Here is a 57,671-nt window from a genome sequence, read left to right on the forward strand (position 1 = left end):
GCAGGCAGCAAGTTTGCAACCGCAGTGCCTGAGGTAACAATCACCGCAACAGGTTTATCGCTGGCTTTTGCTAGCCCTAGAGCAAGAAAACCCAACCCACGTTCATCATAGTGAGTATGGAGGTTTAACTTAGCGTTTAAATCTGCTTCAAGCACCAATGGTGTTGAGCGAGAACCGGGAGCAACACAGACTTCTGATACTCCAAAGCGTGTCAGCTCTTCTAAAATGATCTTACACCAGATTCGGTTAAGTACCGCTTGATCTTGGCTCATGAAGCCACTCCCAAAGGCAGGTTATCGGAGATTAAACTCAGCAGTGTCGACATCTTTTTGTCCAACTCTTGCCATTCATGCTCAGCAACCGAACCAGGAACAATCCCAGCTCCGGCAAAAAGTTGTACTTCTTTTTCCAACACTAACGCACTGCGAATAGCGACACAGAATTCCGCTTTTCGATGGCTGAAATACCCCATAGATCCTGCATACCATCCACGAGCAAAAGGTTCGTTATGAGTAATAAAGTCCAGAGCTTCTTTACGTGGTAGCCCTGCGACAGCGGCAGTCGGCTGTAATGCACTCAATAGTTGAATGCCATTAATTCCTTCTTTTAGATCAGCCCGAATAGAACGTTTTAAATGTTGAACCTTACGTAGACGAACCAATCTTGCCTCTTCTTCAACAAATACTTGCTCTGAGTGAGGTTGTAAGCGCTCTACGATGTCATCAACAACCAACTGGTTTTCATTGAGGTTTTTGGTATCTTGCGTCAGCCAATTAGCCAGTTCTAAGTCCTGTGTTGCATTTTGACCACGGCCGATGGTTCCAGCCAAAGCTTCAGTCTGTAACTCACGACCTTGACGATAATACAAACGTTCAGGCGTAGATCCCATAAAACTGTGTTTAGTATCAATGGACAGCAAAAAATGGAAGCTGTGATGGTTCTGCTCATAGCTTGCTTTTAAAAGCTGTGCCGCACTTAAACTGCTGTCTAACTGCAAACTAGTTTTTCGTGCCAGAACTACTTTTTTGAATTCTTGTTGCTCAATACCAGTCAGTACTTTTTCAACAAGATGATTCCAACCATTTTCATCAGGTGTGTGCGTCACATCCAGAATCTCGCTTTGCAACGCACGAATCGGCGATACATCAACTAGTAGTTTATTTAAAGTAGTTAATGTTCGGTATTTTTCGTGATTTACGTTTGCAGCTAGCGACCATTTGTCATCAAAACGAATCAACTCCACCTGAGGTAAAAAGAAAAAGGAGGCCATACAGTAGCGGTTTTTTTCAGTACGCCCATCAAAAGAGCGTCCGCCCCATACTCGTTGCCCATCCCCCAGAATGGCGTAAGCCGGCTCTGGTTCAGAAAAAGTGTATAACTGCCCTAGCGCGACGACTTCGTCACGCGTATCGCGCGATTGCCAATAAAATTTAGGAAAAATAGGTTGGGCTTCAAGCCAATCTATAAACGCGAATGGTGGCTTTTCTGCCAACTCTTGGACAAAACGAACATCGTTTTCTCTCGCGTTAGTTACTTGCTCAATTAACTGAGCAACGGCCTGATAAAATTTAGACAAAACAACCTCGTAATTAAAGAGATTTGGTATACCTTTGGCTACTCTATTGATTGAACTTATTTAAATCAAGGTAATGCTCTATCTTTTACAACGCGTCAACAAAGAGACTTTCACCGCACTGACCATAAAGCAGACTTTTTACAGATTTTTATTCTAAAAAAATTCTATTTGAGTTAGTTTAATAAAGAAATCCAACCATTTTCAGGAATAAAAAAATGCAAAATATCGGGATGTCGTCAAAACTCGATAATGTCTGCTACGACATTAGGGGTCCTGTACTCAAACATGCTAAGCGCATGGAGGAAGAGGGGCATAAAATACTGAAGCTAAATATCGGTAACCCGGCCCCATTTGGCTTCGACGCCCCAGACGAAATCCTGGTTGACGTGATCCGTAATATGCCGACTTCGCAAGGCTATTGTGATTCAAAAGGTATTTATTCCGCTCGTAAAGCAGTTGTTCAGCACTATCAGAAAAAAGGTATCCGCAGCCTAGATGTAGAAGACGTGTACTTAGGCAACGGCGTATCTGAACTGATCGTAATGGCTATGCAAGCCCTACTGAATAATGGCGACGAAATGTTGGTGCCTGCACCTGATTATCCACTATGGACAGCGGCAGTATCCCTTTCTGGCGGTAGTGCTGTGCATTACATGTGTGATGAAGAATCCGACTGGTACCCAGATCTGGATGATATTAAAAAGAAAATCACGCCGAAAACTCGCGGTATCGTTCTAATTAACCCGAACAACCCAACAGGTGCGGTTTATAGTCGTGATTTCCTTTTAGAGGTGATCGAGATTGCTCGTCAGCATAAATTGATGATTTTCGCTGATGAAATCTACGACAAAGTCCTTTACGACGGAGCAACACATACTCCAGTAGCAAGTCTGACGGAAGATGTGCTGGTTGTGACATTTAACGGTCTATCTAAAGCTTACCGTGTCTGTGGATTCCGTAGCGGCTGGATGTTCCTGACCGGTCCTAAGCATTATGCTAAAGGCTATATCGCTGGTCTTGAAATGCTCTCATCGATGCGTTTGTGTGCTAACGTACCAATGCAGCATGCTATTCAAACAGCGCTAGGCGGTTATCAAAGTATTAACGAACTGATCCTGCCTGGTGGTCGTTTATTGGAACAACGTGATCGCGCATGGGAGTTGATAAACCAGGTCCCAGGAGTTTCTTGTGTGAAGCCAAAAGGTGCAATGTACTTGTTCCCGAAAATCGATTCTAAGATGTACAACATCAAAGATGACCAAAAAATGGTACTGGATTTCTTAGTGCAAGAAAAAGTACTGCTGGTTCAAGGTACTGGCTTCAACTGGCCAAAACCAGATCACTTCCGTATCGTAACTTTACCACACGTTGAAGATTTGGAAACGGCGATCGGACGCTTTGAGCGCTTCCTAAGCACTTACAGTCAGTAACCTGTGACACTGCATACTCAAAACGCTGCCACTTAATGTTTAAAGATAAAAGCTTAAAGGTAAGTAACGAGTATTAAATAAAACAGAAACATGCGGGCTCTCTTTGTGTAAACTGAAGAGAGCCCGTTTTTTATGTTGAACAAGTTGGAATGTTATGCAAGAGAGTCATTTTTTCGCCCATCTCGCCCGTATGAAGCTGATTCAACGCTGGCCATTAATGCGTTCAATCTCTAAAGAAAATATCTCAGAGCACAGTCTGCAAGTTGCTTTTGTTGCTCATGCACTGGCGGTGATCAAAAACAAAAAATTTGGCGGTAATCTCAACCCAGAGCGTATTGCGATTCTTGCCATGTACCACGATAGCAGCGAAGTGCTAACTGGAGATTTGCCAACTCCCATCAAGTACTACAACCCTGATATCGCTAAAGAATATAAAAAGATAGAAGCTGCAGCAGAAAAACGCTTACTCTCGATGTTACCAGAAGAGTTCCATGAAGATTTTGCCCCGTTTTTGGTCTCTGACTGCTCTCATCCAGATGATGCCGCCATCGTTAAACAAGCAGATTGTATCTGTGCTTATTTGAAGTGTTTAGAGGAACTTAGTGCAGGTAACCATGAATACGCTCTAGCCAAAAAACGCTTAGACGTGACGCTAAAAGAACGCTATTCACAAGAGATGGAATATTTCCTTGAGACCTTTGCTCCTAGCTTTGAATTAACGCTAGATGAAATCAGCTAAAACATGAGAAGAAAAGCATGTTTTGTGTACGCATCAAGCATGCTTTTTATCGTTATTGAGCTAAGTGACGAGTTGAATGGTGACATTGTGGCAATCAATGGAAAAACCAAACCTTAAATATCGACTATAATCAAACCGTTAACGACGGAGATGTTTTATGTTTTGGTGCTTCAAGCGCATATTGACTTCAATTTCACTGATACTTTCGTGTTTCATCCCGTTGAGTTATGCCAAAACGGTCACTTTATCCGCCATGGATTGGCCACCTTTTTATGGTAAAAGCTTACCTGAAAATGGTTTTATTGCAGCTTTAACCAGAGAAGCGTTTTTGCGTTCGGGATATACGCTAGAACTCACTTTTATGCCTTGGAAAAGAGCACTCAGCAGCGCACAAAGTGGACTAATAGATGGCGTTCTGGGATTGTATTACTCACCAGAAAGAGAGAAAACCTTATCCTTTTCAGAGAGCATTTATATAAGTGAACAAGTCTTCATTAAAAAAAGGGATTCTACTACTCAAGCACACTTCAATGATTTTAAAAACTTTCAAATTGCAGCACAGTTAGGCACGCTTCAAGCGGATGACCTAGAAGGTGAAGGGCTAAATCTATACCCAACAAACAATAATTTAGTCAGTTTGACGATGTTAGCGAAAGAACGAGTCGATCTCGCGCTAATGGCGCGCGAGTACTTACTGTTTATCCAAAATTCGGAAATCGATCCCAGTTATTCCGCTGAGCGGATCGAAATCATGTCACCGCCATTTCGCACTTACGAAATATATAATGGCTTTAGCCGAAAATTTTCTCGATATGAAGAGATCACCCAAGCATTCAACCAAGGGCTTTTGGCAATGAAACAAGATGGCACTTACGATGCAATTCTAGTTCGTTTTGGCTTATCAAGCCCTGCCACATCAAATTAAGGCATTAAAGTAATTGAAGCTTGGGGCTAGACGAAACTATCTAAGTCACTATAAGTTATAGAGACACCTTGTAGGAGTTATGCATGCAATCATCTTTTGATCTCGCGGAAAACGACCAAAGCAACGCTGAATGGCAAAAGCGCAAAAACGACGAACATAAAATTCGCCGTAATGACCACCGTAGCCCTTTCCAACGAGACAGAGCTCGCATACTCCACTCTGCGGCCTTTCGACGCCTTCAAGCCAAAACGCAGGTTCACGGGACTAGCCTTAATGACTTCCACCGTACTCGTCTAACCCATTCGTTAGAAGCCGCGCAAATCGGCACAGGTATTGTCGCTCAACTCAAACTTAAACAACCTGAGTTTAGTGAGCTATTGGGTAGTGACACCTTAATTGATTCCCTTTGCTTAGCCCATGATATCGGGCATCCTCCATATGGGCATGGTGGAGAAGTCGCTTTAAATTACATGATGCGTGAACATGGAGGCTTTGAAGGCAACGCTCAAACCTTTCGCATTGTCACTTGTTTGGAACCTTACACCGAACATCACGGTATGAATCTTTCGCGACGCACCTTACTGGGGCTGCTGAAATACCCTGCATTGCTAAGTGAAACCCGAGCGGAGAAATTGCCGGAGTCAGTTCCTCATCAACGCCAATTAAAAGCAAAAGATTGGGCACCCGCTAAAGGTATCTATAACTGTGACAGCTTCGTTTTTGATTGGGTGTTAGAGCCTCTCGACTCACATGATAGAGCAATGATCAGCCAAATGCGTGACTGTGCGACAACCCCTTATCAACATCAGAAAACGCGCTTTAAATCTCTGGATTGCTCAATCATGGAGCTTGCTGACGATATTGCTTATGGTGTTCACGATTTAGAAGATGCGATTGTACTTGGCATGGTCACTCGCCAGCAGTGGGAAGAAGCAGCAATTCAATTGGCAAAATGCGGCGATCCTTGGTTTGGAGAAAACACGGCAAAGCTGAGTGATATGCTGTTCTCCGGCAAACACCACGTACGCAAAGATGCGATTGGAGGCATTGTGAATGCGCTACTCACTAGCATCAGCATTCAACCAGTAGATGCACCTTTCCATAATGAATTACTCGCACTAAATGCCTATCTAGAACCGCATATGGCAAGTGTTTTAGAAGTTCTCAAACATTTCGTGAGTCAGTACGTTATCCAGATCCCAGAAGTGCAGCGTTTTGAGTACAAAGGTCAGCAAATCATCATGGATATGTTTGAAGCGTTAGCTGCTGACCCTGAGCGATTACTTCCTTCGGCAACCAAAGAGAAATGGCTCAATGCAGAGCAAACGTCAGGTGATGGGTTGAGAGTCATTTGTGATTACATTTCTGCGATGACCGATGCCTATGCCCAGCGGCTGCATCAGCAACTGTTCTCGGCACATACTCATTACTAATTCGAGCTAAGAAGAGTAGTTTCGCTCAAAAACACCTGCGGGCATTTGCTGAATTTGATAATCGATCATAGCTTCAAATGCATCTAAAAGTGGCGAAAAATCGTTATCTGGCTGCATGATATTAAGCACATGAAAACCAGCTTCTACCGTTGATAATGCATTTTCACTCGGCGCTTTGCGAATGCGATAATTACCTGTTAAATCTTCGGGCAAATGTAGACTCGGCAGGTGGTGCAACTGAGTATTCACCTGCCACATTTTGTATGCTTTTTTCCATGTACCATCCAGCAAGATGATACGGATTTTTTGCCCTTCTGACAGGCTGATTTCTCTAGCAGATCGAGAAACATCGTTTGGATACAGAACAAAATGTTGAACATCAGGTTCTGTTAAGAGTTGATTCAGTTCCTCATGCTCACGAAAATCTTCACCCACAAACAAACGGCTGTTTGCCAACGAGAGACTTAAAATTCTCGCCGTTCCCATCGGACGGTGTTCTTCTGTTGGATGTTGAAGGATAATAAGCTCGATTAGCGAATTAAGCGCAACAATGTTGTCACAGATACACGCTTTATGCGCCTTCCCACACTGAGAACAATAACGAGACATTTGTGAATATTTACCTGTTTTTATCTTTAGTCACAGCGGTTTGTTTCGGGCTCCAATTTGAGTCCATCAGTCATGTAATGATATGGCAAGCCGATGCTATAGCAAATGGTCAGTGGTGGAGGATCGTAACAGGAAACCTGACTCATACCAACTTTACTCATTTGATGATGAATCTTTTAGGACTTTGGGTCATTAGTTATCTCTTTCATCCTAAGACTCGCCACTTTGCGGTGCTTACACTACTCATTTCCATTTGGATCGGTATTAGCCTGCTATTCACGGATATGAGCAACTACTTGGGTCTATCTGGAACACTGCATGGCTTATTCGCTTTTTATGCTTTAAAAGAAGCATTAGGTGGGCGCAAAAGCAGTTGGCTATTAGTGCTTGGCGTGATTTTGAAAGTCGTCAGTGAGCAGTTATTTGGAGCTCCCGATAGTACAGCTGAAATGATTCATGCTCGGGTGGCGATTGAAGCTCACTTATCAGGACTCTTAGCTGGCATAACTTTGAGTGTAATTGAGTATATAAATAAGCGACTTATACCATTCTGGAAAATGTCCTGATCAGTGAATGGGCGTCGATAAGCAAACCCTCTGAGCCATGGATGGTATTAGATAATGAATGCAAAAAGAAAGGCTTGGTATCAAACCAAGCCTTTCTCTATGTTAGAGCAAATCGATACTATTTAGAGAAAGTATAAATACCACTCCATGAATCCCCCTGCTCTGTACCATATTCTTCATCCCATGCATCAGAATGAGACCAGATCTTAAGCGAGAACTCTATACCATCGGTATCAACCATATATATATAGTCCGTAAAGGTAAATGTTTGCTCAGTTTCAGTATCCGTAACAGTGATAACAACCGTTAACCTACCGGTTTCATCATCAATACTCCATGTAAACGGATAGCTTTCTGGCTCATCTCCTGGATATTCATAATCATAAGTACCAGATAAATCTGCGTTAAATGTATAGGACTCAGTTTCCCCTGCATCGTCTCCAGTAACAATACTTTTGCTTGTCATCACACGCGGAAGATCCGATAACATGAAATCGTTACTGAATTTAGCACTGGAGCCTGATTCTTCAAGACATGTTGCTAATGCTGATGAGAAATCTGAATAGCTAGTAAATGGAAGTGGTATATTTGCGTCGTCATCCCACTCATTAGTTGCATAAGTACACTCACCAATATCTGCGTTGTCTTGAACATCCGTGTATTTAGCAATCCATATATCAGACTCTTCCACATCGTAGACAGCAAACGTCAATGGCTCGCCAGAAGTTGCATCTTTAATCAATGTGAGGTACTCATGTGGTTGTGTATCACCATCATAGTAATTCTCTATCATTGAATCTTCATTGACCTGCCAATTGCGGCTACGAATGATGCCATTTTTGTAGTAATACATCATATTGTCTTCAGCATAAACGTAAGCTCTAGTCTGCCCACTGCTGTTGATTCGAACTAAGTGTGCTCCTAATACATCACTTTCTGTAATGGTAGGAAGCGATGAACCTATACACGTTTCGTAAGCTGAAATTTGTGCTTGGTAATCGGCATACGAGCCGGAACTTTCTGTAATTGAACATGCATTTAAGTCTTGCAGAGTAAGAGTCGAAGACCAAATTTCTGTTACAGCACCAACCTCATCGTCGACATAATCTTCATACCACTTGACATTCCATTGGTCAGCCGTGTAATCGATCAGAGCCCAGTAGGAAACATCATCTGAACCATCATAAGTGATCTTCACTTGACCATTTTCGATTACCCAGTTTGCTAGATAGCCATACTCGCCATCTTTATAAACATCAAGCGAACCATCGGAATTGAACATGTAATCACGAGTACCACCAGCACTACGAACACGGTGGAAGTTCTGTCCTTCAACCATTTCAGCGGTAATCGCTGTTGCTCCATAGCAATCACTAATTGCTGTTGCATAATCGTCGGTCGTTACAGTCGCACCTTCTTCACTATCCCCTGCACTACATTTAAACAAAGGCAGTTCAGCTACATCAATAAGTGCTTCTTTAGCGGCTGTACTGATTATTACAACGCTATCATCTTTAAGCAGTTCACCCTCTGTTTCTTTATTACCGATGTAAACAGCGCCTTCGTAAACACTCACAATCATATCGTTGGTTGGTTCATCAAACGACTCTCCCCAAGTAGATGCTGTAGCGTCTGGAACAGAGAACTCGATCATGTCAACACCGTTGTCACTTGAACGAGTCCATTCACCTTCACCATCTAGCGATACGGTACCATCAGTCCAATCTACCGAGTAATATTCAGCGCTACCACTCACATCGCCTGAATTACCGACAAATTTAACAAAGATATCCGAACCAATCGACATACCTTCTAAATCCACTGATGAACTCACGGTAGAAGTGGCAAAAATCAACTCATCAAGTGATGCCGCACCTTGCTGACCTTCATGGTTTAACTGAGCAACATATGGTTCCCAATCCCACAAGTAATAATGGTCTTGGTTTGGTGTCAGAGTCATCTTCAAGATATAAGATTCCGCAGGGAAGGTTGCTGTGACATCAGAATAATCTTCCCATTCGAATTCAGTATCAGCAATCACTTGTCCGGTTAACTCAGTCAACGAACCATTTAAGGTATATGTGATATCACTGTAATCCGTTGGATATGCGATCAACGAACTTCCAGACATATCAATTTGCCAGTAACCCGTTTGCGAGCTCCAACCGTTTGATGTCAGCACCAAATCAGTATCATTATTGTCGACACTGCCTTCTGTCTTATTCGCTTTAAGCATTGTAGTACCAGTCATCGTGACCGTATCACCACTCACGGAAAGCGTATCAACAAAAATTCTCGAAGTATCATTGTCATCTTCATCCACCCAAGGTGAATAAAGTGTTGTTTGAGAAGATAAATATTCAACAATCGCTACAGTGTCTGTTGAGCCAATATCAGGATCTGTCGGATCAGCATCGTCAACATCGAGGACACCATCACCATCATCATCGGTATCCGCATTGTTACCTATTTTATCCCCATCAGTGTCTAGCCATTCACTAGCATCACTAGGGAATGCATCTGAATTATCTCCATAACCATCAGCATCGGTATCTAACCATTCGCTAGCATTCTCAGGGAATGCATCTGAATTATCTCCATAGCCATCGGCATCGGTATCTAGCCATTCAGTGGCATTATTCGGGAAAGCGTCTGAGTTATCACCATAAGTATCCCCATCTGAATCTAACCACTCAGCAGGATCATTAGGGAAAGCATCCGAATTATCGCCATAGCCGTCTTTATCGGTATCTAACCATTCAGCAGCATTATTAGGGAAGGCATCTGAATTATCGCCATGGCCATCACCATCAGTATCCATGGTTTCAGTTGGGTCTTCAGGGAAAGCATCCTCTTCATCTTTAGTGCCATCACCATCAGTATCTGTATAGACTAGCCCGTCACCATCAACATAAACAGCGTCTAGTTCATCTTCGGTGCTATTTTCTTTAGCCGCAGTGACTTGAGTTTTAATAGTTGCAGCGACGACCGCTAAAGTGGAGCTAAGATCATTCTCACTATTATTAAGCTCCTCTATTGTCGCAGGCATTAAACCTGAGGAAACTAAGCTTTTAGCAACAAACGCTGCCAATTTGCTTTCACTGCCTTCAGCCTTGTAATCTGATAATATGTCATCGACCTCAATGTCAAACTCCTCCGCGACCGCGGCAAGAGCTTCACTTTCTGTCATTCCTTGACTAATACTCTTCTGTAAATAAGTTGTAAGAGGTGTTACTTGAGGGACACCCGGAGGTGCGTACATAGGCATGCTTCTTGTGACTGCCAGACCCGTATCTTCGTCAATGGTCTCTCCAGCAGTCACTTGAACAATCAGCATATAACTTTCGGGAGATTCAATTCCTGTCGTATCTAAAGTTGCAGCTCCACCAACTCCTGTTGTTGCTGAAGGCTCATCTTCATCCCATTCATAGTTTCCATTGACATCAAGCCATACAAAAGCATTTTGTAAATAACCATCAATCGCTTTTACACTGTAACTTGTGGCAGAAGGAGATGTAGAACTGCTATCACCACCTCCTCCACAACCATATAACGCTAAAGTACTCGTTAACCCTAGCGCGACCACTGATGCTTTGATCTGCATAGAACAATCCTTTTCTCTAATGAGATTTATATTTATTGGGTGAATATCACACAAAATAATTAAACTCATGAAAAAATATGTCAAATGACTTCTATATGACAAAAAACATCAAAAGAAAAAATAATATAAATAAAATCAATAAATTAAAATAACAAAAATATTAACTACATTAATAAGTAATGACTAATTCAAAGAAACAACGTTGGCAAATCATAAACATACAAAAATATTACGCAAATCTAACATAGAATTGACAATATATTTAAAAACGTGATCAGCATCACTCCAAGGTGCTTATTTACCGTATGTCATTAATACCAAGTATTGGCGGAGGGGATCAAAAAATATAAAACCTGCCGAAGCAGGTTTTATAAAAAGTTCGATTTTCAACTTATAGGATTGGACGCTGGCCTCGGCTAATCAGTTTTAATAGCACACTGTCAGCGGCTTCACCGGCAACACCTGCCAGTTTATCAGTCAGCTTTTTCTTCTGAACGTAACGAATAGCTAGAACTGTCTTCTCTTTGCACGCTTCTACAATCAAGTCGTCTGAGGTTTTAATTTCGTCAACCAAACCTAACTCTTTTGCTTGCGTACCAAACCAGTGCTCACCGGTTGCTACTTTTTCTAGATCCAACTCAGGACGACGTTCACGGATAAAGTCTTTAAACAATACATGCGTTTCTTCTAGCTCTTGCTTGAATTTTTCACGCGCCTTATCCGTATTTTCACCGAACATCGTCAATGTACGTTTATATTCACCAGCGGTTAATTGTTCATATTCAATATCGTGTTTTTTCAGTAATTTATTGAAGTTAGGTAGCTGTGCTATCACACCAATTGAACCCACAATAGCAAAAGGTGCTGAAACAATCTTGTCAGCAATACATGCCATCATGTAGCCGCCGCTCGCTGCCACTTTATCTACCGAAATGGTCAGCGGTAAACCAGCAGCTTTAATACGGTCAAGTTGCGAAGACGCTAAACCGTAGCCATGAACCATGCCGCCACCGGTTTCAAGGCGCAGTAATACTTCGTCACCTTTCTGAGCAACCGCCAGTATTGCTGTGACCTCTTGACGCAATGAAGCCACTTCTTTGGCGTCAATGCTGCCGTGGAAATCCAACACAAATAGGTGAGATTCACGTTCTTCTTTTAACTCGCCCGCTTTTGCAGCTTTCTTAACTGCTTTTTCGCGCTCTTTATGTTTTTCTTTCTCGCTTTTCGCTTCCGCTTTATGACGAGCTTTCAAAAAAGATTCATCGTGCAAGTGTGCTTCTAAATGTTCAGCATTTTCTTTGTTCTGCTTAGTTAAGTCGGTCACTTCTAACTCGCCTTTAGCCGCACCTCTTCCGCCAACGGATTTAACAATGACTAACAACACAACGATCGCAATCACAACTGTCGCGATCTTGGCTAAAAATAAGCCATAGTCCAACAAAAATTCCAATGTACTCATCCTCTTCAATGCGAATTGGTGTATTGTAACCACCTTGTCATCATGACTTAAAGTAAATCATAACAATAAGGATACGTAACGTGGATTATTCAGTGTCTGCAAACGCCCTAAAAGATAAAGTAATTTTAGTTACAGGTGCTGGTGACGGCATTGGTAAACAAGCAGCCATCACTTATGCCGCACAAGGCGCGACAGTGATTTTGCTTGGGCGCACTGTAAAGAAGTTAGAACAAACCTACGATGAAATTGAAGCCGCTGGCTATGCTCAGCCGGCTATTGTTCCTTTAGATATGAAGGGCGCGACCAAGCAAAACTATCTGGATATGGTAGATACCATTGAAGGTCAGTTTGGTCGTTTAGACGGTGTACTGCACAACGCAAGTATTTTGGGTGTACTTAGCCCGTTTGATCAAATCGGTGAAGACTCTTATGACGATGTAATGCAAGTCAACGTCAAAGCACAGTTCCTGATGACTCAAGCTCTGTTGCCTCTACTGCATAAATCTGACGATGCTCGCATTATCTTTACCAGCTCAACAGTGGGTCATTCCGGTCGTGCTTTCTGGGGTACCTATGCAATGTCTAAGTTTGCAACGGAAGGCATGATGCAAGTACTCGCAGATGAACTTAGTGACACTAATATTCGTGTCAATGCTATCAACCCTGGTGGTACCCGTACAGGAATGCGTGCAAAAGCTTTCCCAGCAGAAGATGCAGAGTTGCTGAAAACACCAAAGGACATAATGCCGCTATACCTGTATTTGATGGCGCCTGAAGGCAAATCAGTCAATGGTCAATGCATTGATGCTCAACCTAAAAAGTAATTACTAAGTTTCCCAACGATTCAAAGCCTTGCTTCTTTAGCGAGGCTTTGTTGTTTCTAAATCTTACTTTTTTCTTGAATGTTCTAATTAACAAAATATACTGTACAAATATACAGGTAAATTGTTATGTATGAACTAATCGAACACCTCAAAAACAAACATTGGCTGTGGCAAGGCTCTGAAACAAAGTATGAGCTGAACACTCACTCTACTGGATTTAATGCGCTGGATGAAAAACTTGCCGGAGGATTTCCTCCGCATGGTGTAGTTGAAATTCAATCGCAGTCTGGTATTGGTGAATTACGCCTTATCTACCCTTATCTGAAACAGCACGATAAGCGCTTAACTGTGTTCATTAATCCGCCGGGCATAGTACAGGCGGAAAGCTTAAAGTTTGAAGGTATCGAACTTGATAACGTGCTGGTGGTGACACCTAGAAACCACAAAGAATCATTGTGGGCAGCAGAGCAATGCTTAAAAAGCGGTGCATGCAGACAAGTTTTATTGTGGCTAGATAACCTAGAAGTTCATCAGGTGCGTCGTTTGAATGTAGCCAGCGAAACAGGTAATTGCCTGCAATTTCTCTTCCGTTCACCTCAAGAAAGTGCATTTTCACTACCAGTATCACTGAGTATCTCGTTACAGTCCTACCCACAAGGGCTGAAGATTAGTGTACCCAAACGTAAAGGCGGATGGCCTTTAGGTGCCTTCAACCTAGCTATGTCTGAACGTTGGCCAAACTTGGTGATGCCACATTCATCTCCACAATCATCTTCAACAGTGATCACTTTCCCTAAACGAATGCAGGGCTGACGATGACACTTTGGATCTATCTCCATTTCCCAGCTTTACAGCTGGATACCCTATACGCAGAGCAAGAACGCCCTCTGGTTATCATTGACGACCGAGATAACCATGTTGTTCAAGCTAGCTCATCCGCATTAAAACAAGGCGTAAAAATGGGGATGGGATTAGGCAGTGCAGCGTCTATGTGCAGAGAGCTACAAGTGCATCCTTATGATGAAAATGTTGAAACACAAGCCATAGAAGAAGTGGCTCAGTGGTTATATCTGGTGACTTCAGACATCGTATTACTTCCACCGAAAGGTATTCTGCTAAGAGCCTCAAACATGCTTTCGCTATATTCAGGCTTGGAGAATTATTGGCATACGCTCAAAAATCACCTTGCTTTACGTAAAACACGTTACTGGTATGGCTCAGGTTTCTCACCACTTTCAGCGATTCTAGTTGGTAAAAGTGGCTCAAATATTATCATTGATAATAAAGACCAAATTCTCGCAGCCATTAACGATTACCCTCTCACAGCAACCGAACTGAATATTAAACAGATAGAAAAACTCGCCAGAGTTGGGGTTAGAGACATCAAAGCGCTGCTTGCGGTACCCATTCAAGATCTCGCAAGACGGTTTGATATCGATTTGGTTAACTATGTAGGCAAGCTGTTAGGACAGTTTAAGCACCCTGTCAGCTTTTACCAACCGCCAGAAGCTTTCAGTAGTCACTTCGAACTGCTGTATGAAATTGAGAATGTGCAATGGCTTGAAAAGCCCCTGTTACGACTGTTGAAGCGCTTAGAGCAGTTTTTAACCTTACGAAATCAGGTTGCCTTTGAGCTTGAACTGATACTGACTCAACGAGATAACATCCCAAATAGCCTGTATTTCACGTCAGCACAGGGGGAATATTCTTGTGTTAAGTGGGCGAAACTCTGCCAACTCACTCTGGAATCAGTACAACTCTCTCAGCCAGTACTAGAAATGACCTTAAAGGTGATTCGTGCTGGTGAAATGAATCCAGACATGACTGACATTTTCGACGGTGAAAAAGGTCGAACAACCGCTCTTGAGCTCATCACACTACTGCAGGCGAAACTGGGACAAACAAAAGTCAATAAACCGAGCCTCAGTGATGACCCTCGTCCAGAAAAACGCTGCCAATACATATCAGCAACTGAACCGACGACAGCTACATTACGAAGCACAGAGCTGCGCCCTAGCCTTCTGCTTCCAGAACCAGAGCCTTTATGTGAAGTGGTATCGCTGATCCACGGCCCAGAAAGAATCGTCACAGGATGGTGGGATAACCAACCAATCACTCGTGACTACTTTATTGCTCACAGCGAACAAGGCCGATGGTTATGGGTATTTCGCAACCAAGATAAACAGTGGTTTTTGCATGGGCAGTTTAGTTAAAACTCCGGCTTTTCATAACGCCTGTTTCTTGCAAAAACCGATTTTTATAAGAGTAGTGATATGGCTTACGCTGAACTATTTTGCCAAAGCAATTTCTCATTTCTGACGGGTGCTTCTCATGCTGAAGAACTTATCCAACACGCGGATTTTCTGCGCTACCAAGCTCTGGCAATTACAGATGAGTGTTCCATTGCAGGCGTGGTGAGAGCCCATACTGCGATTAAAGATCGCAAACTGGGTATCAAACAAATTGTTGGTAGCATGTTTTGGCTCAATGATGAATGCCAAGTGGTGCTGCTGTGCCCAAACCGGCAAGCATATGCAGAACTTTGTCGTATCATCACCAATGCTCGCCGTCGCAGTGAAAAAGGCAGCTATCAACTTTCCGAATGGGACTTGATGTCAGCCAAGCATTGCTTTGTTCTTTGGCTGCCGGCTGATGAAGACAAAAATACCTATTGGGGAAACTGGTTAAAGCAATATCATCAAGGGCGTTTATGGCTAGCGGTTCAGCGTCATCTCGGTGCTAACGACCATCAATATGTTTCGCACTGCCAAGAGCTGTCTCGACAATTAAATCTGCCCATCACCGCTTGTGGCGGCGTTTTAATGCACACTGAAACACGCCTACCACTTCAACATATATTAACCGCTATCAAACATAACCAGAGTGTCGAAAACATTCAGGCTCATCTCATTTGCAACACTGAACGAGCACTGCGCAGTAAAACAAAGCTCGCCAAAATATTCCCAAATGAATGGTTAGAAGAGAGTGTGCGAATAGCGCAGCAATGCCATTTCAAACTGAGTGACCTGAAATACGAATACCCAAGCGAATTGATACCGAATGGTTCGAAACCGATGAAACATCTGCGTCTATTGGTTGAGAAAGGAAAACAACTTCGATTTTCCGAAGGTGTTACTGTCGATATTCAAGCAACCATAGACAAAGAACTCTCACTGATTGAAGAACTGAATTATCCGTTCTATTTCCTTACCATTCACGACATCGTCATGTTCGCCAAAAGCAGAGGCATTCTATATCAAGGGCGGGGCTCTGCTGCGAACTCTATCGTCTGTTATTGCTTGGAGATTACAGCGGTGGACCCCCGTCAAGTTGCAGTATTATTTGAACGTTTTATCAGTAAAGAGCGCCAAGAGCCGCCGGATATCGATGTGGATTTCGAGCATGAAAGGCGCGAAGAAGTGATTCAATACCTGTATCAAAAATACGGTAGAGAGCGCGCAGCATTAGCCGCCACGGTTATTACTTATCGTTTAAAAAGCGCCATTCGGGACGTAGGTAAAGCATTAGGCATTAGCGAAACCCAACTCGATTTTTTTATCAAGAATATTAACCGCAGAGATAAAAACCTTGGTTGGCAAGCTCAAATCGTTGAGCTTGGGCTGCAGCCGCAATCGCACAAAGGACAATGGTTTATTGATCTGGTTAACGAGATCCAATCGTTTCCCCGTCATCTATCTCAACATGTGGGCGGTTTTGTTATTTCCGCAGGTCCATTATACGAGCTTGTCGCAGTTGAAAATGCGGCTATGCCCGAGCGAACCATTATTCAGTGGGATAAAGATGATTTAGAAAGTCTGGGGCTGATGAAAGTCGACGTACTGGCATTAGGTATGCTGACCGCTATTCGCAAATGCTTCGCTATAATTGAGCATCATGATCAGAAAAAGCTCAGTATCGCCGACATCACACGTTTAAAAGACGACGAAAATGTCTATGGGATGATACAGAGGGCAGATACTGTGGGCGTGTTTCAAATAGAGTCTCGTGCACAAATGAGTATGTTACCTCGTTTAAGGCCTCGTACTTATTATGACCTAGTCATTCAAATTGCCATTGTTCGTCCCGGCCCTATTCAGGGAGATATGGTGCACCCATTTCTTAAACGAAGGAATCATATTGAGGAGCCTTCTTACCCTTCTAAAGAAGTGAAAGACGTTTTAGAACGGACGATGGGTGTTCCTATCTTTCAAGAGCAAGTGATTAAGATTGCGATGGTTGCGGCAGGTTTTAGTGGCGGAGAAGCGGATCAGCTTCGTCGCGCTATGGCGTCTTGGAAAAAGAGCGGAGAGTTGGATAAATTCAGACCCAAACTGATTGATGGCATGCTGGCTCGTGGCTATGAGAAATCGTTTGCAGAGCGAATCTACGAACAGATCTGTGGTTTTGGAGAATATGGTTTTCCGGAGAGTCACTCCGCATCTTTTGCGGTTCTGGCTTATTGCTCTGCATGGTTGAAATACTATTATCCAGAAGCATTCTATACCTCGTTACTCAATAGTTTACCGATGGGCTTTTATAGCCCATCGCAACTCATTCAGGATGCTCAAAGACATGGCATCACGGTTTTACCTGTGTGTGTAAATCAATCTGATATTGAGCATCAAGTCGTACACCACCAACAAGGTTATGCTATTCAACTCGGACTGCGGCTGGTGAAAGGATTAAGCGATTTGGGATGTAAGCAACTACTGCGCGCTCGCCCTTCTTATGGATTTCAGCATCTAAACCAACTGAAAAATGCTGCTCTTAATCAGAAAGACATGGAGTCTCTCGCTTCTGCAAATGCTCTGTATCGTTTGACGAACAACCGTTACGATACTCGTTGGGCAATTATGGACTCCCTTTCTGACCTGCCACTATTTGAAAGCTATCAAGAAAAGGAGCGCCAGATTCAAACACCACCATCAGCGATGGAAAATCTGATTGAAGATTACGCATCTTTAGGACTCTCGCTCAACCAGCATCCAATAACGTTATTAGACAAAGCTGGTATATTGGGGAAATTCACTCGCCAAAAAGACCTGATTAATCTTCCTCATAAGTCGCTCGTTACCGTCGTTGGTGTCGTTACCGGACGCCAAGCTCCGGGTACAGCGGCTGGAGTTACGTTTTTCACTTTAGAAGATGATACCGGGAATATTAATACTGTAGTTTGGCAAGCGACAGCCCGAGCGCAGAAAGGCGCTTATATCAGTGCAAAAGTGCTTATGGTGAAAGGTATTGTCGAGAAAGAAGAGAATGTGGTGCATGTCATCGCAGGAAAGCTGATTGATATCACCGAACATTTAACGCAACTCCAAAGCCGCTCTCGTGATTTTCATTAAACGGGCTTCTACAATTCGCCATCAGACAGAGACAAAAAAGCGCTGACTGTTCAGCGCTTTTCTATTCTTATAATACTTCTCTTAACCTTTCCTGAGCCACTTGTACTAGCAAGTCTGGCTGGAACTTAGAGATGAATCGGTTACAACCCACCTTCTGCACCATAGCTTCGTTAAAGCTACCACTCAAAGAAGTATTTAACGTAATAAACAAATCTTTCATGCGAGGATCGTTACGAACTTCATGAGTTAGACGGTAACCGTCCATTTCTGGCATTTCTGCATCAGTGATCATCATTAGAAGTTCATCGTTAATGTTTTTACCTGCATCACACCAAGATTTCAATAAATTCAATGCTTCAAGGCCATCTCGACATTCAATGATATTCAAACCAAGTTGTGAAAGCGTATCTTTAATCTGGTTTCTTGCTGTTGAAGAGTCATCGACAATCAACACATTACGCCCCGCCATTTCACCCAAAATATCGTGATCAAGTAGCTCTTCAGAAATAGACACATCGTAATCAATAATCTCTGCAAGAACCTTCTCAACGTCAATAATCTCAACGATATTAGTTTGGTTTTGATCTTTAATTTGAGTAATAGCTGTCAGGTAGTTTGAACGACCTGCCGATTTTGGTGGCGGCTCAATTTCAGTCCATGCGGTATTTACAATATTACGTACTTGACCAACTAGGAATCCCTGAGTGGTACGGTTGTACTCCGTAATAATCAGGTTCTGCTCAGGTTTTTCTAATCGGGAAGGTGGAAAGCCGATCGCTTGACGCAAGTCGATGATAGGCACAGGTACTCCGCGAAGTGTCGCAACGCCCGTGATATTGCGATGGGAGCCCGGCATTTTAGTTAAAGTCGGTACTTTTATGACTTCTCTAACTTTAAATACGTTAATAGCAAACAGCTGACGACTGTTTAAGCTAAAAAGCAATAACTCAAGTCGGTTCTCGCCAACTAAGTTAGTACGTTGATCGACCGAATTTAAAACACCTGACATAAAAAATTCCGCAAACTACTAAAACCCAATAACAGTATAGCTACAAAGGATAAATGTAAATGATAGTACTGAAGGTAATTATAAATTATCCTTCTACCACCTTCATCAACAACAAACCATCATACAAAGCTTGCTTCACAAGCGCTGCACCAGGCATGGTTGCCTGCTTATAAAAACGAGATTCGACAAGTTTCAAATCTTGATGGTAAACAGGTAAGCTTTGCTCTTCAATACAATGCTGAATGGCAGGATACAGAACGTTTTTCGCTTGGTTGATAACACCACCAATAAGAATCTTTTCTGGATTGAATAAGTTGATCACGATGGCAATCGCGGAACCTAAATACGTACCAAGCTGCTCAATGACTTCCACAGCTAAAGGATCCCCCTCAGCCGCAGCGGAACAAATATCCTCAAGAGTGATTTCTGACATTTCACTTAAACTTGAAACTTCACCATTTGCGATACGCTCAGCGACTTGCTCACGAATCGCTTGAGAACTGGCAACAGTTTCAAGACAGCCAATATTGCCACAATTGCAACGCTTACCATGGCGATCAATCTGAATATGTCCAAGTTCACCAATGTTTCCGTTACGACCTTGCAGCACACGACCGTCAAGAATAATACCAGCGCCCAGGCCATGGTGAATGGATATTAAAATTGAATTATCAACATCTTGTGAATGACCAAACAATTTTTCTGCCAATGCCCATGCACGGGTATCGTTCGCAATAAATACAGGCAACCCTGTCGCTTTGTAAATTTCAGGCCCTAATGCGAGATTTTTCACATTGTAGTGAGGCATCTGCAAAACGATGCCTTTTTCAGAGTTCACTAAACCTGGCAAAGTAATCGCAATGCTCGTCACACGATCAAGCTGATCCGAATACGTCTGGAAGAACTCTTCGATTTCAAATAGGAGTCTTTGAAGAACATCGTCTTGATCGATTTCATGAATTTCAATCTTAGTGTCGATAAGAACTTCGCCACCAAGTTCATGAAGAGCTATGGTTAAATACCCTCGCCCAAGACGCATCGAGAGGAATTGCCAACCTTCATTGTTCGTTTGCAAACCAACAGCAGGACGACCACGGCTAATAGCTTCTTGAACCGTTGTTTCATGAATTAGGTGCGCATCAATAAGCTCGCGAGTAATTTTAGTAATACTTGCAGGTGCGAGTTCGCTCTCTTTCGATAAATCGATACGAGAAATAGGACCTTTTTGGTCAATCAATTTATATACACGACCAGCATTGACCTGTTTGATATGGTCAATATGGCCTGGTTGAGCCATGTACATGGTACGCTCCAGAAAACAACAACCTGCCAATTTTTTTACTTTGCGAACTAATTGTGAAGGGCTTTGGTAAATACCCGTGACCAACGTCACGTATATACTCGGAACTTTGTGTATTCAGTCAAATTGTTAGAATTGCATTGCCTAGATATGAATAGATAAAAGAAATTTTCAAAATAAAAAATAAAGTAACTGGATTGTGCATCACAGCCAAATTCCTACAAAACTATCAGACTTATGCAACAATTTTATAACGATTATCTCGAGTACTATTGAGTGCTGTTTATACTTAAAAGACCTCGATAGTTAATCTGCCCTTCACTGTAGGAGATCACCATGAGTTCAGGCCAAAGACGTACAAAAATTGTCACTACACTCGGTCCATCCACAGACAAAGAAAACGTACTAGAACAAATCATAAAGTCAGGGGCAAACGTTGTAAGAATGAACTTCTCACATGGCTCTGCAGAAGACCATAAATTGAGAGCGCAAAAAGTGCGTGAAATTGCGGCAAAACTCGATAAACACGTCGCGATATTGGGAGACTTACAAGGCCCCAAAATTCGGGTGTCTACGTTTAAAAATGGTCCAATTCAACTAAACGAAGGTGACCGATTCATCCTTGATGCCGAGCTCGCACCTGGCTTAGGAGATCAAGACTCTGTCGGTATCGACTATAAAGCCCTGCCAAAAGATGTAAAAAGAGATGACATTCTTCTGCTTGATGACGGTCGAGTACAACTGCAAGTCTTGTCGGTGGAAAATGACAAAATATACACCTCCGTGCTCATCGGCGGAGCGCTATCCAACAACAAAGGTATCAATAAAAAGGGGGGAGGATTATCCGCCGATGCGCTAACAGAAAAAGATAAGCGCGATATCCTTCTCGCCGCTGAGATAAAAGTAGACTACCTTGCAGTCTCCTTCCCCCGCAACGGTGAAGATATGAATTATGCCCGCCGCTTGGCCCGAGATGCTGGATTAGAAGCACGTTTGGTCGCTAAAGTGGAACGAGCAGAAACCGTCTCATGCGATGAAAACATTGACGATATCATCATGGCATCTGACGTCATCATGGTTGCTCGCGGAGATCTTGGCGTAGAGATCGGTGATCCTGAACTCGTTGGGGTACAAAAGAAACTGATCTATCGAGCAAAGGCTCTCAACAGAGTCGTCATCACCGCAACACAAATGATGGAATCGATGATTACAAATCCAATGCCTACTCGAGCAGAAGTAATGGACGTTGCAAACGCTGTGTTGGATGGGACAGATGCGGTGATGCTTTCAGGAGAAACAGCCGCAGGTAAATACCCAGTTGAAACAGTGAAGGCCATGGCGGAAGTCTGCATTGGCGCGGAAAAAACCATTGAATCTAACCAGCAAAACTATCGTATAGACCGTTCATTCGCTACCTCGGAAGAAACTATTGCTATGTCTACGATTTATGCGGCGAACCATTTAGAAGGAGTAAAAGCGATGGTCACGCTAACAGAATCAGGACGTACGGCGTTGATGACTTCACGTTTGAACTCTGTGCTGCCTATCTTTGCTATGTCACGCAATGAACGAGCATTAAACCGTTGTGCTCTATACAGAGGTGTTACACCTTACTATTTCGACAGTAAGCAAGAAGAAGGTTTTAATGCGGCTCAAGCTGCTTTGGAATCTCTTAGAGAGAAAAAGCTGCTAGAGTTTGGCGACTTAGTCATCATAACTCAAGGCGACATAATGGAAGTTGAAGGTTCAACCAACTGTATGCGTATCTTGCCAGTACTCTAATTCAAGCTGATTGAAGAATAACTCACTTTGAACACCATCATCAGAGTGAGTTATTCAACGGCAGGTAACAGATTAAAAATCGAGTGAACTAAAATCGGCACGAATGATGCGCTGCGCTTTGATCTCTTCGGCCTGTAAGAAGAGATTGATAAAGCGATTCCCTGCTTCTACACCCAACTCATAGTCATGTAATAATTCTTCCTTATTACTCATCAACGAAGTGGATTTCAGTGGGCTACTCGGTGCAATTTGTACAATAAAGACATCATCTGGCGGAGTATTCAAAAACTCTCTGGTTAAAGAGTACGTTTGATAATGCACCATCAGCATATCCGCCAACCCTGAATCAAATTTGTCGCCAAGCAAATGACTCAAACGATAAATATCATCCGCGCCGAAAAGCCAACGACCACCATTAAGTGTTTGTAAATGTTTATTCTCGCTTTTTAGCTCCTTTGAACGAGCAATCTGTTGTTGTAAAAAACGGTTCCAGTCTTGTTTCCATTGATCTAAACGATTCTGCCACTGAGTTTGAATACTATTGAATGAATCTCTAAACCATTTAATTTCTTCTTGTTTGGCTTTCTCTGCAGGGGTTAACAAGTCGATTTCTGCATCAACCTCTTCTGTTCTGATCACCGTAATAAAACGTGCTTCGCGACGCCAAGCTTCTTGTACGGGAATGGATGCGGATACCCCCCCATCAACATATAGCTTATTGTTCAACTTAACTTCTTTTGGATACAAACGAGGAATTGCGCATGTAGCACGCATGACATCTTTCCAATTGTTCCCGAGCATCGGAAAGTACTCATCACTGAGTGTCAATGAGGATGTCACGGCTGCATAGGCTTTACGTGCACCTAATACTCGGCGCCCCATGTCAACGTCCATTTGGAAAGGGTAATCGCAGATTTTATCCAACGCCCAATCAAGATCCATATATTGCTTGCTACGGATATAGCTGAATAGGTGAAAAAATTCGGGAGTCGTCGTTAACTCTGTGATGAAAGCTTTACCAAGCCCATGCTGACGGCAAAGATAAGCATTAATGTTCAAAGCACCTGCAGAAGTGCCATAAAACTCATCGAAAGGGTCAAAATTAGCGAGATTGAACGCATCTAATACACCAGCAGTAAATATCCCTCTTTGACCACCACCTTGAGCAACCAGAGCATTTTTACCGCCGATGAATTTGGATAGTCGAATCGGATCGACTTTGTTGTCTAGATTAGAAACAGTTCCACTATTGGGCATAAGTAGAACCCTTATCAGTTAGTGTGTTACAGCAATCAACCCAAAACCGACAAGCACAGTAAAAATAACGATAGTAGAAATCACTGCAAACTTTAGATCATTTTCCATAGGAACCTCCTTTTACTTAACAAATTAATAACATCAGCAAAGGAAGCCATCAAGAATTGTCGATTTTTCACGTACAATTATGCAATTGCCCTCACAATAACTCAATCGCCTTATCGCTTATTCAACAAGGCTTGAGGACAAAAGCTAAAGCTTCTACTCCAACTTCATATCTAAAATATACGCCTTTATCTGCATATTTTAGATATTGAGTTAAAGGTGGAGATATTCACTGATGATTGTATATTTTTCAGTCATACACACTATTACTTTCAACAGTGATATCCGTTAAAAATATCAACAACGCATACTATATGACCCACACATAGACCACATCACAACATTTTAAACCAATTAACCACACAACAATCGACCGATAAAACTATCAGAACACAAAAAACTAACATTTATGATCTATTGCTATTAACAGCACAAAACTGTAGTCTCTGTACCATGCGTAGCTGATTATTTCAGATTTCGCAAACACACATCAGATAATAAAGAATAAAACTCTGAGTTTTCTTGCGGAAAACAAAATTTAATACTAACTTTTCACCGAATCATGGACGATATATAGAAGATAAGGCAGTTCTATAGAACGCTAAAAATCTCGACAATATCCATGTTCGCCTGTGAGAGCCGCAGAGAAGCTTCATACCTCAGAGCGTTGTAAAGGAGTTAAACATGAAGCGAGAACAATGGGGATCCCGCGTTGGGTTTATCCTAGCTGCAGTGGGTTCTGCAATCGGTCTTGGAAACATTTGGCGTTTCCCTTATATGGCTTATGAAAACGGCGGTGGCGCTTTTTTCATTCCTTATATCTTCGCACTACTTACTGCTGGTATCCCATTCATGATCCTTGAGTTCAGTATGGGACAAAAGAACCGAGGTTCAGCACCATCTACATTAGCTAAAATCAATTCTAAATTTGAATGGTTAGGTTGGTTCCAAGTAGGTATTGCAGCAGTTATCGCTGTTTATTACGTTGCTGTTATTGGCTGGGCTATCTCTTACTTTGGTATGTCATTTACTCAAAGCTGGGGCACAGATACTAACGCATTCTTCTTTAGCCAGTACTTAGCACTTGGTGACAACTCACCAACAAACCTTGGCTCAATTCAATGGAATATCGCATTCGCAATGTTCATCGCTTGGGCAATCACTTATGCAGCTATCGTTGGTGGTGTAAAAGCGGGTATCGAGCGAGCATCTAAAATCATGATGCCTATTCTATTCATCATGGTATTGTTCTTAATTGCTCGCATGATTTTCCTTCCAGGTGCGCTTGATGGTGTGAACTACATGTTCCAACCTGACTTCAGCAAAATTTGGGACGTGAAAGTTTGGGCGGCTGCTTATGGTCAGATCTTCTTCACTCTAAGTATCGGTTTTGCAATCATGCTTGCCTATTCAAGCTACCTGCCAGAAAAATCAGACATCACAAACAACGCGTTTATGACTGTGTTGATCAACTGTGGTTTCTCAATCCTTGCAGGTATCATGATTTTCTCTGTGTTGGGCTACATGGCTCAAGAGCAAGGCAAACCACTAACAGAAGTTGTTTCTGCAGGTGTAGGTCTAGCATTCGTAACGATTCCAGCGGCTATTAACCTTCTACCGATTCCTTACATCTTAGGTCCAATATTCTTCCTAGCATTGGTTGTAGCAGGTTTAAGCTCGCACATTTCAATCATGGAAGCAGTGACGTCAGCGGTTATCGACAAGCTGAAATGGAGCCGTAAGAAAGCAGCGAACGTTGTTATCGGTTCTGGTCTAGTTATCTCAATGGCGTTTGCAACTAACGGCGGCCTATTACTACTTGACCTAGTAGACCACTTCGCAAACAACGTTGGTATCATGGCAAGCTGTTTCGTTGAAATCGCACTAATGACATGGTTGCTAAAAGTATCTGACGTACGTAAATACGTGAACAGCATTTCTGATTTCAGCGTAGGCGTATGGTTCGATATCTGTTTACGTTTTATCACCCCAGTGATGCTAGCTATCATTATTGCGACAAAACTTATTGCACTGTTCACTGAAGGCTACGGCGGTTACGACCTAACTCTAGGTTGGGCAATCATTATCGTTCTACTTGTATTTGGTGTACTTGTTAACCTAACAAGCCGTAAGGAGGCAAAATAATGACTGCTAGCGCAATTATTATGATGATCATTGGTCTTGGTATTACTTGGGGTGGCGCTGCTATCTGTATCAAGAAAGCGATGAACAAATAATTCATCCATAAAACCAAAAGCCGGCTTAATGCTGGCTTTTTCATTGGTTTCAATATCAAATCGAACAATCTAACAATAATTCTTTTCAATCAAAGGGCGAATAACTAACTCGTCTACGCTAGAAATGCTATTTTGACTTGCCATGAATAAAATGGCGTCCACCACTTGCTCAGGGTGTAAATATTCAGGTCTGTCGGCAGCCCTGAAAGGAGTATCGACCCCACCAGGATAAATAGCGCAAACTTTCACTCCGTGCTCCCTCGCCTCTTTACGGAATACTTTCGTTAGTGCATCCATACCTGCTTTTGATGCCGTATAAGCACCAATCCCTTCGTTAGAAAACCCACATACTGTGGATAGCACGTTGATGATAATTCCCTGCCTACGAATCTTCATTGAAGTGTTATAGGTTTGCTTCATAAACACGAATGGAGACATCATATTCAACTGCACTAACCCCATAAGGTCATCGGCGGATAAGTCGGCAATAGCGCTTCTGGATGTGTTAGCCCCAGCGCAATTAACCAATACGTCTACTTGACCCAATTTGGCCATAGAAGCAGCAACAAACTGTTCAATTTGGGTGTAATTTGTCGCATCAAACGCTTGATAATAGGTTTGACTATCTAACGGTGAAATCTCTGAAATCAATTCATTCAATTTGTTTTGAGAACGTCCGCAGAAAGCAACATTAGCACCGCGTTGGAGCAGTCGAATAGTCAGCAAACGCCCTATTCCGGAAGTCGCACCAGTAACAATAAAGTTCTTATTTTTTACATCCAGCATCAAATATCTAAGCTCAGGTTTAAACAGAAACACATTCAGCCATGCCAAGCATGGCTGAAACAATTAGCCAACATAATACGTTTAACTGCATCTGGGTAAAAAGGCGGGTTATCACATAACTGACTAAATAAAGAGGAGATTAAAAATGATATGTCAAGCCTAATGCTGCTCCAATTTGCAACTCAGCCCCATCATCAAAATTCACTTCTGGATGAATCTGACCATATACATCAAACTTGTCATTAATCTGCCAATCAAGGCCCAGTGGCAATCGAACGCCCAGATCATCTGCGTCCCAGTCGGTCCAAGCACCACCGCCAACATACCAATCGAACGGTACATTAGAACCAAAGCTACCATTAGCAAAAATATAGTCAAAAGCGATACCACCATTGCCTAAAATAAAACGATACTGATCATCGATCTCAAATACGACACTCAGCTGTTGGTCTATCGCCATACCAACTTCAAACCCTTTATTTTGTGCAGCATAACTACTGACGGAAGTTGCACACAAAATAACCACGACCCCTATCTTATTCATAATTAATACCCTTCTATAAAAATGGTCCAAACCATAAAAGGTATAGAGAGCATCAATTGAATTTGTCAAATTTGTATAGACAATCTGACATAAAAATAAAAAAAGGAGACCGAAGTCTCCTTTTCTATAGGGGAAGAAATGTCGAAGGATTAACCGTTGTTACGGATCCACTCATCCATATCTGTTTTAAGGTTGTCAGACTTAGTACCGAAGATAGCTTGAACGCCACCAGATACTACAACTACGCCTGCTGCACCAAGTTTTTTCAGCTTGTCTTGGTCAACGATTTCAGTATCCGCTACTGATACACGTAGACGAGTGATACATGCGTCTAGGTTAGTGATGTTAGCTTTACCACCGAATGCAGCAACTAGCTCACCAGCCATTTCAGTACCAGCAGCTACTGTTGTACCTTCAGTTTCATCTTCACGACCAGGAGTTTTAAGGTCCATAGCACGGATAACGAAAGTGAATACTACGTAGTAAAGAACTGCGTAAGCGATACCTAGACCAACTAGTAGCAACATGTTCTCAGCACGTGGAGATTGAACCACGAAGTCGATGAAACCGTTAGAGAACGTGTGACCGTGAACAACACCTAGAGAGTTCGTAAGCATGTATGCAACGCCAGCTAGTACCGCGTGAATTGCGTATAGTACTGGAGCGATGAATAGGAATGAGAACTCGATTGGTTCAGTAATACCAGTTAGGAATGAAGTCAGAGCTGCAGAAGCCATGATACCCATTACTTTTGCACGGTTTTCTGGTTTAGCGCTGTGTGCAATAGCAATAGCTGCTGCTGGAAGACCGAACATCTTGAATAGGTAACCACCTGCTAGCTGACCGAAACCGTTACCAGCTGCGCGAGTAGCGTCATCAGCTGTAAGGAAACAAGTCATGATACCGTGAGCTACTTGACCAGCCGAAGTTGTACAGGTACCTGCTTCGTAGAAGAATGGTACGTTCCAAATGTGGTGTAGACCGAATGGGATTAGAGAACGCTCAACAACACCGTAGATACCGAATGCAGTAACAGGGTTTTGGTTCGCTGCCCAATCAGAGAAAGAAGCAATTACGCTACCAATTGGTGGCCAAATAATAGAAAGGATTACACCAAGGCCAATTGATAGGAAACCAGTAATGATTGGCACTGCGCGTTTACCCGCGAAGAAGCCTAGGTACTCTGGAAGTTGAATTTTGTAGAAACGGTTGAATGCCCAAGCAGCAACACCACCCGCGAGGATACCACCGAGAACACCAGTTTCGATGTGATCAACACCCATTACAGTTGCCATTACGTTTAGCGTAGCAACCATGATACCGTAACCAACGATAGCAGACAGACCTGAAACACCGTCATTGTTAGTGAAACCTAAAGATACACCGACAGCGAAAAGAAGTGCCATTTGGCCGAAAACAGAACCGCCAGCTTGTTCCATCAGGTGTGATACTACTTCTGGTAGCCAGCTAAAGTTCGCCGCACCCACACCAAGCAAAATACCTGCAACTGGAAGTACTGATACTGGTAGCATCAGAGACTTACCAACTTTCTGCAGGTTAGCAAAAGCGTTTTTAAACATGTTTATGCTCCTGATTAAGTTATTAGAATGTTTGGGTTCTAACGGCACACCCCCGTAGCCTAAATGTTAGCACCCAATGAAAATGTAACCACAAAATGCATTATATTTTCCGCTTCTAAATATATCTTGATGCTCCTCATGGATTCCACTCAGTTACGAAATTAAGTTTCAAAGTATTAGACAGATCACAATCAGATCGGCTCTCTGAAAAGCATTACAATCAATATATCTTATTGTTTTTTATATATTTAAAAGTTTAAAACAATAATTTTACTGCGTAAATAAAATTAGGCACAATGTTATTTTATGTAACAAATTTACATTAGCTCGTTTCGCCCTCCCAAAATCAACAGATTTAGTAAACAACAAAATAATTTTTACAATCCGCCAATTTCAACAATAAAAAAAGGAGCATCTGCTCCTTTTTAAACCCAATATTATTTTCTATCGCAAAAAAAGATCTTGGTAATTCTTGGTCGTTTTTTCTGCAACTTCGGACAATGAACACCCCTTTAGTTGAGCAATGTAAGCAGCAACCTCAACGACATAAGCAGGTTGATTCTCTTTTCCTCGATGTGGAACAGGAGCCAAATACGGCGAATCCGTTTCAATCAACAGACGGTCAATAGGGAGTGCTTTTACGACCTCTTTAAGATCTGTCGCTTGTCTGAAAGTCACAATTCCTGAAATAGAAATGTAGAAACCTAAATCCATTGCAGCTTCAGCAAATGCCAAATCTTCTGTAAAGCAATGAATCACACCACCACAACGATCAGCTCCGCCCTGCTTTAACATCGTCAAGGTATCCACTCGCGCATTTCGAGTATGGATAATCAAAGGTTTATTAAGTGCAACCGCGGTTTCAATTTGTTGTGAAAAGCGCAGTTTCTGCAACTCTGCCGTCTCGGGCTGGTAATGGTAATCCAAGCCAGTTTCACCAATCGCCACAACCTTAGGATGTTTGGCATACTCGTGAAACTTATCTAACGCAAATTCACTTTCAACATCTAATGGGTGAACGCCACATGACGCATGTACATTGTCAAATGGAGTGATCATCTCAATCATATCTGGAAATGAATCGAGCGTAACGCCAACCGAAAGCAGTTGTTTTACATTCGCTTGTGCAGCTTTGTTCACTACATCCGATATATCAGTATGTAAGTCTTGATAGTCCAGTTTGTCCAAATGACAGTGGGAATCTACAAACATGTTTCCTCGTTAAACTTAAATATCCAATCCGTAATTAAAAGCTCAGTGTTCAACCCAGTAAAATGTCTCAGTTTCTCAATTAAAGCAGCTAATTCTGAACTCTGCTTTTCTAAAACAACATAGCTCAATAACGAAGATAAAGTACGACAGCCGGGAGTAAAGTTAGGTTGAACCACGCCAAAGTGAACCTTCTGAGCATCGGTAAGCAGGTACCAGAGCCAAGTCAGGCGAGTGATTGGCGACTCATTCAACTTGCTTGTACACTTGAGTGCCGATTCGATATCACCTTGAACTGCGGCTATCAGGCTTTCTTCAATCGACTTATATGCATCTATGTCTCCGGATTGCATAAAAACTTTGGTCTGCACGGGCGCATTGCCATTGACATGAGATGCGAATGCAGGAACATCAACACCAAGTTCTTTTTGCAGCCACAGAGTCACAACACCTGACTGCGGGTCTGGAATAGCGACTTGTTGGCATCGACTAACAATCGTTGGTAGTAATGCACTTGCCTTTGAAGCAATGAGTACAAACACACACTTCTCTGGCGGCTCTTCAAGTGTTTTTAATAAAGCATTGGCGGCTGATTCATTCATCGCCTCAGCCGGTTCGATAACGAAAAGACGATAACCTGATAGCTGTGACGACTCCTGTGCGATACGGTTACACTGACGAATTTGTTCAACGGTAATCGTCTTACCTTCTTTCTCTGGTTTTACTACGTGATAATCAGGATGATTTCCAGATTGCATCAAATCACAACCGTGACAAAACCCACAAGGCTCACTGGTAGTGGTGTTGCACATTAATGAACGCGCAAATTGTTCCGCTAATTGAAAAGTGTCTAAACCAGGAGAAGAAGACAGCAAAGTTGCAGAAGCGAAGCTGTTGTTATCTAACTGATACTTCCAGCTGTTCCAACTACCCTGCAGCCAAGAATGAAGGTCTTTAACATTATTTCCTAACATAAAGTTTCCTAGATGCTTTTCAGCCATTGTATTCGGTTAGCCGGCGCATTTTTTTAACCAAAGCAGTAAGGCGGATTTAATATCCAGCGCAACTTTATCAATAGTCTGATCAGCATTTACCACAATTACAGAATCATCTGCATTCGCGATCTCTAGGTATCTCGCTCTTGTTCGCTCGAAAAAACTGATGTCCATTTTTTCAATGCGATCGAGTTCACCACGTCCACGAGCTCGTTCTAACCCCACTTTAGGGTCAATATCGAGATAGAGAGTCAAATCAGGCTTAAAGTCACCTAATGTAGTCTGTTTTAAGCTTTGCATTGTTTGACGTGAAATTTGGCGACCACCACCCTGATAAGCCTGTGAAGACATATCATGACGATCACCAACAACCCAATTACCTTGCTCTAGCGCTGGTTTAATTACATTTTCCACTAATTGAACACGAGCAGCATACATAAGAAGTAGTTCCGTCATATCTTGCAGAACTTCGCCTTCATGTTCCTGCTTCACCAACTCGCGCATCTTTTCCGCCAGCACAGTACCGCCCGGCTCACGTGTTCGAGTAATTTGGTCAATGCCAAAGTCATGCAGAGTTTCCACAATTGCTTGAATTGCGGTACTTTTACCAGCCCCTTCGAGGCCTTCTACTACGATAAATTGTGATTTCATTACTTATTACGAATCTGTTTTAAATAAGCGCGAACTGCGCGGTTATGTTCTACCAGCGTTTTAGAAAATACATGACCACCGTTACCACTGGCAACAAAGTAAAGATAACTGCTTTGATCAGGATTCAGAGCTGCATTGATTGAAGCAGGGCCAGCCATCGCAATTGGCGTTGGAGGTAAACCTAAAATGACATAAGTGTTGTATGGCGTTGGAGCTTTGAGATCTTTCTTACGGATGTTGCCATCGTAATTTTCACCCATACCATAAATCACCGTCGGATCAGTTTGTAGGCGCATGCGTTTATTCAAGCGATTGACGAACACAGATGAGATCTGAGTTCTTTCATCTTCAACTGCTGTTTCTTTTTCGATGATCGACGCCAAAATCAGCGCCTCGTAAGATGATTTTAGCGGTAAACCACTTTGTCGTTTATCCCACGCTTCGTTGAGAATATTGTTCAGTTTCACGTGAGCACGTTTAAGAATATCTAAGTCACTCACGCCATTAGTAAAATGGTAGGTTTCAGCGAGAAATAGCCCTTCCAGCTTTTCTCTTTCGATGCCCAATTTTTGCGAGATTTCTTTTTCGGATAAACCATCTAATGTGTGTTTCAGATTCGGATTGCTAGCGAGAATATCTCGCCATTCAACAAAACGGCTACCTTCGACAAAAGTAATCGCAAACTGATGCTCTTTACCTGAAATGAACAGCATTAGAGCTTGGTTTAAATCCATATCAGAAGTGATTTGGTAAGTTCCAGCTTTTAAACCGGCTAGTTCTGGATGTAATCGATGAATAAATGATGAAAACGAAGTCGGCTCAATCCACTTCTTATCCACCAACATAGACATGGCTCGATTGAGACTGGTGCCACTTTGAATAGTGACGATCTGTGGTTCTTCAATTTTTAACGGTTGCGTAAGATAGCTGTTTACTTGGCTCTGGACATAAAAATATGCACCAGCGACACAGAGAATGAGAACAACAATTAAAAAAGATAACTTCTTAATCACGAATTAAATTTCTCCTGAATTCGTAGCGTCTGTTGTCCAATAGAGTACTTATGTTCAGATATTTGAACCACAGGTGCGACCTCTAACAGTGAATTAGAGATAAAAATTTCTTCGGCATTATCAAGATGATCGAGTTCGAAATCACCTTTTACCACTTTCAACTTAAGTTGGTGGGCATATTCTAATATATTTCTACGTGCAACTCCTGCCACACCCGCATTTTTTAATGAAGGCGTGTACAAAGTAGCACCTTTTAGCCAAAAAATGTTGGCTGCCGTCGTTTCTACGATATGTCCGTTAATATCCAAACATAAACCGTCAAAATAGCCAGCTTGGTCCATTTCACTTTTCAGCAGGACCTGCTCCAATCGATTATTGTGTTTATGTCCTGCAAGCATTGGATTAAGCCCCATGCGCTTAGAGCATATACCGAGCTGCAAACCTTCGGCTTGCCATTGTGCATAATGAGAAGGAAAAGCAAAGTTGCTAATTGTAACATTCGGCTGTGTGACGTGAGCAGGGCTATACCCGCGTCCCCCCATCCCTCTGCTGATGTGGATTTTAACACCCGCTTTTGCGTCTGGAAGAATGGCTAATTGCAACCACTGTTCGACTTGCTGCCAATTGGGTTGAAATATACCCAACATTTTAAGACATGCATTCATCCGCTCGATGTGATGCGGCCAATGCTGAATCTCACCATGTTTTGTCAGCATGGTGGTAAAGCATCCATCACCGTATTGAAAGGAGCGATCACTGACTGCAATAAGCTCACTCAACTCACCATTTACCCATACCATATTTCCGCTCCCTGAAAATAAAGAAACGGCTTAATGCTAAGCATCAAGCCGTTTCAAAACAAGTACAGTTCAATGAATCTTATACGCGTTTAAAGATTAATGAGCCGTTAGTGCCACCAAAACCAAATGAGTTACACATTGCGTATTCCATATCTTCCACTTTACGAGCGGTGTTTGGAACAAGATCAACGTCTAAACCTTCTTCTTGGTTTTCAAGGTTAATCGTTGGCGGAACTATTTGGTCGACTAGAGACATGACAGTGATAATAGCTTCAACAGAACCAGCAGCACCTAGTAGGTGACCAGTCATTGACTTAGTTGAAGAGATCAGAACCTGTTTAGAGCCTGCTTCACCAAGAGCACGCTTGATGCCTCTCACTTCTGCTACATCGCCTGCTGGCGTAGATGTACCGTGAGCATTCACATAACCGATTTGTTCACCAGTTAGACCTGCGTCACGCATCGCAGCTTCCATCGCTAATGCACCACCAGAGCCATCTTCACTAGGTGAAGTCATATGGTAAGCATCACCAGACATACCAAAGCCAACGATTTCAGCGTAAATTTTAGCGCCACGAGCTTTAGCGTGTTCGTACTCTTCAAGCACCATGATACCTGCGCCATCGCCTAGTACAAAACCGTCACGGTCTTTGTCCCAAGGGCGAGAAGCTTTTTGAGGATTATCATTACGAGTTGATAGTGCTTTAGCTGCACCGAAACCAGCCATACCTAGAGGCGTAGAGGCTTTCTCTGCACCGCCTGCAACCATAGCTTCTGCATCACCGTAAGCAATCATGCGTGCTGCATGGCCAATGTTGTGCAAGCCAGTTGTACATGCTGTTGAAATCGCGATATTTGGACCACGTAGACCACGCATAATAGACAAGTTACCAGCAATCATGTTTACGATGGTTGAAGGTACAAAGAATGGGCTAACTTTACGTGGGCCTTTTTCAAGTAATGAACAGTGACCACTTTCAATAAGTTCTAGACCACCGATACCTGAACCAATAGCAACACCAATACGTGGAGCATTTTCTTCAGTGACCGATAAACCAGAATCGTCTAATGCTTGAATGCCCGCCGCAATACCGTACTGGATAAATAAATCCATCTTGCGAGCTTCTTTTTTAGACATGTAATCTTCGCAGTTAAAGTCTTTAACTAGACCTGCGAAACGAGTTGAATAATTTGTTGTATCAAAGTGTTCGATATTTACTATACCACTTTGACCAGCTAGCAGGGCTTTCCAAGAAGATTCTACTGTGTTGCCCACTGGTGACAACATACCCATGCCAGTGACAACGACACGACGCTTGGACACGATCATATTCTCCGGGAATTGAAAAATTCTATGAGAGGTAAAGATTGAGTGAGAAAAACTCAGGCGGCCAGAAGGCCGCCTGGGAAGAGACATTACTGAGCGCTGTTTACGTAGTCGATCGCAGCTTGAACAGTAGTGATTTTCTCTGCTTCTTCATCAGGAATCTCAGTGTCAAATTCTTCTTCTAGAGCCATAACTAGTTCTACAGTGTCTAGAGAATCCGCACCTAGATCTTCAACGAAAGAAGCTTCGTTTTTAACTTCTGCTTCGTCTACACCTAGCTGTTCAACAATGATTTTCTTTACGCGTTCTTCGATGTTGCTCATTTTTTCTTTTCCTTTACAGATTTCGCCTAATGCGATGATTCCGTAGTTTATTCTAACTAGGGAAAGTTGCAAGGGGGTCCTTGCTGGTCAAACCACAAAATTGGCGATTTTAACCGAAATTCACACCATTATTGACATATATCATGCATGAATCTTGAGCATTTTTATGTCAATTAATGTACAAAGTTGGCCACATTTAAGACTCAGTTTCCAACTTAGCACAAAAATGGGATTAAACCATATACATGCCGCCATTTACATGCAAAGTTTCGCCCGTAATGTAAGCACCTTCTGGTGACGCCAAAAATGCAACTGCTGATGCAATTTCACGTGGATCACCTAAACGACCAGCTGGCACTTGTGCAAGTGTAGCAGCACGTTGCTCATCGTTCAGCGCTTTTGTCATATCAGTTTCAATAAAACCTGGAGCAACTGTGTTCACAGTCACGCCACGAGAAGCAACTTCACGAGCCATTGACTTAGTAAAGCCAATTACGCCTGCTTTTGCCGCTGCATAGTTTGCTTGTCCTGCGTTACCCATAGTACCGACAACAGAACCTACATTGATGATACGACCATTACGTTTTTTCATCATGCCACGTAATACAGCCTTAGACATACGGAAAATTGATGTCAGGTTAGTATCTAAAATATCTGACCACTCATCATCTTTCATACGCATCAACAAGTTGTCACGCGTGATACCAGCGTTGTTTACTAGAATATCGATTGCACCATATTCATCATTGATAGATTTCAATACTGATTCAATTGATTCTACGTCTGTAACGTTTAGAGCAAAGCCCTTACCTTTATCACCAAGGTAAGCACTGATTGCTTCTGCGCCACTTTCACTTGTTGCCGTACCAATTACTGTAGCACCACGTTCAACAAATAGTTCAGCGATAGCTTTACCAATACCGCGGCTTGCACCTGTTACTAGTGCAACTTTGCCTTCTAGACTCATGAATTGACTCATGTTTGGTTCCTATATTTACTTAGCTGCTTCGAGTGAAGCGATATCATTCACTGCGGCTGCATCTAAGGTTTTTACAATACGTTTAGTTAGACCCGTTAGAACTTTACCTGGTCCCATTTCTAGCAATTTCTCAACACCCTGTTCGCTCATTTTCTCTACACCTTCAGTCCAGCGTACTGGGCTGTAAAGCTGACGAACAAGCGCATCTTTAATCTTTGCAGGGTCAGTTTCTGCAATAACATCAACGTTGTTAATCACAGGAACTTGTGGTGTATTAAATTCAATTTCAGCCAAAGCTTCTGCGAGACGTTCAGCGGCAGGCTTCATCAATGCACAATGTGAAGGAACAGAAACTGGTAAAGGAAGTGCACGCTTAGCACCCGCATCTTTACACAATGCTCCGGCACGCTCTACTGCATCTTTTTGGCCAGCAATAACAACTTGACCTGGTGAGTTGAAGTTTACTGGAGAGACAACTTCGCCTTGTGCCGCTTCTTCACACGCCTTAGCAATCGCTTCATCATCAAGACCAATGATAGCGTACATTGCGCCAGTACCCGCTGGAACAGCATCTTGCATAGCCTTACCACGAAGCTCTACTAAACTAATCGCTTGTTTAAAGTCGATAACACCAGCACACACTAAAGCTGAATATTCACCTAAACTGTGACCCGCTAGGACAGCTGGTTGTTCTAAACCGAGTTCCTGCCATACACGCCAAATAGCCACAGATGCTGCTAGTAATGCAGGCTGAGTACGAAAAGTTTGGTTTAGATCTTCAACAGGACCGTTTTGAACCAACGCCCATAAATCATAGCCCAACGCTTCCGATGCTTCTGCAAAAGTTTGGTTAACGACATCATACTGCTGCGCTAGTTCAGCAAGCATACCGATAGCTTGAGAACCCTGACCTGGAAATACGATAGCAAACTTGCTCATTGCTGTTTCCTCAAAATGATTAAGGCGTTATTTCAACGCCTTAAAGACTATAGTTGCGATTAATTATTACAAAAATCGAATTATTGAAATTTAAAGCCGTTAAAATTTAACTAAAGCTGAGCCCCAGGTGAAACCGCCACCAAAAGCTTCTAAAAGTAAGTTTTGACCACGTTTAATACGTCCATCACGAACTGCTTCATCAAGCGCAGTTGGGACAGTTGCCGCAGATGTATTGCCGTGTTTATCCAACGTCAATACTACTTGGTCTAGCGACATAGACAGCTTTTTCGCTGTTGCAGAAATAATGCGATAGTTTGCTTGGTGCGGAACTAACCAATCCAATTCAGACTTATGCATATTGTTGGCTTCTAAAGTATCTTTAACCAACTTAGACAACTGAGTTACTGCAACTTTAAAGACTTCATTACCAGCCATATAAAGCCATTTGTCAGCATCACCACCACGTTCAGGAACAGGCAGACTTAACAGCTCACCAAATTCACCGTCTGAGTATATGTGAGTGGAAAGAATACCCGGCTCTTTACTTGCGCCTAGGACAACGGCACCAGCTGCATCACCAAACAAAATAATGGTTGAACGATCTGTTGGATCGCAGCTTTTTGACAATGCATCTGCGCCAATCACTAAAGCGTTTTTGCACATACCGGTTTTAATATGTTGGTCGGCAACCGACAGCGCATAAATAAAGCCAGAACATGCCGCTGCCAAGTCAAATGCAGGGCAACCTTTGATGCCTAACATACCTTGAACCTGACACGCAGATGAAGGGAAAGTATGGCTACTACTTGTGGTCGCTACGATAATGAGATCGATGTCGTTTTTATCAATGCCCGACATTTCAATCGCATTTTTAGCTGCATAAAATGCCATATCCGCAACTGTTTCATCTTCAGCTGCAATACGACGCTCGCGAATACCCGTACGAGTGACAATCCACTCATCAGTAGTATCTACCATTTTCTCTAAGTCAGCGTTTGTACGCACTTGAGATGGCAGGTAGCTGCCAGTACCTAAAATTTTGCTATACATGAAGACTAATAATGCCTCTCGAGTAAAACCGCTTCCAAACGATCGCTTATACGGCTGGGTACTTGTCGTTTAACTTCATGCACCGCCTCTGAAATCGCGTTAACGACAGCGGGTACATCAGCACTTCCATGACTTTTTATTACAATGCCGCGCAATCCTAGCAAACTTGCGCCGTTATACTGGTCGGGGTTCAGTGTTTTTAGCTCAGTAAATAGTTCAGAAAACAGCTTTTTCGCAATCCAACCTTTTATAGATGAGCCTAAAAACTTATTTTTTAGCCTATCGATAAAAAGTTGTGCTGTTCCTTCACAGGCTTTTAAGCAAACATTGCCAACGAAACCATCGCATACAACAACGTCTGCTGCATCAATTAATAATTGGTTCCCTTCAATGTAGCCGATAAAATTCACAGCGTGTGTCTGACTAAGCATTTCTGCACAACGTTTGACTAAATCATTACCTTTAATCTCTTCTGCACCGATATTTAATATCGCCACGCGAGGAGATCGACCTAGATGTTGTTCTGCTAATGCTGCCCCCATCACTGCAAATTGAAATAAAGAATCTGCGTCACTAGAAACATTTGCGCCTAAATCCAACATCCACGTTTTTCCACCAGATATAGTTGGTAGAGCTGACACCAAAGCAGGCCGATCTATTCCTGGCAATAGTTTAAGTCTAAAACGAGATAATGCCATCAATGCACCCGTATTACCTGCACTTACACAAGCATCAGCTTGACCGTCAGCGACAAGGTCAATAGCCATACCCATAGAAGTACCAGCACTGTGACGTAATGCCAATGACGGTTTTTCTGAATTTGAAATGACGCGGTCACTATTTACGACACTCAAGCGAGCGTTCGGTTCGTAACCTAATAAAGAAAGTTGTTGGGCGATCTCAGTTTGATCACCGATGAGAGTCACTTTTAGCTCTGGGAAATGCGACAGTGCCTGCACGGCGGCAGGCACTGTTACGCGAGGACCGAAATCCCCGCCCATTGCATCAAGTGCAACGGTTAAATTTTGCAAAGGTCAACCTTACTTGTTGATAACCTTTTTACCACGGTAGTAACCTTCAGCAGTTACATTGTGGCGTAGGTGAGTTTCACCTGAAGTCGCATCTACAGATAGTGCAGCTGCAGTTAGCGCATCGTGTGAACGACGCATACCACGACGTGAACGTGTTTTACGGTCTTTTTGTACGGCCATTGACCCTACTCCTATGTTAAGTGTCTTAAAGAATTACTTCTTCAAACTTTTTAAAACATCGAACGGATTCGGCTTCTCTTCCAAAATCTCTTCTGGAATTTCACCAAACACCATGTTGTCTGATTGAACGCTACAATCCGCATCATCGTGCATTGCTACTTGAGGCAAACTTAAGATGAACTCGTCTTCAACTAACTGAACTAGGTCAACTTCACCGTACTCATTAAGATCTACCAAATCGTAATCGTCGGGAATCTCTTCATCACTTTTTTTCCCAGTAATAGGGGTATAAGTGAATTCAATTTCGCACTCGTGTGCGAAAACCTCATTACAGCGCTGACACTCTAAATCAACTTCGATGTTAGCTTTACCAGAGATAACAACCAGTTGCTGTTCATCAAGCCCAAATGACAATGAGACTTGTGCGTCGCGTTTTACGCTATCGACTGACTCCTCTAAGCGTTTCAAAAGACTCATTTGGATGATGCCATCGTAATCAAGTCGTTTTTGAGCCGCTTTGCCCGGATCAATCGTTCGCGGTATCTTTACCTTTTGCATAGGGCGCGAATATTATCTTCCAAAACAGATTTAGTCAAAGAAAAAGGTAAAAAATACAATTTTTTCCCTTTTCACGGAGAGAATTATGGTCAACAGCATTGAATCCTATATGCTGCACATAAACTTAACGATAATTGTAAAGTAAAATGCAAAATTACCAACTAGTTTTAGCTTCCACTTCACCATTTCGTCAGCAGTTATTAAATAAGCTAGACATTCCTTTCGTCACTGCACAACCAGACTGTGATGAAACACCGCTGCAAAACGAATCACCTGAAACATTAGTGCAGAGACTTGCCAATCTAAAAGCCCGCTCTTGTATCGTTGATAAGCCAAGCTTAATCATCGGTTCTGATCAAGTCTGCGTGATTGACGGACATATCGTTGGCAAACCGCATACTAAGCAAAAAGCGATTGAACAGTTGATGAGCCAAAGCGGTAAACCTATTACTTTTTATACCGGCCTAGCACTTTACAACTCCCGCACTCAAGAAAGTCAGATCACGCTTGATACATTCACTGTGCATTTCCGTCGGTTGACACCATCTATGGTTGAGAAGTATGTAGAGAAAGAATTGCCTTTAAACTGTGCTGGTAGTTTTAAGAGCGAAGGTTTAGGTATCGCTTTATTTGAAAAACTCGAAGGCGATGATCCGAATACACTCGTTGGCCTACCACTGATTAAGCTAACTCGACTGCTTGAAAACGAAGGCTTTCCTGTTTTGTAAGCATCAACAGTTTCACTAATTGAAAAGGCTTGTTCATCACAAGCCTTTATTCATTCATTTAGTGCTTCGCATCTGAGCTAATGCATTTTCTAACTTGCTATCCAGAGGCGCGTTGATTTCCATAACTTCCTCCGTCGCTGGATGAACAAAACGAATATTCGCAGCATGCAAGAACAAACGGTCAATGCCAAATTGTGCGGTATAAGCATCAAATCGTCGGTCACCATAACGGTCGTCCCAGGCAATTGGGTGCCCCATATATTGTGTATGTACACGGATCTGATGTGTGCGACCAGTAATAGGGCTCGCCTGAATCAACGTCGCCTGTTCAAACTTTTCTATGATCTTAAAACGCGTTTCTGATGGCTTACCATTGGAACTCACGCGCACAATGCTGTTCACTTCATTCTTTAACAATGGGGCATTAACCACTTTCCACTTGTTTTCCCACTCCCCCATAACCAGAGCAAAATAGTATTTTTGTACTGTTTTCTCTCGAAACTGGGCTTGTAAGTGACGCAAAGCAGAACGCTTTTTTGCAACCAACAAAATACCTGATGTGTCACGATCAATTCGATGCACAAGTTCTAAAAAGCGCGCTTGTGGTCGAAGAGCTCGTAACGCTTCAATCGCGCCAAACTTCAAGCCACTACCGCCATGCACAGCGGTGCCCGAAGGCTTATTCAAAATGAGGACATGTTCATCCTCATGAAGAATGCAACTTTCTAATTCCGCGACTTTATTAAGTTTGGTACTTGGTGCAGCAGTTTCATCTGACTTTTCTTCCATTGTAACAGGCGGAACTCGAACCACATCGCCTGCTTCCAACTTATATTCCGCCTTTACTCGCTTTTTATTTACGCGCACTTCACCCTTTCGCAAGATTCGATAAACCATGCTTTTAGGAATTGATTTTAATTGGTTACGCAAAAAGTTATCGATGCGTTGACCAGCCATATCTTCATCTATGTCGATGAATTGGACTTGAGTTCTGATTTCGTTCATGGCGGCTATTCTAACTGAAACTGTGCGAAATCACATTTTCTTCGTGATTAAAAATCGCTTTTCGGATGCTTTTTTTTAATAACTCGCTGAAATAAACATCACCTAGCTCTTTGCTCCCGAAAATTGGGCGGTTTCTTATTGATAAAACACAAACTTCTCGCCCATTTTGCTTAAAATTGACACGGACAAGGAAGCACTTTTGGACATGGCCAGAAATTTTTAAGCGCTTTCTAATAAAGCACATTGCTGTGACTAGCAGTCACTGCTATAGTTCACACCTGCAATAAGTGAACTGGTATGTTTCTATTTTACCGTTTATTTAAAGCAATGAACGAGTAGTAAACCTAAAACCGAGTGCTGCATTGGCGTAAGACATTTCAGGTTTAGGTTTCTTGTTGCTCTACTCTTCGCCTTTTCATGATGAGTATTTCCGCCTCAAATGCGGATCACAGGCTGTTTAAGCTTGTGATGACTGACGTGTCCTCGAGCATCCCCTCCAGCCGGGAGGCTGTAATGAATTAAGCCATGGGATCTGGCACCGTGAAAGCGAACCAAATGCGACAAGAACAATAATCAAAACAAAGAAAAAATTACGAGATTTTTAAATGAAAAGAATGCTTATTAACGCAACTCAGAAAGAAGAGTTGCGTGTCGCTTTGGTCGACGGCCAGCGATTGTTCGATCTTGATATCGAAAGTCCTGGACACGAATCGAAAAAGGCGAATATCTACAAAGGTCGTATCACCCGTATTGAACCAAGTCTAGAAGCTGCTTTCGTTGATTACGGCGCTGAAAGACACGGTTTCCTCCCTCTTAAAGAAATTGCTCGCGAATACTTCCCAGAAGGTTATTCCTACCAAGGTCGTCCAAGCATTAAAGAAGTGCTTAAAGAAGGCCAAGAAGTTATCGTTCAGATTGAAAAAGAGGAACGCGGTAGTAAAGGTGCTGCGCTGACCACATTTATCTCTCTTGCTGGTAGTTATTTAGTTCTTATGCCAAACAACCCTCGTGCTGGCGGTATTTCTCGCCGTATCGAAGGTGATGAGCGTACTGAACTTAAAACTGCATTGAGCACGTTAGAACTACCTCAAGGTATGGGTCTAATTGTTCGTACAGCTGGGGTTGGCAAAAATGGTGACGAGTTAGAGTGGGACTTAAACGTTCTGCTGAACCATTGGGCAGCGATCAAACAAGCATCTGACGCGAATCCTGCGCCATTTCTAATTCACCAAGAAAGTAACGTTATCGTTCGTGCGATTCGTGACTACTTGCGTCGTGATATCGGTGAAATCCTGATTGATAGTAATACTATCTACGAACGTGCGCTTGACCATATCCGTCTAGTTCGTCCTGATTTCGTAAACCGTGTTAAGAAATACGAAGGCGAAGTGCCGCTATTTAGCCACTTCCAAATCGAAAGCCAAATTGAATCCGCGTTCCAACGCGAAGTTCGTCTGCCTTCAGGTGGTTCAATTGTTATTGACCCAACAGAAGCACTGACGTCTATCGATATCAACTCAGCACGAGCAACAAAAGGCGGAGATATCGAAGAAACTGCTCTAAACACCAACTTAGAAGCAGCAGATGAAATTGCACGCCAATTACGTCTGCGCGACCTAGGTGGCCTAGTTGTTATCGACTTCATCGATATGACTCCTGTTCGTCACCAACGTGAAGTAGAAAACCGTCTACGTGATGCCGTTCGCTTAGACCGCGCTCGTGTACAAATCGGTCGTATTTCGCGCTTCGGTCTTTTAGAGATGTCTCGCCAACGTTTGAGTCCTTCTCTAGCTGAAGCAAGCCACCATATCTGTCCACGTTGTTCGGGCACAGGTGTGGTTCGTGATAATGAATCTTTAGCGCTTTCAGTTCTTCGTTTGATCGAAGAAGAAGCATTGAAAGACAATACGTCACAAGTTCTGGCGGTTGTACCGGTTTCTATTGCTTCATATCTGTTGAACGAAAAGCGCCGCTCAATTAACCACATTGAACGCATTCAAGAAGTTAGAATTACCATCGTTCCAAATTCAGACATGGAAACACCTCATTTTGAAGTGGTACGTGTGCGCGAAGGTGAAGAACACGAAATTCTTTCTTACTTGATTCCTCGAAAACTTGAAGCCTTAAAAGAAGCAGAAGGCAAAGAGGTTAGCGAACAAGATTTTCGTCCTAAACGTATCGAAGAACCGGCTCTGAAAGGCTTTGCATCACCAGCCCAGTCAGCTCCCGCACCTGCTCCAGTAGCGAAACCTAAAGTAGAGGCACCTACAGAATCGGTTGTTACTGAGCAAAAACCAGGGCTGGTCAGTCGCTTCTTTAAAGCTCTAGCAGGTATTTTCGCCTCTTCAGAAGAAGACAAGAAAGACCAAGCTAAAGAGACTGCTGAAGTTGATAGCGAGAGTAAGAAGCAACCTCAACGTCGTGAGCGTAACGACCGTCGTCGTAACAACAACTCTCGCGACAGAAACAATCGCCGTAAGCCAATAACTGAAAAGGCGAACGAAAAGGTTGAGAGCGAACAGCAAACTGTTGCTAGCGAAAGCAAACCGCAAGAGCGTAAGCCAAAGCAAGAACGCCGCAATAAGCGTGATCGTAATGAAGCTAAGTCAAACAAGCTTCAACAAGAAGGTCGCCAATTAGCCGCTGAAGCTCAGCAAGAAAATGCAGAGAAAGAGCCAGTAAGTGAGACTCAACAAACTACTAAAGCAGCTGTAGTTAAAGAGCGTCGCCAACGCCGTAAGCTTAATAAGCAAGTACGCGTGAACAATCAACAAACTGAAGAAACATATATTGTTGATGAGTCTTTACCTACTGAAGTAGTAGCACCTGTTGTTCAAGAGTTTACGACTGAATTGGTTCAAGCAGACTTAGACACTGATAACGCAGAACAGCAAGATGAGCAGAAGCAACGCCGTAATCGTCGCTCTCCTCGTCATCTGCGAGCAAGTGGTCAACGTCGTCGCCGTGGTCGTGATCGTCGCCCTAACCCATTCCGCCTTCGTAAAGGTGGTGTAGCATCTCCAGAGATGGCTATGGGTAAAGTGATGCCTCGTTATGATTTAGCGAAACCTGTTGTTAAAGCTCAACCTCAAGTTGAAACAGTCGTTGAAAATACAGTTGTATCAACACCAGTGCTAGGCGGTTACGCATTCCCTGAAATGGCAATGGGTAAAGTGATTATTCGTCGTGAAGTCGCTATTGCAGAAACACCGGTTGTTGAAGCACCAGTTGAGACTATCATCGAAGTCATCGAGCATAGCATCGTCGAGAAAGCTGAAACATCGCCAGTAGAAACGACTGTCGCTCCATACGAAGAAATTCAACAACCTGAAGTACAAGCTCCGACTGTTGAAATTGCGAGACAAGAAACTACAGAACTAGCGCCAGTTGCTAAACCGGCAAAAGTTGTGGCATTAACAAAAGGTCACGCGTCATCACCTATGACGAAAGCTTCTGGTCCGCAAGAGGTTAAAGAAATTGCTGTAAATGCAGCACCTTTCCGCACTGAACGCTACGCTCCTATCGGCGCTGGCAGCCAAGTGGCAAGTAGCCAAGCAGGTTCTGCGATGGCTAAACCTCAAGGTTACTAATATAAGCCTTTTTAAAAGCCACCTCAGGGTGGCTTTTTTTATCATTTCAACAGTCTCATTGATCATGGTTATAGGTTCATTATTGAACTTCATCACACAATTCTGTAGCATCCGCCCCTCATCTTTAATTTGATGCGTTCAGCCTTTTGAATACACTTTTTGCCCTATGATATTTCATTCGGTACATTCCATTTCGATTCAATGAGCGTTCTAAATAAAGTCGGTTCATTACAATTATCAGGAAAAACGCTCAAGTCATGTTTGAATTTCCACAGTTTTCCAAACACTCAGTAAAAAATGATGTCCTTTCAGGACTTACAGTTGCTCTAGCATTGGTGCCGGAAGCCGTCGCTTTCGCATTCGTGGCTGGCGTTGACCCTATGGTTGGCTTATATGCAGCATTCATCGTTGGCCTTATCACATCTATATTCGGTGGACGTCCAGGCATGATCTCTGGCGCAACTGGTGCAATGGCTGTGGTGATGGTGAGCTTAGTATCAAGTCATGGTGTTCAATATCTGTTTGCAGCCATATTGTTTACTGGCGTACTACAAATTGCAGCGGGTCTGTTCAGACTCGGCAAGTTCATCCGTATGGTTCCGCACCCTGTGATGATCGGTTTTGTAAATGGTCTTGCTATCGTTATTTTCCTCGCTCAGCTTGGGCAGTTCAAAGCTCCTGATATCAATGGCATTCTAACTTGGCTACCAAGTGAGCAACTGTTCCTGATGCTGGGATTGGTAGCTTTAACCATGGCTATCATTCACTTTTTACCAAAGCTCACTACAGCAGTACCTTCTTCGCTCGTTGCTATTGTAACAGTAACACTATTGGTACAAGGACTCGGTTTAGAAACACGCACAGTTGTCGACTTCCTACGAGCGATGTCTGGTAACGAAAGCGCGACTCTGGCTGGTACTCTTCCAACATTTGCTTTCCCTGTCGTACCTATGACTCTTGAGACACTACAGATAATTCTTCCATATTCTGTAATTTTGGCCGCCATCGGTTTGATTGAATCATTATTAACCCTAACTGTTCTGGATGAAATGACCAATACCCGCGGTAAGTCTAACCGCGAGTGTATGGGGCAAGGTTTAGCCAACATTACCTGCTCTGTGTTCGGTGCAATGGGTGGCTGTGCGATGATTGGTCAATCGATGATCAACATAAACTCAGGAGGACGCGGTCGATTATCCGGTATTGTGGCAGCGGTGATGTTGTTGTTTTTCATCCTGTTCGCAGCATCGCTTATTGAGATGATTCCGCTTGCTGCTCTGGTCGGTGTCATGTTTATGGTCGTTATCGGCACATTCGAATGGGCTACGTTTAAACTTGCTCGCCGCGTACCTAAGCAGGATTTCTTTGTCATTGTCCTAGTAACGGTTGTTACTGTGTTTACCGACTTAGCTATTGCTGTAGGCGTTGGTGTAGTTGCTTCTGCACTTATGTTTGCTTGGGAGCACGCAAAACATATCTACGCAAGTAGCCAGCTTAATGAAGAGGGTTCTAAAGTTTATAAAGTTAACGGTCCTATCTTCTTTGGCTCTGCCGCTAACTTCCTTGAACTATTTGACGCCAAAAACGACCCACAAGATGTAATTGTCGACTTTGCCCAATCGCGTGTAGCAGACCATTCTGCAATTGAAGCCATTGAGACCTTGGCAGAGCGCTACGCGTCTGTCGGTAAAACACTGCACCTACGTCACCTAAGTCAGGATTGTCGCGCATTATTAGATAAAGCCGGTAGCCTTATCGAAATCAACGTAAAAGAAGACCCTAGCTACAAAGTAGCGACAGATGTCCTTGCAGGTTAATCAATAAAACATTTTCTAAGCCTCTCTTTTGAGAGGCTTTTTGTTGCTCATTCATTTGATATAGCAGCGGATTAGTTGCATAGTGTAGTGCCAGAGCTCATCTTGCTCGCTAACTCGCACGACTATTTTTTCTTTTCTCGTTGGATATTCTTATCATGACATGGATTCTGTTCACTCTTTTTGCGGCTTTTATGCAGTCTTGGCGTAATGCATTTCAAAGTCATTTGTCCGGTAATGTTAAAACAGCAGGTGTCACTTTAGCTCGCTTTCTTTGGGCAAGCCCGATTGCTGCATTGTATTTAGCCACTTTATATTTCATAGAACCCATTCCAAGCCCCAATTTCAGTTCGCTTTTCATCACTTACATCGTTGGTGCAGCCACGATGCAGATCGTTGCCACTGCGCTAATGGTTCGACTGTTTAAGTTTAATAATTATGCTGTTGGTGCTGGGCTTGCAAAGAGCGAAGCTTTGGTTGCTGCGCTGCTTGGAATGCTTTTCTTCGGTACTCAATTGACGCTATTAGGATGGATTGGAGTCTTTGTCGGAGGCGTAGGTGTCTTCTTATTAAGTACACAAGGCAGTTTCCGCCAGATATCTCTCCCTACTGTTATTTTAGGAATCAGCTGCGGCAGTGCTTTCGCTTTAACGTCTTTATGGGTTCGAGAAGCAAGTATCGCATTAGGACTACCTTTTCCTTATGGTGCAGCCTGGGTGCTGCTATTGGTCATCTCACTTCAAACACTGATTTTGGTAAGCTATTTAGTTGTTACAGATGTTAATACGCTAAAAGCTCTATTCGCTAGACCCAAAATAGTGTTCTTAACGAGCTTTACTAGCTGCCTTGGCTCAATTGGATGGTTCAGTGCTATGTCACTGCAAGCGGTACCTTACGTAAAAACGCTCGGTCAGGTAGAAATCTTTTTTACAATGCTGATATCTATTATGTGGCTTAAGCAGAAAGTACGAATCAAAGATGGCTTCGGCTTAATATTGGTAGCCTTAGCTGCCATATTAGTTATGTGGGGTTAAAGGGGAACGATACAGATCAAGCCATTGAAGGTGCTAAAATGACAAAGGGTTAGCAAGTGAACCCTGCTAACCCTTCTAAATAATGGCACGCCCTACAGGATTCGAACCTGTGACCACCTGCTTAGAAGGCAGGTGCTCTATCCAGCTGAGCTAAGGGCGCGCTACAGGGAAAGGATTATACGAGTTAGAGATGGTAAATCAACGGCTTTATCTTAGTTTCTGATTTAAATGCCTAAAAATTTACCACTCAACGTTTAAACGTCGAAAAATAAAACAAAGCAAACGTTTGCTTATGGATGTTATTTAAAATTTCTGCGACAATGCGCGCAAAAATTTTCGCTATAAATGTGAAGGAAAGTCATGACTGCTCAAAATATTGATGGAACACTTATTTCTAAAACCGTGCGTTCAGAAGTTGCTGCACGAGTAAAAGCTCGAACAGAAGCTGGATTACGTGCTCCGGGTCTAGCAGTAGTGCTTGTCGGTGAAGATCCTGCATCACAAGTTTACGTTGGCAGCAAACGACGTGCGTGTGAAGAAGTGGGCTTTATTTCTAAGTCTTTCGACTTACCTGCAACGGCTTCAGAAACAGAATTATTGGATTTGGTTGATCAACTTAACCAGGATCCGGAAATCGATGGCATTCTTGTCCAGCTTCCTCTTCCAGCAGGCATCGATTCAACACACGTGCTTGAACATATTCACCCAGAAAAAGATGTTGATGGTTTCCATCCATATAACGTTGGTCGTCTCGCTCAACGTATTCCAAAACTACGCTCATGTACGCCAAAAGGCATCATTACCCTTTTAGACCGTTACAACATTCCTATGCGTGGTAAACATGCGGTGATCGTCGGTGCGTCAAATATCGTTGGTCGTCCAATGACATTGGAACTACTACTTGCAGGCTGTACAACTACAACTTGCCACAGATTTACCAAAGATTTGGAAAGCCATGTTCGTCAAGCTGACATTTTAGTTGTCGCGGTAGGTAAACCAAACTTTATTCCTGGAGCATGGATCAAAGAAGGTGCAGTAGTGGTCGATGTCGGCATTAACCGATTAGAGAACGGCAAATTGGTAGGTGACGTTGAATACGATGTGGCTCGCAGCAATGCAAGCTTCATTACACCAGTACCTGGAGGTGTAGGTCCAATGACAGTCGCTAGTTTGATTGAAAACACGATGATTGCGTGTGAGCAATTCCATACTAAGAAATAATTAACCAAGCAGAAGTAAGCGGCAAAATCGCTATTAAAAAGGGCTCTTAAAGCCCTAATGCCGATCAGTTAAGACTTTAATCGGCAGATCAGTTGAATGATCCTACCTGTATGTAAAAATCCGATAGACTCTGTTTATCGGATTTTTTTATGCACGTTTCTCAAGCCCTCGACATCATCAACAGTTATAAACCCAATCAAGTTGAGACACTCGCTGACCTCCTGCCCATTGAACTCATCAATAGTGCTTACGAGCTTACCGATACTGTTACGCTAAGAAAACGAAAGCTAACTTTAGAGTCGATGGCATGGTTACTGGTTGGAATGGCAATCTATAACGATAAATCCATGGCAGACATTGTAAATATGCTCGATATTGTTGACCGCACAGGTAAACCATTTGTTGCTCCAAGTGCATTAACACAGCGAAGAAAAAACCTCGGTGAGTCAGCGGCTAAAGCTCTTTTTGAGTGTACGCAAAGTCATTGGTTTAAGCTGGCGAATTTACCAAACTGGAACGGACTCACTCTTCTTGGCGTTGATGGTGTTTTGTGGCGAACGGAGGACTCAAAAGAGAACGCTGAAGCGTTTGCAAAGCCTACCAATCGTGACGGTAAAGAAACACAGTACCCACAAGTGCGCATGGTATGTCAGATGGAATTGAGCAGCCATTTAATCACAGGCAGTGCCTTTGACTGTTATAGCGTCAATGAAATGAAGTTAGCAGAGCAACTGATAGAGACGACACCTGATAATAGCTTAACCCTTTTTGATAAAGGCTTTTACTCTCTTGGCCTACTTCAAGCATGGAGCTCGCAAGGCATAAATCGACATTGGCTTATCCCAATGAAAAAAGGACTCACTTATGATGTCATTCAGTCTCTCGGCCGCCAAGATAAACTGATAAAACTGAAGAGTAACCCGCAAGCACGTAAGAAGTGGCCAGAGCTGGAACAAGAAGTGGTTGTACGTTTAATCACGAGAGTCAAAGAGGGTAAGCAATACGATGTTCTCACCTCAATGCTTGACCCTATGCTTTACCCCAAATCGGACATAGTGGGTCTGTATGGATACCGTTGGGAGATTGAGCTTGGGTATCGAGAACAAAAACAATATATGCTTGGCAACCGACTCACACTTCGAAGTCGACTCCCTGAATTAGTGAAGCAAGAACTCTGGGGAATACTACTGACCTATAACTTAGTCAGGTATCAAATGGTGCAGATGTGTAATACGTTGAATGGAGATTACTTGCCATATCAACTTAGCTTCAATGGAGCATTAGCTCACATCATGCGCCTGATAGTGGGACTTCCATACTCGTCACCAGGAGCAATCCCGAGGCAATTCCAAAACTTCTACTCAATGAGTGAGAGCTTAATACTTGAACCTAGGCGAGAAAGATCCTTCCCTAGGGTCGTTAAGAAAAAGCCAAGCCGATACCCTAGAAAAAACAATGCCGCTCACCTTAAGTGAACGGCATTAGCTCTTAAAGCCCTTTTTTATTTCTTCAATGTCTTGAGAGACTAATAAACGATTCTATCTGCCAAATGGCTTACCGCCAAAGCAAAGTAATAAGAGCGATTCCATTTCATCAGCACGTTATAGTTGTTGTAAACCAGATACGTACGGCCATCTTCATCATCGGGCATAATCAGCCACGCTTTGATGTCATCGCTCAACGCTGGAAGTGGTTTACCGTCGTAACGAGTAATACCAAGTTTACTCCACTCACCCAAGTATTTGCCTTTTTCTGGCTGACGACCTTCGAGATTCTTATCAAGTCCATGAGGTACCTTGACTTGACGACCCCAGGTATATTTATCATCCCAACCTGATTGGCTTAAATAATTTGCAGTTGAAGCAAACACATCCGATTTACTTCCCCAGATGTCTTTTTTTCCGTCACGATTGCCATCTGCAGCAAAGGCTAAGAATGAACTTGGCATAAACTGACACTGCCCCATCGCGCCCGCCCAAGAACCTTTCATCTCTTCCGGCGTAATGTGTCCCTGTTCTAGGATTTGCAGAGCCGCCATAGTCTCTTTACGAAAGAATTCTTCGCGTCGACCTTCGTAAGCCATCGTTGAAAGCGCATCAATGACACTAAAGCGTCCCATGTTGGCACCGAAATTACTTTCCACACCCCACAAAGCAACAATGAAACGAGGTTGTACGCCATATTGTTCTCCAATACGGCTCAACTCTTGATAATGTTTTTCATACAAAGCTTGCGCTTGCTTTACTTTCCACTCCGGCACAGCACTTGGAATGTATTCGTCTAGTGTTTTCTTTTTCTCTGGCTGATTTCGGTCAGCCACGACTGCTCGAGGCTTATACTCTACGTTAGTAAAAGCAGAACGGAGAACCTGTTCTGAAATGCCTTCTTCACGAGCTTGTTGCTTAAGTCCCTCAACATACTGTTCAAAGCTAACTTCGTTCGCCAGCACAGGCGAAGAGAGACTTAACCCCAAAACCACTGATAATAATTTTCTCAACCTAGCCTCCTTGAGTATTCACACTCAGGAATTGTTCTGAGCTTTTCGTTCTTTATGTTGTTCTAATAGATTCACTGGTGGTGGCGGTAATTGCAAGAAGAAACCTTGTTCATCCAGCGATGCTTTGACTTTTTCCACATTTACCTGAGCTAACTGGCGAGATTCCAAATTCACCAACATAACAAATATCGGTTTACCAAAAGTCTGTATTAGCGCTTCTGGAATCTGTGAGAAATCATCTCTTTTAGGAATATAGAGATAGGTGCCTTCTTTCTTAGGACTTTTGTAGATAGAACAAAGCATGATGAGCCTTTTATTGTAAATAACACGTACTAATGACGAGTTTTGTCTAGGAATGGTCAAGATTATACAAAAATACGACCAATTCACTTAATTAACCGCAAGATAACTTGCTGAGCTTGGGCACTGAATATAACATGACACCCCTAGTCTCAGGCAACGTCTAGCCAAGAGTTTATGAGGTCAATGCTTCAATGTCTAATACACCTGACCTAAAAGGTAGTAGTTTCACTTTGTCAGTTTTACACCTTTCTGACAATCACATCTCAAACACTATAGATTTTCTCAAACAAAAAATCGGCCAAGCACCTGCATTTTTTGCTAATGCTCCTATTGTCATCAATATTGCAAAAGTCGAAGGAGACATCGATTTTGTGCAACTGAAAAATGGTCTTAGCGACGCGAATTTTGTCCCTGTAGGCGTTTCTGGTTGCAAAAATAGGCGCAGTCAAACACTGGCTTCTGAAGCAGGTTTTGCTGTAATGACGGCCAGTAATAATCCAACTAATGTGCCTGCTCAAATAGCTCCGACCAAGGTTGTGCGCACGCCTGTCCGTTCTGGTCAACAGGTATATGCAAAAGATGGTGACTTAGTAATCCTTAATCATGTCAGTGCTGGCGCGGAAGTGATTGCCGATGGTTCAATCCATATTCACGGAACACTGCGTGGACGAGCGATTGCGGGCGCGAACGGTCAAAAAGAAGCGCGTATTATTTGTCACGATTTACAAGCCGAGCTAGTTTCCATCGCTGGAAATTATTGGCTTAGCGATCAGATTGAAAGTGAGTTTTGGCAGCAGAAAGTCATGCTGAGTATGCATGATGACTCACTCCTGTTTGAATCTCTCGCAATTTAAGTTTTAAAGGAAATAATAAAAATGGCACGCATTATTGTCGTAACGTCGGGTAAAGGCGGTGTGGGAAAAACTACATCAAGCGCAGCGATTGCGTCAGGCCTAGCCTTAAAAGGTAAGAAAACGGCAGTTATCGATTTCGATATCGGTCTACGTAATCTTGATTTAATTATGGGCTGTGAGCGCCGAGTTGTTTATGATTTCGTCAACGTTATCAACGGGGAAGCTACACTAAACCAAGCGCTTATTAAAGATAAACGCAACGAAAATCTCTTCATTCTCCCAGCGTCACAAACTCGTGACAAAGATGCGCTAACTAAAGACGGAGTGCAGCGTGTATTTGATGAGTTAAAAGCAATGAACTTTGAATTCATCATCTGTGATTCTCCAGCGGGTATCGAACAAGGTGCTTTAATGGCACTTTACTATGCGGATGAAGCGATCGTGACCACCAACCCAGAAGTGTCTTCGGTTCGTGACTCAGACCGAATTCTCGGCATTCTTGATTCTAAATCACTACGTGCAGAACAAAACTTAGAACCGATCAAACAACACCTGCTTTTAACGCGTTACAACCCAGCACGCGTGAACCTAGGTGAGATGCTCAGTGTTCAAGACGTTGAAGAGATCCTTCATGTTCCACTATTAGGTGTCATTCCTGAGAGCCAGGCAGTATTAAATGCCTCAAATAAAGGTGTACCTGTGATTTTTGACGAGCAATCGGATGCTGGTCAGGCATACGATGACACAGTAGCACGTCTGCTTGGTGAGGAAGTTGAGTTCCGATTTCTAACCGAGCCGAAGAAAGGCATCTTTAAACGACTTTTTGGGGGCTAAATAGCGGCTATGTCTTTACTAGAATTTTTCAAACCACAGAAAAAAACATCAGCAAGTTTAGCGAAAGAACGTTTACAGATTATTGTTGCAGAGCGTCGTAGCCAAAACGACCCAGCGCCAACCTATTTACCGCAACTCAAAGACGATATTCTCAAGGTAATTGCAAAATATGTGAACATTGACCCGTCAATGGTTGAGCTCTCTTTCGAACATAAAGATGATGATATCTCAGTATTGGAGTTGAACGTCAAACTCCCTGACGAAGAAAGATAATGGAGTTACTGACAAAGTAACCCTCATTAACAAATCAGCCGACTCTTCAATGTCGGCTGTTTATTTTTAATGCAGAAAAACTTTGTGTTTAATCCACCAGCTTTTCTAAACGTTCACCAAGAATAGGTAAACGCCACCCACTCATCACGTCAGGCAAATGTTCTGGATCTCGCTGGTCATTCCAAACCCAACTTAATAGTTGATTGAGCTGTTTTTTGGACGCTAAAAATTCAGTCGCTAACCCTGTTGTTTGAGATACAGCTTTCACTTCGTCTTTTAGCTTCTTAAACAACTGCTTGTAACCCGGATAATCCATCAAAGGTACGATTTTCTCAGGGTACTGATCTTCGGGTGTTTGCATCGCGTCTTTTACGATTTGAATCAGCTTAGTACTGTGGCGACGAACGGCATGTGGGTCTACCCCTTCTTCAATCATGCGTTTTGAACTACGCAGAGCCAAACGAGCAATGGTCAGCAGTTCGTTTTCACGTACCACAAAGTTCAATGCTAAATCGCGTTTCACCGCTTCATGATAACGCCATGTTGCCAAAGGTTTTAAGATTGCTAACTCTTTTGGTCTTAGTTGCCAAGCACCCTTAATATCCAAATAGACGTTATCAGGGTTGACTGATTTGATGCGCTTTTCAACTAACAATTCCGACTCTTGCTGCGCCGCATACCACCAATCGACTTGAGTCACTTTTTCTAGCAGTTGTTCATACATAGGCTGTAAATAGAAGACATCGGCTGCGGCATAATCAAGTTGCTTTTGTGATAAAGGACGCGCAAGCCAGTCAGTACGAGATTCACTTTTATCTAACTCAACACCCAATAAATCCTTCACCAAAGAAGCAAAGCCTGTTGAAAGACCGTAGCCAAGAAAAGCAGCCATCACTTGGGTGTCTACCATAGGGAATGGAACGCAACCAAAGGCATTCTGGAACACTTCCAAATCTTCACCGCAAGCATGTAGTACTTTTAATACAGAAGTATCTTGAAGTAACTGCGTAAACGGCGACATATCATCCAAGCTGAGAGGGTCAATCAGAGAGAGATTCTCACCGTCAAACAACTGGATAAGACCTAACTGCGGAAAATAAGTACGCGTACGGACAAATTCGGTATCGAGCATAACGACATCTGCGTCTCGCGCTAATAAGCACACACGTTCTAACTCGTTAAACTGGGTAATAATTTGATAATTCACAAATGGCTCACTATGAGTTTCCCTATTCGGCATCAGCATGATCTCCACGGGAACAAAAATGCCGACGGTTTAGGTCGGCATTGTAACATCAATAAATGTCGTTTTACGCACTTTTAGCTAATGTAGCTTCGTTCTCTTCTCGCAATACGCGGCGAAGGATCTTACCAACGTTCGTTTTTGGTAGTTCATCTCTGAACTCAACAAGCTTAGGAACTTTATAGCCCGTTAAATATTCACGACAGTGCTCAATCACATCTTCTTTAGTTAGGCTCGGGTCACGCTTAACCACAAAAATTTTAACCACTTCGCCAGAGATTTCATGTGATTGACCAATCGCAGCGACTTCAAGCACTTTACCATGCAGCGCAACTACATCTTCGATTTCATTCGGATAAACGTTAAAACCGGATACCAGAATCATGTCTTTCTTACGGTCAACAATATGCAGCAAGTAATTCTCGTCAAATTTTACGATATCACCTGTTGATAGCCAGCCATCTTCATCCAACACTTCTTTCGTCGCTTCAGGACGCTGCCAGTAACCTTGCATGACCTGTGGACCACGAACTTGCAACTCACCCACTTGGTCATTCGGAAGCACTTTGCCTTCATCATCGATGATACGAACTTCCGTTGAAGGCACAGGTAAACCAATAGCCCCAGTGTATTCAGAAAGATCGTATGGGTTGCCCGTAACTAACGGAGCACACTCAGTTAGGCCGTAACCTTCAAGCAAATGGATACCCGTGATCTTTTGCCATTTTTCTGCCACAGCACGCTGCACAGCCATGCCACCGCCAACAGAAAGCTTTAGATTGGTGAAATCCAGCTCATGGAAATCTTCATTGTTTACCAATGCATTGAACAGAGTATTTACACCGGTAATCGCTGTCGCTGGGGTTCTTTGTAGCTCTTTCACAAACCCAGGAATATCTCTCGGGTTAGTAATAAGAAGGTTGTTGCCACCCATTTCAATAAACAGCAAACAGTTCACAGTTAATGCGAATACATGATAAAGCGGCAATGCTGTTACCACTAGCTCACGGCCTTCACGCAAAACGGCACCGTAAGCGCCTTTTGCCTGCAATACGTTGGCAATCATGTTTCTGTGTGTAAGTACCGCACCTTTAGCCACACCCGTAGTACCACCTGTGTACTGAAGGAATGCAATATCATCACCTGCCATGAAAGGTTTCACGTATTGTTGACGGCGACCTTTACGCAGCGCTTTACGCATAGAAATCGCACCCGGAAGATGATACTTCGGTACCATTCCTTTTACGTATTTCACAACGAAATCAACCACGGTACCTTTTGCACGAGGCAGCATCTGACCGAGACTGGTCAAAACAACGTGTTTCACCTGTGTATTCGCAACGATTTTTTCTAGCGTACTGGCAAAATTAGACACAATAACAATCGCTCTCGCATCTGCATCGTTTAACTGATGTTCTAGCTCTCGAGGCGTATAAAGAGGGTTTACGTTGACCGCGATAAGACCTGCACGCAAAACACCAAACAACGCGACCGGATATTGCAAAAGGTTTGGCATCATTAACGCCACGCGGTCGCCTTTCTTCAGTTTCAAATCGTTTTGTAGATATGCAGCAAATGCTCGGCTACGTTCTTCCAATTTACGATAAGTCATCACCGTGCCCATATTGATGAAAGCAGGCTGATCAGCGAATCGATTGACAGATTGTTCGAACATTTCCACCAATGATGGATATTGATCTGGATTTATGGTTTCAGGTACGTTACTTGGGTAACGCGAAAGCCAAGGTTTATCCACGGTAATACTCCTCGTTATTGGCTGGCAATTGATGGTCCAAAACCTTAATTGGCGCGCCATTATTTTTATGGCGCTTATTACAGCACAGCCGCGATGCTTGAGCACGAAAAGGCTCAAACACTTGTTTAAATTTTGTTAACTACGCCAAAAATTAGTTCAGCAACCTGCTCAGGTTGTTCTAAATGGCAATGATGACCACCAGAAACAGTGAACGTTTCTAAGCAACTTTGCTCTGATATGCTGCGATGTCCTTTTAAACTCTGATAACCCTGATCACCCAAAATTAACCAATGGGGGCATCGAATCGCATTCATAATCTCTGCGGCATGTTGTGGTGACATCCGATATAAAGAT

52 protein-coding genes and 1 tRNA gene (2 of these 53 running past the window's edge) are annotated in these 57,671 nt (G+C 42.9%); 21 read left to right on the plus strand and 32 right to left on the minus strand.

Annotation, left to right across the window (positions count from 1 at the left end):
* A protein-coding gene (gene menD, locus G5S32_RS09710; protein WP_165311831.1) for a 2-succinyl-5-enolpyruvyl-6-hydroxy-3-cyclohexene-1-carboxylic-acid synthase crosses the window boundary here: on the minus strand, nt 1-272 show its 5' portion. Its footprint begins 1,441 nt before the window's first position; 272 of the gene's 1,713 nt are visible here — the first part of the coding sequence; it begins with the start codon at nt 270-272; the stop codon falls past the left edge of the window.
* On the minus strand, nt 269-1,576 hold the full coding sequence (locus G5S32_RS09715; protein WP_165311832.1) for an isochorismate synthase: 1,308 nt from the start codon (nt 1,574-1,576) through the stop codon (nt 269-271). Before G5S32_RS09715 ends, menD begins: the two co-directional genes overlap by 4 nt.
* A gap of 215 nt (nt 1,577-1,791) precedes the next feature.
* Between G5S32_RS09715 and G5S32_RS09720 the strand changes: the two genes are divergently transcribed.
* The 4 genes from G5S32_RS09720 (at nt 1,792) to G5S32_RS09735 (ending at nt 6,103) form a co-directional block, all read left to right on the plus strand.
* Nucleotides 1,792-3,006 (plus strand): pyridoxal phosphate-dependent aminotransferase, encoded by a 1,215-nt coding sequence (locus tag G5S32_RS09720; protein ID WP_165311833.1) that lies wholly within the window; start codon nt 1,792-1,794, stop codon nt 3,004-3,006.
* A gap of 154 nt (nt 3,007-3,160) precedes the next feature.
* The gene (yfbR, locus tag G5S32_RS09725) at nt 3,161-3,745 is read left to right on the plus strand and encodes a 5'-deoxynucleotidase (protein WP_165311834.1); all 585 of its coding nucleotides are present in this window, start codon (nt 3,161-3,163) and stop codon (nt 3,743-3,745) included.
* 157 nt (nt 3,746-3,902) lie between these two features.
* Nucleotides 3,903-4,670, plus strand: a complete 768-nt coding sequence (locus G5S32_RS09730) for a substrate-binding periplasmic protein (protein ID WP_165311835.1) — start codon at nt 3,903-3,905, stop codon at nt 4,668-4,670.
* A gap of 83 nt (nt 4,671-4,753) precedes the next feature.
* A complete protein-coding gene (locus G5S32_RS09735) occupies nt 4,754-6,103 on the plus strand; it encodes an anti-phage deoxyguanosine triphosphatase (protein WP_165311836.1) in 1,350 nt (449 codons plus the stop codon).
* 6 nt (nt 6,104-6,109) lie between these two features.
* On the opposite strand, the gene G5S32_RS09740 is transcribed toward G5S32_RS09735, so the two are convergent.
* A complete protein-coding gene (locus tag G5S32_RS09740) occupies nt 6,110-6,712 on the minus strand; it encodes a tRNA-uridine aminocarboxypropyltransferase (RefSeq protein WP_165311837.1) in 603 nt (200 codons plus the stop codon).
* A 2-nt stretch (nt 6,713-6,714) separates the two neighbouring features.
* Here G5S32_RS09740 and rrtA point away from each other — a divergent pair, with 2 nt between their 5' ends.
* Nucleotides 6,715-7,278, plus strand: coding sequence for a rhombosortase (gene rrtA / locus G5S32_RS09745; protein ID WP_165311838.1), 564 nt, complete (start codon nt 6,715-6,717; stop codon nt 7,276-7,278).
* Nucleotides 7,279-7,396: 118 nt separating this feature from the next.
* Here rrtA and G5S32_RS09750 read toward each other — a convergent pair whose 3' ends face one another.
* Complete coding sequence (locus G5S32_RS09750) at nt 7,397-10,882, minus strand: hypothetical protein (protein ID WP_165311839.1); 3,486 nt, start codon at nt 10,880-10,882, stop codon at nt 7,397-7,399.
* A gap of 391 nt (nt 10,883-11,273) precedes the next feature.
* On the minus strand, nt 11,274-12,332 hold the full coding sequence (sohB, locus tag G5S32_RS09755) for a protease SohB (protein WP_165311840.1): 1,059 nt from the start codon (nt 12,330-12,332) through the stop codon (nt 11,274-11,276).
* A gap of 89 nt (nt 12,333-12,421) precedes the next feature.
* Between sohB and G5S32_RS09760 the strand changes: the two genes are divergently transcribed.
* From G5S32_RS09760 to G5S32_RS09775, 4 genes are all read left to right on the plus strand, one after another.
* Complete coding sequence (locus G5S32_RS09760; RefSeq protein WP_165311841.1) at nt 12,422-13,165, plus strand: YciK family oxidoreductase; 744 nt, start codon at nt 12,422-12,424, stop codon at nt 13,163-13,165.
* 126 nt (nt 13,166-13,291) lie between these two features.
* Nucleotides 13,292-13,978 (plus strand): translesion DNA synthesis-associated protein ImuA, encoded by a 687-nt coding sequence (gene imuA, locus G5S32_RS09765; protein ID WP_165311842.1) that lies wholly within the window; start codon nt 13,292-13,294, stop codon nt 13,976-13,978.
* A 2-nt stretch (nt 13,979-13,980) separates the two neighbouring features.
* Complete coding sequence (locus G5S32_RS09770; RefSeq protein ID WP_165311843.1) at nt 13,981-15,378, plus strand: Y-family DNA polymerase; 1,398 nt, start codon at nt 13,981-13,983, stop codon at nt 15,376-15,378.
* Nucleotides 15,379-15,438: 60 nt separating this feature from the next.
* Nucleotides 15,439-18,510 (plus strand): error-prone DNA polymerase, encoded by a 3,072-nt coding sequence (locus G5S32_RS09775; RefSeq protein WP_165311844.1) that lies wholly within the window; start codon nt 15,439-15,441, stop codon nt 18,508-18,510.
* A 67-nt stretch (nt 18,511-18,577) separates the two neighbouring features.
* On the opposite strand, the gene G5S32_RS09780 is transcribed toward G5S32_RS09775, so the two are convergent.
* Both G5S32_RS09780 and mlc read right to left on the minus strand, forming a co-directional pair.
* Nucleotides 18,578-19,519, minus strand: coding sequence for a chemotaxis protein CheV (locus tag G5S32_RS09780; protein WP_165311845.1), 942 nt, complete (start codon nt 19,517-19,519; stop codon nt 18,578-18,580).
* A gap of 85 nt (nt 19,520-19,604) precedes the next feature.
* Entirely contained in the window at nt 19,605-20,822 is a 1,218-nt protein-coding gene (gene mlc, locus G5S32_RS09785) for a sugar metabolism global transcriptional regulator Mlc (RefSeq protein WP_165312769.1), read from the minus strand.
* A 333-nt stretch (nt 20,823-21,155) separates the two neighbouring features.
* Here mlc and pyk point away from each other — a divergent pair, with 333 nt between their 5' ends.
* On the plus strand, nt 21,156-22,601 hold the full coding sequence (gene pyk, locus G5S32_RS09790) for a pyruvate kinase (RefSeq protein WP_165311846.1): 1,446 nt from the start codon (nt 21,156-21,158) through the stop codon (nt 22,599-22,601).
* 72 nt (nt 22,602-22,673) lie between these two features.
* On the opposite strand, the gene G5S32_RS09795 is transcribed toward pyk, so the two are convergent.
* Both G5S32_RS09795 and cydH read right to left on the minus strand, forming a co-directional pair.
* On the minus strand, nt 22,674-23,858 hold the full coding sequence (locus G5S32_RS09795) for a patatin-like phospholipase family protein (protein ID WP_165311847.1): 1,185 nt from the start codon (nt 23,856-23,858) through the stop codon (nt 22,674-22,676).
* Between the two features lie 18 nt (nt 23,859-23,876).
* The gene (gene cydH / locus G5S32_RS09800) at nt 23,877-23,966 is read right to left on the minus strand and encodes a cytochrome bd-I oxidase subunit CydH (RefSeq protein WP_165311848.1); all 90 of its coding nucleotides are present in this window, start codon (nt 23,964-23,966) and stop codon (nt 23,877-23,879) included.
* A gap of 681 nt (nt 23,967-24,647) precedes the next feature.
* Here cydH and G5S32_RS09805 point away from each other — a divergent pair.
* Nucleotides 24,648-26,108, plus strand: a complete 1,461-nt coding sequence (locus G5S32_RS09805) for a sodium-dependent transporter (protein ID WP_165311849.1) — start codon at nt 24,648-24,650, stop codon at nt 26,106-26,108.
* Entirely contained in the window at nt 26,108-26,200 is a 93-nt protein-coding gene (locus G5S32_RS09810; RefSeq protein ID WP_112403926.1) for a MetS family NSS transporter small subunit, read from the plus strand. Before G5S32_RS09805 ends, G5S32_RS09810 begins: the two co-directional genes overlap by 1 nt.
* Before the next feature lie 69 nt (nt 26,201-26,269).
* Here the strand turns inward: G5S32_RS09810 and G5S32_RS09815 are convergent, their stop codons facing one another.
* The 16 genes from G5S32_RS09815 to yceD all read right to left on the minus strand — a co-directional run bounded on the left by G5S32_RS09815 (nt 26,270) and on the right by yceD (nt 40,165).
* The gene (locus G5S32_RS09815) at nt 26,270-26,986 is read right to left on the minus strand and encodes an SDR family oxidoreductase (protein WP_165311850.1); all 717 of its coding nucleotides are present in this window, start codon (nt 26,984-26,986) and stop codon (nt 26,270-26,272) included.
* 139 nt (nt 26,987-27,125) lie between these two features.
* Nucleotides 27,126-27,530: a hypothetical protein gene (locus G5S32_RS09820; RefSeq protein ID WP_165311851.1), complete on the minus strand. Its 405-nt coding sequence runs from the start codon at nt 27,528-27,530 to the stop codon at nt 27,126-27,128.
* Nucleotides 27,531-27,679: 149 nt separating this feature from the next.
* A complete protein-coding gene (gene ptsG / locus G5S32_RS09825; RefSeq protein WP_165311852.1) occupies nt 27,680-29,110 on the minus strand; it encodes a PTS glucose transporter subunit IIBC in 1,431 nt (476 codons plus the stop codon).
* 444 nt (nt 29,111-29,554) lie between these two features.
* Nucleotides 29,555-30,322, minus strand: a complete 768-nt coding sequence (locus tag G5S32_RS09830) for a TatD family hydrolase (RefSeq protein ID WP_165311853.1) — start codon at nt 30,320-30,322, stop codon at nt 29,555-29,557.
* Nucleotides 30,313-31,293: a DNA polymerase III subunit delta' gene (gene holB / locus G5S32_RS09835; RefSeq protein WP_165311854.1), complete on the minus strand. Its 981-nt coding sequence runs from the start codon at nt 31,291-31,293 to the stop codon at nt 30,313-30,315. The genes G5S32_RS09830 and holB overlap by 10 nt, the downstream gene beginning before the upstream one ends.
* 36 nt (nt 31,294-31,329) lie before the next feature.
* Nucleotides 31,330-31,965, minus strand: coding sequence for a dTMP kinase (gene tmk / locus G5S32_RS09840; protein WP_165311855.1), 636 nt, complete (start codon nt 31,963-31,965; stop codon nt 31,330-31,332).
* Nucleotides 31,965-32,978, minus strand: coding sequence for an endolytic transglycosylase MltG (mltG, locus tag G5S32_RS09845; RefSeq protein WP_165311856.1), 1,014 nt, complete (start codon nt 32,976-32,978; stop codon nt 31,965-31,967). Before mltG ends, tmk begins: the two co-directional genes overlap by 1 nt.
* A complete protein-coding gene (pabC, locus tag G5S32_RS09850; protein ID WP_165311857.1) occupies nt 32,975-33,778 on the minus strand; it encodes an aminodeoxychorismate lyase in 804 nt (267 codons plus the stop codon). The genes mltG and pabC overlap by 4 nt, the downstream gene beginning before the upstream one ends.
* A gap of 79 nt (nt 33,779-33,857) precedes the next feature.
* Entirely contained in the window at nt 33,858-35,102 is a 1,245-nt protein-coding gene (gene fabF, locus G5S32_RS09855; protein WP_165311858.1) for a beta-ketoacyl-ACP synthase II, read from the minus strand.
* 92 nt (nt 35,103-35,194) lie between these two features.
* Entirely contained in the window at nt 35,195-35,428 is a 234-nt protein-coding gene (acpP, locus tag G5S32_RS09860) for an acyl carrier protein (protein WP_014204679.1), read from the minus strand.
* A gap of 232 nt (nt 35,429-35,660) precedes the next feature.
* Nucleotides 35,661-36,395, minus strand: a complete 735-nt coding sequence (fabG, locus tag G5S32_RS09865) for a 3-oxoacyl-ACP reductase FabG (RefSeq protein ID WP_165312770.1) — start codon at nt 36,393-36,395, stop codon at nt 35,661-35,663.
* Nucleotides 36,396-36,422: 27 nt separating this feature from the next.
* Nucleotides 36,423-37,346 carry an ACP S-malonyltransferase gene (gene fabD, locus G5S32_RS09870; protein ID WP_165311859.1) on the minus strand — a complete coding sequence of 308 codons (924 nt, stop codon included), beginning with the start codon at nt 37,344-37,346 and terminating at the stop codon, nt 36,423-36,425.
* A 99-nt stretch (nt 37,347-37,445) separates the two neighbouring features.
* Nucleotides 37,446-38,396, minus strand: a complete 951-nt coding sequence (locus tag G5S32_RS09875; RefSeq protein WP_165311860.1) for a beta-ketoacyl-ACP synthase III — start codon at nt 38,394-38,396, stop codon at nt 37,446-37,448.
* A 5-nt stretch (nt 38,397-38,401) separates the two neighbouring features.
* Nucleotides 38,402-39,427 (minus strand): phosphate acyltransferase PlsX, encoded by a 1,026-nt coding sequence (gene plsX / locus G5S32_RS09880; protein WP_165311861.1) that lies wholly within the window; start codon nt 39,425-39,427, stop codon nt 38,402-38,404.
* A 9-nt stretch (nt 39,428-39,436) separates the two neighbouring features.
* Complete coding sequence (gene rpmF, locus G5S32_RS09885; protein ID WP_165311862.1) at nt 39,437-39,607, minus strand: 50S ribosomal protein L32; 171 nt, start codon at nt 39,605-39,607, stop codon at nt 39,437-39,439.
* A gap of 33 nt (nt 39,608-39,640) precedes the next feature.
* Nucleotides 39,641-40,165: a 23S rRNA accumulation protein YceD gene (gene yceD / locus G5S32_RS09890; protein ID WP_165311863.1), complete on the minus strand. Its 525-nt coding sequence runs from the start codon at nt 40,163-40,165 to the stop codon at nt 39,641-39,643.
* Nucleotides 40,166-40,311: 146 nt separating this feature from the next.
* Between yceD and G5S32_RS09895 the strand changes: the two genes are divergently transcribed.
* Nucleotides 40,312-40,893 carry a Maf family protein gene (locus tag G5S32_RS09895; RefSeq protein WP_165311864.1) on the plus strand — a complete coding sequence of 194 codons (582 nt, stop codon included), beginning with the start codon at nt 40,312-40,314 and terminating at the stop codon, nt 40,891-40,893.
* Nucleotides 40,894-40,947: 54 nt separating this feature from the next.
* Here the strand turns inward: G5S32_RS09895 and rluC are convergent, their stop codons facing one another.
* Nucleotides 40,948-41,898 (minus strand): 23S rRNA pseudouridine(955/2504/2580) synthase RluC, encoded by a 951-nt coding sequence (rluC, locus tag G5S32_RS09900; protein ID WP_165311865.1) that lies wholly within the window; start codon nt 41,896-41,898, stop codon nt 40,948-40,950.
* Between the two features lie 605 nt (nt 41,899-42,503).
* On the opposite strand from rluC, the gene rne reads away from it, so the two are divergent.
* From rne to G5S32_RS09915, 3 genes are all read left to right on the plus strand, one after another.
* On the plus strand, nt 42,504-45,488 hold the full coding sequence (gene rne, locus G5S32_RS09905; protein ID WP_165311866.1) for a ribonuclease E: 2,985 nt from the start codon (nt 42,504-42,506) through the stop codon (nt 45,486-45,488).
* A gap of 257 nt (nt 45,489-45,745) precedes the next feature.
* Nucleotides 45,746-47,305, plus strand: a complete 1,560-nt coding sequence (locus tag G5S32_RS09910; RefSeq protein ID WP_165311867.1) for a SulP family inorganic anion transporter — start codon at nt 45,746-45,748, stop codon at nt 47,303-47,305.
* Nucleotides 47,306-47,460: 155 nt separating this feature from the next.
* The gene (locus G5S32_RS09915; protein ID WP_165311868.1) at nt 47,461-48,336 is read left to right on the plus strand and encodes a DMT family transporter; all 876 of its coding nucleotides are present in this window, start codon (nt 47,461-47,463) and stop codon (nt 48,334-48,336) included.
* An 83-nt stretch (nt 48,337-48,419) separates the two neighbouring features.
* Here the strand turns inward: G5S32_RS09915 and G5S32_RS09920 are convergent.
* Nucleotides 48,420-48,496, minus strand: a tRNA-Arg gene (locus G5S32_RS09920).
* A gap of 200 nt (nt 48,497-48,696) precedes the next feature.
* On the opposite strand from G5S32_RS09920, the gene folD reads away from it, so the two are divergent.
* Nucleotides 48,697-49,557: a bifunctional methylenetetrahydrofolate dehydrogenase/methenyltetrahydrofolate cyclohydrolase FolD gene (folD, locus tag G5S32_RS09925; protein ID WP_165311869.1), complete on the plus strand. Its 861-nt coding sequence runs from the start codon at nt 48,697-48,699 to the stop codon at nt 49,555-49,557.
* Nucleotides 49,558-49,706: 149 nt separating this feature from the next.
* The gene (locus G5S32_RS09930; RefSeq protein WP_165311684.1) at nt 49,707-51,032 is read left to right on the plus strand and encodes an IS4 family transposase; all 1,326 of its coding nucleotides are present in this window, start codon (nt 49,707-49,709) and stop codon (nt 51,030-51,032) included.
* Between the two features lie 50 nt (nt 51,033-51,082).
* Here G5S32_RS09930 and G5S32_RS09935 read toward each other — a convergent pair whose 3' ends face one another.
* Nucleotides 51,083-52,054: a lytic murein transglycosylase gene (locus G5S32_RS09935; RefSeq protein ID WP_165311870.1), complete on the minus strand. Its 972-nt coding sequence runs from the start codon at nt 52,052-52,054 to the stop codon at nt 51,083-51,085.
* 24 nt (nt 52,055-52,078) lie between these two features.
* The gene (locus G5S32_RS09940) at nt 52,079-52,357 is read right to left on the minus strand and encodes a YcgL domain-containing protein (protein WP_165311871.1); all 279 of its coding nucleotides are present in this window, start codon (nt 52,355-52,357) and stop codon (nt 52,079-52,081) included.
* A gap of 191 nt (nt 52,358-52,548) precedes the next feature.
* Between G5S32_RS09940 and minC the strand changes: the two genes are divergently transcribed.
* From minC to minE, 3 genes are read left to right on the plus strand one after another with little or no spacing between them, the layout of a single operon-like run.
* Complete coding sequence (gene minC, locus G5S32_RS09945; protein WP_165311872.1) at nt 52,549-53,211, plus strand: septum site-determining protein MinC; 663 nt, start codon at nt 52,549-52,551, stop codon at nt 53,209-53,211.
* 21 nt (nt 53,212-53,232) lie between these two features.
* Nucleotides 53,233-54,045 carry a septum site-determining protein MinD gene (minD, locus tag G5S32_RS09950; protein WP_165311873.1) on the plus strand — a complete coding sequence of 271 codons (813 nt, stop codon included), beginning with the start codon at nt 53,233-53,235 and terminating at the stop codon, nt 54,043-54,045.
* Between the two features lie 9 nt (nt 54,046-54,054).
* The gene (minE, locus tag G5S32_RS09955) at nt 54,055-54,318 is read left to right on the plus strand and encodes a cell division topological specificity factor MinE (protein ID WP_165311874.1); all 264 of its coding nucleotides are present in this window, start codon (nt 54,055-54,057) and stop codon (nt 54,316-54,318) included.
* Between the two features lie 88 nt (nt 54,319-54,406).
* Here the strand turns inward: minE and rnd are convergent, their stop codons facing one another.
* From rnd to G5S32_RS09970, 3 genes are all read right to left on the minus strand, one after another.
* Nucleotides 54,407-55,525, minus strand: a complete 1,119-nt coding sequence (gene rnd / locus G5S32_RS09960) for a ribonuclease D (protein ID WP_165311875.1) — start codon at nt 55,523-55,525, stop codon at nt 54,407-54,409.
* Nucleotides 55,526-55,628: 103 nt separating this feature from the next.
* Entirely contained in the window at nt 55,629-57,317 is a 1,689-nt protein-coding gene (gene fadD / locus G5S32_RS09965) for a long-chain-fatty-acid--CoA ligase FadD (RefSeq protein ID WP_165311876.1), read from the minus strand.
* Between the two features lie 125 nt (nt 57,318-57,442).
* Nucleotides 57,443-57,671, minus strand: the final stretch of a protein-coding gene (locus G5S32_RS09970; RefSeq protein WP_165311877.1) for an alpha/beta fold hydrolase. The gene runs 632 nt beyond the window's last position; the window shows 229 of its 861 coding nt (coding positions 633-861); its start codon lies beyond the right edge, outside the window — the gene reads right to left on this strand; its stop codon occupies nt 57,443-57,445.

It is taken from the genome of Vibrio ziniensis (assembly GCF_011064285.1).
Taxonomy (GTDB): Bacteria; Pseudomonadota; Gammaproteobacteria; order Enterobacterales; family Vibrionaceae; genus Vibrio; species Vibrio ziniensis.

Coding starts and splice junctions, on each gene's coding strand:
- tmk (WP_165311855.1), bottom strand. CDS start 31,965: ATGAAATCACAATTTATCGTAGTAGAAGGCCTCGAAGGGGCTGGTAAA.
- G5S32_RS09895 (WP_165311864.1), top strand. CDS start 40,312: ATGCAAAATTACCAACTAGTTTTAGCTTCCACTTCACCATTTCGTCAG.
- rluC (WP_165311865.1), bottom strand. CDS start 41,898: ATGAACGAAATCAGAACTCAAGTCCAATTCATCGACATAGATGAAGAT.
- holB (WP_165311854.1), bottom strand. CDS start 31,293: ATGTTAGGAAATAATGTTAAAGACCTTCATTCTTGGCTGCAGGGTAGT.
- pabC (WP_165311857.1), bottom strand. CDS start 33,778: ATGGTATGGGTAAATGGTGAGTTGAGTGAGCTTATTGCAGTCAGTGAT.
- folD (WP_165311869.1), top strand. CDS start 48,697: ATGACTGCTCAAAATATTGATGGAACACTTATTTCTAAAACCGTGCGT.
- G5S32_RS09795 (WP_165311847.1), bottom strand. CDS start 23,858: ATGCCCAATAGTGGAACTGTTTCTAATCTAGACAACAAAGTCGATCCG.
- G5S32_RS09930 (WP_165311684.1), top strand. CDS start 49,707: ATGCACGTTTCTCAAGCCCTCGACATCATCAACAGTTATAAACCCAAT.
- rpmF (WP_165311862.1), bottom strand. CDS start 39,607: ATGGCCGTACAAAAAGACCGTAAAACACGTTCACGTCGTGGTATGCGT.
- minD (WP_165311873.1), top strand. CDS start 53,233: ATGGCACGCATTATTGTCGTAACGTCGGGTAAAGGCGGTGTGGGAAAA.
- minE (WP_165311874.1), top strand. CDS start 54,055: ATGTCTTTACTAGAATTTTTCAAACCACAGAAAAAAACATCAGCAAGT.
- fabG (WP_165312770.1), bottom strand. CDS start 36,395: ATGAGTCTAGAAGGCAAAGTTGCACTAGTAACAGGTGCAAGCCGCGGT.
- yceD (WP_165311863.1), bottom strand. CDS start 40,165: ATGCAAAAGGTAAAGATACCGCGAACGATTGATCCGGGCAAAGCGGCT.
- cydH (WP_165311848.1), bottom strand. CDS start 23,966: ATGGAAAATGATCTAAAGTTTGCAGTGATTTCTACTATCGTTATTTTT.
- G5S32_RS09820 (WP_165311851.1), bottom strand. CDS start 27,530: ATGAATAAGATAGGGGTCGTGGTTATTTTGTGTGCAACTTCCGTCAGT.
- acpP (WP_014204679.1), bottom strand. CDS start 35,428: ATGAGCAACATCGAAGAACGCGTAAAGAAAATCATTGTTGAACAGCTA.
- G5S32_RS09730 (WP_165311835.1), top strand. CDS start 3,903: ATGTTTTGGTGCTTCAAGCGCATATTGACTTCAATTTCACTGATACTT.
- G5S32_RS09830 (WP_165311853.1), bottom strand. CDS start 30,322: ATGTTTGTAGATTCCCACTGTCATTTGGACAAACTGGACTATCAAGAC.
- G5S32_RS09720 (WP_165311833.1), top strand. CDS start 1,792: ATGCAAAATATCGGGATGTCGTCAAAACTCGATAATGTCTGCTACGAC.
- G5S32_RS09875 (WP_165311860.1), bottom strand. CDS start 38,396: ATGTATAGCAAAATTTTAGGTACTGGCAGCTACCTGCCATCTCAAGTG.
- pyk (WP_165311846.1), top strand. CDS start 21,156: ATGAGTTCAGGCCAAAGACGTACAAAAATTGTCACTACACTCGGTCCA.
- G5S32_RS09735 (WP_165311836.1), top strand. CDS start 4,754: ATGCAATCATCTTTTGATCTCGCGGAAAACGACCAAAGCAACGCTGAA.
- rne (WP_165311866.1), top strand. CDS start 42,504: ATGAAAAGAATGCTTATTAACGCAACTCAGAAAGAAGAGTTGCGTGTC.
- G5S32_RS09805 (WP_165311849.1), top strand. CDS start 24,648: ATGAAGCGAGAACAATGGGGATCCCGCGTTGGGTTTATCCTAGCTGCA.
- G5S32_RS09940 (WP_165311871.1), bottom strand. CDS start 52,357: ATGCTTTGTTCTATCTACAAAAGTCCTAAGAAAGAAGGCACCTATCTC.
- G5S32_RS09740 (WP_165311837.1), bottom strand. CDS start 6,712: ATGTCTCGTTATTGTTCTCAGTGTGGGAAGGCGCATAAAGCGTGTATC.
- yfbR (WP_165311834.1), top strand. CDS start 3,161: ATGCAAGAGAGTCATTTTTTCGCCCATCTCGCCCGTATGAAGCTGATT.
- G5S32_RS09915 (WP_165311868.1), top strand. CDS start 47,461: ATGACATGGATTCTGTTCACTCTTTTTGCGGCTTTTATGCAGTCTTGG.
- G5S32_RS09750 (WP_165311839.1), bottom strand. CDS start 10,882: ATGCAGATCAAAGCATCAGTGGTCGCGCTAGGGTTAACGAGTACTTTA.
- ptsG (WP_165311852.1), bottom strand. CDS start 29,110: ATGTTTAAAAACGCTTTTGCTAACCTGCAGAAAGTTGGTAAGTCTCTG.
- G5S32_RS09770 (WP_165311843.1), top strand. CDS start 13,981: ATGACACTTTGGATCTATCTCCATTTCCCAGCTTTACAGCTGGATACC.
- fabD (WP_165311859.1), bottom strand. CDS start 37,346: ATGAGCAAGTTTGCTATCGTATTTCCAGGTCAGGGTTCTCAAGCTATC.
- G5S32_RS09815 (WP_165311850.1), bottom strand. CDS start 26,986: ATGCTGGATGTAAAAAATAAGAACTTTATTGTTACTGGTGCGACTTCC.
- G5S32_RS09775 (WP_165311844.1), top strand. CDS start 15,439: ATGGCTTACGCTGAACTATTTTGCCAAAGCAATTTCTCATTTCTGACG.
- minC (WP_165311872.1), top strand. CDS start 52,549: ATGTCTAATACACCTGACCTAAAAGGTAGTAGTTTCACTTTGTCAGTT.
- G5S32_RS09910 (WP_165311867.1), top strand. CDS start 45,746: ATGTTTGAATTTCCACAGTTTTCCAAACACTCAGTAAAAAATGATGTC.
- mlc (WP_165312769.1), bottom strand. CDS start 20,822: ATGTACATGGCTCAACCAGGCCATATTGACCATATCAAACAGGTCAAT.
- imuA (WP_165311842.1), top strand. CDS start 13,292: ATGTATGAACTAATCGAACACCTCAAAAACAAACATTGGCTGTGGCAA.
- G5S32_RS09780 (WP_165311845.1), bottom strand. CDS start 19,519: ATGTCAGGTGTTTTAAATTCGGTCGATCAACGTACTAACTTAGTTGGC.
- G5S32_RS09810 (WP_112403926.1), top strand. CDS start 26,108: ATGACTGCTAGCGCAATTATTATGATGATCATTGGTCTTGGTATTACT.